The following is a 56,589-nucleotide window of genomic DNA, read 5'->3' as shown; positions in this document are numbered from 1 at the left end:
CACTGCTGCTGACGCTGTACTGGCGCCGGATGACGGCCCGCGCGGTGATCTCCGGCATCGTCACCGGCCTGGCGCTGTCCATCGCGGTGATCCTGCTCAGTCCCGTCGTGCAGGGCCCGGACTCGGTGCTGCCGTTCTCCAACCCGGCCCTGGCGGTGGCACCGATCTCCTTCGCCGTCTCGATCCTCGTCGCCCTCGCCACGGCGCCGAAGGGTGACGAGGCGAAGGCAGCCGGTCGCCTGTTCCATGCACTGCGTATCCGCGCCCTCACCGGGCGTACGACCGAGCCGAGTGTCCCTGCGGTCGTCTCGTCCTGACGGCGTAGGGATCGGAATGCGTTGCCGGCCACATGAGGGGTGGCCGGCAACGTCCGTCTCACGCTGCCGTGGTATTGCGCGGCGAACAGCAATTTCGGCCTTCACGTCTTCATGATCGCTGGAGTAGCTGCGCTAGTAGAACTCGTGTCAGCCGCCGAACTCCGAGCCGATCGAACCCACAGCGCCTTCGCGATCTCGACCGTTCCACCGCATTCATGCCGAGCCGCGGACGTACTCGTCCGGGTAGGCCGTGAGCCACGCGAGCTCGTCGCCGGCCTACACCTGGACCGGGCGCGCCGAACTGCTCGGCCCGGTCGATTCCGACGGGGGCACCGATATCACCATGAAGTGGGGCACCCACACCAGGCGCTCACCGCGGCCCATCAGCGCAAGTTCGGCGAGCTGCCGCGACGATCTTGCGGCGACAACTGCTCAGCTCTGCGGAGGTGTGCCCTCCCAGGCCGCGCGGAGCAGTCCGCGGATGTCGTCGACGGTCGCGGGCCGAGGATTGCCGTAGGACGCGGCCGTCACCTCGGTGGCGACCCGATCGATATCGTCCTCGTTCATACCCAGCGACTGCAATGACCGCGGTGCCTGCACGTGTGCGGCGAACTCCCACAACAGCATGGCGGGATCTGCGCCGCCGCCGAGGGCCCGCGCGACGATCGCAACCTGCTCCGGCACGGCGACCAGGTTGAAGGCCAGCACATGCGGCAGGATCACCGCGTGGGTGGGTGCGTGCGGCAGCCCGAGCGTGCCGCCGAGCACGTGACACAGTTTGTGGTGCAGCGACATCGAGGTCGCGCCGAGGCAGGCGCCGCACAGCCACGCTCCGTACAGCGCGTCGGAGCGTCCGTCCGGGTCGCCGGGGTCGTGCACGATGCGCGGGAGCGCACCGCCCAGGGCGCGTATGCCTTCCTCGGCCATGAGCGAGACGATCGGAGTGGTGTCGGGGGCGTAGAGCGCCTCCACCGCGTGCGCCATAGCGTTCATCCCACTGGTTACCGCCACCGGAACCGGCAGGCCTGCCACGAGTTCGGGGTCGTAGACGACACTGCGCGGCAGCACGCGCAGGTCGCGGCCGGTGGTCTTGTGCCCGCCGGTGGTGGTGCCCCACACCGGTGTCATCTCCGAGCCGGCGAAGGTCGTCGGCACCGCGGCGAGCGGTGTCCCGCGAGCGAGGGCGACAGCCTTGGCCAGGCCGATGGCCGAGCCGCCGCCGACGGCAATACAGGAGTCGGCGCCGAGCGAATTGATCCCGGCCACCGCGTGATCCACGACGGCGGTGGGGACGTGCTCCACCGCCTCGGCGATAACACCGGCACATCGCGGTTCAAGCGTGCCTGCGATCGTGCGGCCGAGGTCGGCGCGGCCGGGGGAGCAGATGATCACCGCCCGCTGCCACCCGAGATCGTCGAGCTCATCGGCGAGGCACCGTGATTCGCCCGCCCCGAAGCGGATCCGCATGGGCAGCGACCGGTGGATGAAGGAACGCACGAAGCCGCGGTCAGACGCGTTCGAAGAGCGCCGCCAGCCCCTGGCCGCCGCCGATGCACATGGTCTCCAACCCGTAGCGGGCGTCGCGGCGCACCATCTCGCGGGCCAGGGTGGTGAGGATGCGGGCGCCGGTGGCGCCGACCGGGTGGCCCAGGGAGATGCCGGACCCGTGCGGGTTGAGGCGTGGATCGTCCGGTTCGAGCTTCCACTCGGCCAGCACCGCCAGCACCTGGGCGGCGAAGGCCTCGTTGAGTTCGATGAGGTCGATATCGTCCAGCGTCAGCCCGGCCCGGCCGAGCACGGCCGCGGTGGCGGGGACGGGACCGATGCCCATTGTCTTCGGCGCCACTGCGGCCACGCGCCATCCGGCGAGCCGCACCAGGGGCCGCAGGCCCAGGTCGGCGGCCTTCTCAGGGGTGGTGACGATGCAGAGCGCGGCGCCGTCGTTCTGGCCGCTGGCATTGCCTGCGGTGACGGTGGCGTCCGCATCGATCCGGCTCCGGATCGGGCGCAGTTTCGCCAGCGATTCGAGGCTGGTGTCGGTGCGGGGGTGTTCATCGGTGTCGACGAGCAGCGGGTCACCTTTACGCTGCGGCACCGCCACCGCCACGATCTCCTCGGCGAAGACCCCGCTGTGCTGGGCGGCGACGGCGCGCCGGTGCGACTGCACTGCGTAGGCGTCTTGGTCTGTGCGACTGATGGCATAGTCGGCGCGCAGGTTCTCCGCCGTCTCGATCATCCCACCGGGAACCGGAAAATTGTTGCCGCCCGCGGTGACCCGGGCACGGGCGAGCCGATCGTTCAGCCCGACGGATTCGCCGGAGATGCCCCAGCGCATGCCGGTGGCGTAGAACTCGGTGCCGCTCATCGACTCGGCGCCGCCGGCGAGGATCAACTCGCTCGCGCCGGTGGCGACCTGCATGCAGGCATTGACAACGGCCTGCAGCCCAGAGCCGCAGCGTCGGTCGATCTGCTGGCCGGGCACCTCGATACCGAGCCCGGCGTCGAGGGCGGCGACGCGGCCGAGGGCGGGAGCGTCACCGTTGGGTGAGCCCTGCCCGAGGATGACATCGTCGATATCGGAGCCGGAAATACCGGTGCGGGCGACGATTTCGGTGATGACGGTAGCAGCGAGGGACTGCACCGGCACGTCCTTCAGCACACCGCCGAAACGGCCGACGGGGGTGCGCAGCGGTTCGCAGATAACGGCGTCAGGCATGGGTCTGTCCTCGGGTGGTGCCGACCCGGGCGAGGTCGGCGTCGATGGCCGCCGCGGCCTTGCGCAGCGGGGGGATCAGCTTCTCGGTCAGGTCGTCGAGCGAGTAGCGGGCAGCGGGGGTGGAGATGTTGAGCGCGGCGATCACACGACCGGCGGGGTCGTGGATAGGGGCGGCCAGCGAGCGTAGCCCGACCTCGAGTTCCTGGTCGACGAGGCAGTATCCCTGCGCCCGGGCAGCGGCCAGGTGCTCGCGCAGGCCGTCGGCGGTGACGACGGTGCGACCGGTGAGGTCGGTGAACGACGCCCGGCGTAGGTAGGCGTCGAGCTCGTCGTCGGCCAAGCCCGCCAGCAGCACCCGGCCCATGGAGGTGGCGTAGGCGGGGAAGCGGGTGCCGATGCTGATGGCGACAGTCATGATGCGACTGACCGCGACACGGGCGACATAGACCACGTCGTCACCGTCCAGGATCGACACCGACGTCGATTCGTGCACCGTCGCGCTGAGCGCCTCGAGGTGCGGCCCGGCGATCTCCGGCAGGGTGAGGCTGGAGAGGTAGGCGTAGCCGAGTTCCAGCACGCGTGGGGTGAGGGCGAAGGTGGCGCCGTCGCTGCGTACGTAGCCGAGTTCGGCCAGGGTGAGCAGGAACCGGCGGGCGGTGGCGCGGGTGAGCCCGGTTGCGCGGGCGACGTCGGAGAGCGTGCGCTGCGGGTGCTCGGCGTCGAAGGCGCGGATGACCGCCAGGCCGCGGCCCAGCGATTGGACGAAGTCCGGGTTCGGTTCGGCGGTTTCGGTGCTCATGAGGGGTTCCCGTCGGTCGGCGCGGTGGTGAGGTGATCGCGGATCAGCGCGGTCACCTCCTCAGCCTGCTCGATACTGGCCACGTGGGCGCCCGGCGTCACCACGTGCAGCCTCGCACGGGCGGCGGCCTCGGCGATGATCCGCAGATCATCGGGCGTGGTCGCCGGGTCTTGCGCGCCGGCGATCACCAGGGCGGGGGCGGTGATCCGCGGCAGGTCCGGGCGGGAATCCCACTCTGCGAGGGCCTCACAGCAGGCGGCGTAGCCTTCGTCGTCGGTGGCCTGCACCATGGCCAGGCAGCGAGCCACGAGGGCCGGATGGGCGGCGGCGAACTGGGGGGTCAGCCAACGTCCGACGACGGCCGAGGCGATGGAGGCGAGCCCGTCGCGGCGTACCGCTTCGGCGCGCGCGGTCCAGGCGGCGGGCTGCCCGAATTTCGCGGCGGTGCACAGCAGCGACACCGTCCGCACCCGTTCCGGGCGATGAACGGCGATCCACTGCGCCACGGCACCGCCCAACGACAATCCGACCAGGTGCACGCGCTCGTGCCCGAGTGAATTCAGGAGGGCCAGCACATCTTCGGCGAGATCGGCGATGCGGTAAGGCCCGTGGGGTGCCGGTGAACCGCCGTGCCCGCGCACATCGACGGTCACCACTGACGCCACCGCCGACAGCGCAGGCACCTGCGGATCCCACATGCTCCGGTTCGAGCCGAGAGAGCCGATCAGCACGACGGCCGCGGACCCGGCGGGGCCGGCGTACACGGTATGGGCGAGTTCGACGGTCATCGGGACTCCGGGCTCGACACGTTTTGCCTCCTGTTCGACATGTGAACGTTCTGCCGTTATCCGAACAGGCTACCTTCTGGCTTGTGTGTCGAGCAAGGATGTCTGTGCGTCATACGAATGATTGTTCACACTACGTACAAATAGCGGTAGGGTGGGGAACATGATGAACAAAGTCGTGGCCTCGGCCGCCGACGCCGTGGCGGACATCCCCGACGGGGCGTCCATCGCGGTCGGCGGCTTCGGCCTGGTTGGTGTCCCCGAGATCCTGATCACCGCGCTCCTCGAGCAGGGGGCAACCGATCTGGAGACGATCAGCAACAACTGCGGAACCGACGGGTTCGGGCTCGGCCTGCTCCTCGAGCAGCGGCGGATCCGTCGCACCATCAGCTCCTACGTCGGCTCGAACAAGGAGTTCGCTCGCCAGTACCTCGCGGGCGAACTCGAGGTCGAACTGACGCCGCAGGGCACGCTCGCCGAGCGGATGCGCGCTGGGGGCGCGGGTATCCCGGCATTCTTCACGCCCGCGGGGGTCGGCACTCAGGTCGCCGAGGGCGGTCTGCCGTTGCGTTACGACGGCGCAGGCGGGATCGCAGTGGCGAGCCCGCCCAAGGAGCAGCGCGAATTCGACGGTGTCCGCTACGTCATGGAACGCGCCATTGCCGCCGACTATGCGCTGGTGCACGCCTGGAAAGGCGATCGGCACGGCAACCTGGTGTATCGGGCCAGCGCCCGCAATTTCAACCCGCCCGCAGCGGCGTCGGGCCGCATCACCATCGCGCAGGTCGAGCATTTGGTCGAGCCGGGCGAGCTGGCTCCCGACGACATCCACACCTCAGGAATCCACGTGCAGCGCGTCGTGCACGTCGGTCCGGTCACCGTAGGAATCGAGCAGAGGACGGTGCGCGCATGAGCACTCCGGTCGTGCAGAAACTGACCCGCGACCAGATGGCGGCCCGGGTCGCCCGCGAACTGGCCGACGGGCAATACGTCAACCTCGGCATCGGCATGCCGACCCTGGTGCCCAACTACCTCCCCGACGACATCACCGTGGTCCTGCACTCCGAGAACGGGGTCCTGGGCGTCGGCCCTTACCCGACCGAGGAAGAGCTCGACCCCGAAATCATCAATGCGGGCAAGGAAACCATCACCGTGCTGCCCGGAGCGTCCTTCTTCGACTCGGCGCAGTCGTTCGGCATGATCCGCGGCGGCCAGGTCGACGTCGCGGTCCTGGGCGCCATGCAGGTCAGCGCGACCGGCGACCTGGCGAACTGGATGATCCCCGGCTCGATGGTCAAAGGCATGGGCGGCGCCATGGATCTCGTGCACGGCGCCAAACGCGTGATCGTGATGATGGAGCACGTCTCCCGCAAGGGCGAGCCGAAAATCGTCGAGCAGTGCACGCTTCCGCTCACCGGCAAGGGGTGTGTGCACCGGATCGTCACCGACATGGCGGTGCTGGACGTGACCCCGGAGGGTCTGCGGCTGGTCGAGACGGTTGCCGGGATCTCGGTCGAAGACGTCCGGGCCGCCACCGCGGCGCCGGTCCTGGCCGGCTCCTGATGGCGGTGCTCGGTCGGAAATACCGGCCGCCGGTTTACGACATGTCCACCGAGATCTCGCCCTGGTCGCTGATGATCTCTACCTGCACCCGGTCCGAGTGCAGGTAGTCCCAGACCTCGCAATCGAACTGGTTTCCTACGACGACCTGAACGGAACCGGGGCAGGTCACCCGGCCGACAGGCTTTTCCCCGACGCCTTGCAGTCTGTTCGCCACATGCTGCTCCAACGCCGCCTGGTCCAGCACCCGCGGCGCCTCCATCGGGGTGAGATCGGTGACGGCCACTTTTATCGTCACCACTACCGCGCAGGCGGCGACCACGGCCGAAGAGACGGCCATGACGGTACGGGTCACATTCTGTTGATCAACCACCTCGATAGTCCTAGCCCTCGGCCTGCGCCCTGGCAAGACCACTCGGTCGGGCCCTGCGGGTGGTCGAGGCGGTGACGGCGCGGGACAGTTCCTCCTGTCGCACAACAGGTGGCGAGAAAGTTGTTCTGCCGTTGAGGATTCGGCGTCGGCGAAATCAGCGGTTCATTGACCGCGTTACTTGGGTCGCGCGACCCGTGTTCCGCCAGCCAGCGCAACGGTCCTGAGGAACACGGCAGGCTCGGTGCCGTTGTTGCGGTAGCTGTATGGCCGGTCGCTGCGCAATCGTGCTGATTCACCGGCCGTCATCGTGACTTCCACGTCGTCGGCGACAACGCTGAGCCGGCCGGCTGTGATGTGGAAGAGCTCGAACGAACCGGGCGGGTCGGGCAGGCCGCTGTAGGTGTCGCCGGGCGCGAGTGTCCATGACCAGAGGTCAGCGGTGCGCACCCCGGGTGTGGAGACGAGAAGGTACGCCGAACTGCCCGCGGGCGATGTCCAGACGAGCGAATACCGGTCTGTCGGTATACGTTCGATTGCGCTCTCTGCGGGTCCGGTGTCGCCGATGAGCTCGGTGAACTCGGTGCCGAGGCTGCGGGCGATTCGGGTGACGGCCACGAGGCTGGGGTTCGCTTGGCCGTGCTCGATCTGAGTGAGCAGTCGTCGGCTGACGCCGGAAAGGTCGGCCAAGTGCTGAACGGTCATATCGCGGTCGATCCGGATGGTTCGGATCCGTTCGCCCACTCGGAGCAAGAAGTCACGGGCGAGAACGCCTTCTTCGGTGGTGTCCTCGCCCGCGGCCTCGTTGGTATCGCCGGTCACCGGACTCAGACGGCGAACAGTTGGTCGAGATTGCGGAAAGCCTTGAATTCCAGGGCATTTCCGGATGGATCGAGAAAGAACATCGTCCACTGCTCGCCCGGCTCGCCCGCGAACCGCACGTAGGGCTCGATCACGAACTCGGTGTCGACGGCGCGCAGCCGCTCGGCCAGTTCCTGGAACTCGTCGACGGACAGGACCAGCCCGAAGTGTGGGACCGGCACCTGATGCCCATCGACGGGATTGGTACCGCGGATAGCTGTGTCGGAATCGCCGCCGACCTCATGGGTGACGACCTGGTGGCCTCGAACGTTCCAGTCGGTCCATTTCTCCGCGGAGCGGCCCCGGGGGAAGCCGAGGACGTTTCCGTAGAACTCGCGGGCGGCCTCGATGTCGCTGACGGGGATCGCGAGGTGGAAGGGGGGAAGGGTGGGGGCTTTTTCGCCTGTCATTGCCGTCATATTGAGCAGTTTAGTTCTCATTCAGTGCGCAGGCAAGTGCGCATCAGGTGGGTTGGGGTGGGTTCGCACCTGCGTACGACCGGTCAACGCGACCGGCGACAGGAGCAGGTCGATCTCTGCCGGGCTCAAGAGACCGGCGTCCTTCGCCAGCTCCGCCACAGTGCGATCCGAAGACAATGCCCGAGCCGCGAGCTCTGTTGCGGCCTCATATCCGATATGAGGATTCAGGGCAGTGATCAATCCGGTGGATCGCTCAACGTTCGTCCGCATACGTTCGGCGTCGGCGGTGATGCCGGGTACGCACCGCTGCGCCAGGATTGTGGCGGCGTTCGACATGTGGGTGGCGGATTCCAGGAGTTTGTGGGCAATCAATGGTTCGAAGGCGTTGAGTTGAAGCTGACCGGCCTCCGCGGACATGGTGATCGCGATGTCGTTGCCGATCACCTCGTACGCCACTTGCGATACGACTTCGGGAATCACCGGATTGACCTTGCCCGGCATGATCGACGAGCCGGCCTGGACGGCAGGCAGCCGGATTTCGCCGAGTCCCGCTCGCGGACCGGAGGCCAGCAGCCGCAGGTCGTTGCACACCTTCGACAACTTCACGGCCGTTCGTTTGAGAGTTCCGGAGATCTGAACGAATGCGCCGACATCCTGTGTGGCCTCGAGAAGGTCGGTTGCCGTCGTGAGTGGGTATCCGGTGAGGGCACTCAGCGCCGAGCACGCCATCACGGCGTAGTCGGGATGTGAATTGAGCCTGGTGCCGATGGCGGTTCCGCCCAGATTGATTTCGTCGATCAGGCGAGCGGCCTCGTCGAGTCGCTGGATATCTTCGCCGATCATGACGGCATATGTCCCGAATTCCTGGCCGAGAGTCATCGGCACCGCGTCTTGAAGCTGGGTTCTGCCCATCTTGAGGTGGTCGGAGAACTCGACAGCTTTGGCAGCGAACGCCGCGGCGAGGTGGGCCAGGGCGATGTGCAACTCGTCGAGCACCGCTCGAACCGCGATCCGGACAGCCGTCGGGTACACGTCGTTGGTGCTTTGCCCCAGGTTGACATGCTCGATCGGATGGATGAACGCATACTCGCCGCGACGACGACCCATGAGCTCCAATGCTCGGTTGGCGATCACCTCGTTGGCGTTCATGTTCGTCGAGGTTCCCGCACCGCCCTGCACGACGTCGACGACGAAGTGCTCGTGCAACGCACCGTCGGCGATCTCACGACATGCGGTGACAATGGCCTCGGCGATATCGGCTGGCAGTAGCCCCAGCCGCTGGTTCGTCTCCGCGGCGGCTGATTTCGTCAGGGCCAGCGCTCGGATCAAGGCCGGATAGTGTGAGATCGGTGTACCGGTGATCGGGAAATTCTCTCTAGCCCGCAGGGTATGGATTCCCCAGTAGGCATCCTCGGGCACTTCCCGCTCGCCGATGAGGTCGTGTTCGGTCCGGGCCATCGTCATGAGGTGACCACCGCGTCGAGGACGAGCATATGGCCCGGATAGTGCGTGGCCGCGTACTCCAGTCCGGCTGCGGCGAGCGCAAGCTGCGGTGTGACGCCGCAATTCCAGAACACGGGTACCTGATCCGCTTCGATCCCGGGAAACACCCCGTAGTCGGGCGTGGTGAGGTCGGTGATGCCGATTGCCGCCGGATCGCCGATATGCATCGGCGCACCGTGGCCGGTGGGCAGCGCCGCGGTGACGTCGATCGCGATATCGACGACATCCGCGCGGACCGGCCGCATACTGACGGCCACGGGTCCGTCGAACCTCGTCGAGCCGCGTGTGCCGACATTGCTGACGTAGACCGGGGGCGCCGAGGCAGCGACCGGAATGCCCGCTCGCCGCAACGGTCCGTCGAGCGTGTGACTGCAGCCCAGCGCGAAGGCGACCGAGTCGTCGCGCCACCATGGCGTCAGGTCGTACGGTTCATCGACGATCCGGTCGTGTTGCCAGACGCGGTAACGCGGCAGCATGGTGCGTACGTCGACAGTGCAGCCGTAATAGGTGAGGTGGGGATCGCCGACCGCGGACGAGGACAGTAGCGGGCAGACGGAAGTATTTGCTCGGCAGTACTCGGCGAATTCTGCCGCGGCCGAGGAAGGTACGACTACCAAGTTCGCCTGCTGGTGGCCGTCGAGCATGCCTGCGGTGGCACTTGTCCACCTGGCATCGGCGATCAACTGGCGCAACTCCGCGGGAGTTGCCGGCATGGTGGGGGCGGATTCGGTCACTACAGCAACTCCTTTGCCGGGTCACGAACGGTTGCGAGCGCGATGAGTGCGAGCACCACCGCCAGGATGAGCAGGAATCCGGGCGCGAGCAGGCTACCGGTCCGGTCGATCAGATAGGTGGCCAAGTAGGGGGTCAAGCCTCCGCCGATGATGGTGCCGATATTGAAGGCGAGCGAGAGGCCGGTGTAGCGCACGCGGGTCGGGAACTGCTCGGCATAGGTTGGGTAAGTAACCGATTGGACGATCGGCATCGGCAACGCCAACACCACCATGGCGCCGACTGCCACCGCGAAACTTCCCTGATCCATCGCGACCATCGTCGGCAACACGAGGACTGCGTATCCGAGGAAGCCGCCGGTGATCACGCGTCTGCGGCCGACTCGGTCGGAGAGAGCACCGAAGTAAGGCATAAGCACGGCAACGAACAGGCTGATCGCGCCCATGATCCAGAACGTATTCGACTTGGAGTACCCCAGGTACGTGGTGAGGTAGATATTCATGAAGATCAAACCCACCCAGTAGCCCGCATTGGAGCCGATGGCGAGGAAGATGACCTTGAGCACCGCGCCGCCGTGTTCGGTGACGACCTCGCGCAGTGGGGCTTTGGCGGGCTTGTCGGTCTCGGTGGCGACAACGAACTCGTGCGAGTCCTCGAGTTTTCTCCGCGCGATCAAGGTCACTGCGATGAGCGGCAGCGCGAGAAGGAACGGAATCCGCCAGCCGAATTCCCGGAGCTGTTCCTCACTGAGCAGTGTCGTGGTGAGCCCGGCCACCAATGCTGCGGCCCCACCGCCGAGTGCCACGCCGACCGGTGTGAAGGCACCGAAGAAGCCACGACGCCCCGCGGGGGCCGATTCCGAGAGATATGTCGCCGAACCGGTGACCTCGCCGCCCGCGAAGAATCCCTGGGCCAGTCGCACAAGGAGCAACGCCAGCGGCGCGAGCACACCGATGGTTTCCGCGGTCGGCAGGAGCCCGACGGACGCCGTCGCGGTTCCCATGCCGACGATGGTCGCGATCAGGACGGGTTTACGTCCGATTCGATCGCCCAGTCTGCCGAGAACGAGTCCGCCCAGTGGTCGCATGAGAAATGCGCTGCCGAATACCGCCAGCGTCGACAACAGCGAGGCCGTCGGGTCGTCGCTGGGAAAGAACAGTGGCCCGATGATGACGGCCAGGTATCCGTATACGCCGAACTCGTAGTATTCGACAGCGGTCCCGGCAGCGGCTGCGACTGCGGCCCGCCTGGGTCGCAAGCGGTTCGGCTCCTCCTTGCCCGGAGGCGAGGAGGCGGTGGCTACAGTGGACATGGTAGCTCCAGAAACAGTGGTTGAGGTCGAGATGCAACACCGTGGTCGACTGTCCGGTCAGGCTGTGATCGCCACGTTGCTGAATCGCTGGGAACGGGTTGCCTGCCATCGGCAGGACGGCAATCCTGCCGATGGCATCTGCGCCGCGATGGATCCGCGGTGCCTTCGCTCGCCCTGGGGGCGGGCTCGGGCAAAGCGGTGATGATCTCCTTTTCTTGTCGACTCGGAACGGTATGGTCGAGGGCGTCGATGAGAGTGCGATGTCTATGCTCCGGTCATCGCGGAGAACGACACTCGCGCACCGGGAGGCATCTGGGCCAGCAGATCGAGGTCGGGTTCGGTGACGACGCCGATAACCGGATAGCCGCCGGTCACGGGATGGTCGGCCAAGAAGACGATAGGTTGCCCTGACGGCGGGACCTGAATCGCCCCGAGTGGCATTCCTTCGCTGGGCAGGTTCACCGCTCCGATGGACAATGCCGGCCCTGACAATCGCACGCCGACCCGGTTGCTGTCCACCCCCACCGACCAGGTCGTCGCGGTGAGCGTACGCATATCTGTGGTACTGAACAAAGAATGCCGCGGCCCCCACCGGAATCTGAGGCCGATTACGCCGGTCGGAAGCGAGGTTCCGGTCAGCTCGAGTCGAGCAGACGGCGGATCGGACACAACGGCCCCGACCTCGAGTTCGTCTCCCGCCCGCAAGGCGGGCGGCCCGAGACCTGAGAGCGAGTCGGTGCTGCACGAGCCGAAAACTCCCCGGCAGGCAAGCCCACCGGCGACCGCGACGTAAACGCGAACCCCCCAGGGCGGTCGCGCGATGGACAACCTCTGTCCGGCGTGGAGGTAGAGGCGCTGGGGTTCGGACACAATTCTTCCGTCGACCCGAACCTCGGCGGGCGCGCCCGTCACGGACACATACCGAGAAGATGATGCCGCTACCGTCAGCCCGCCCATGACATTTTCGAGCAACGGTGCACCCTCCGGGTTGCCGACCAGGCGGTTGGCCAGCGCTGCCGCGGAGCGGTCGGCCGGGCCGGAAGCTCCGATGCCGAGGTGGGCAAGGCCGGTACGGCCTGCGTCCTGCGTGGTCGTCAGTGGTCCCGGGTCGACGATACGCAGCAGCGTGGTCGTCGCGGCAGAGTCCGGTGGACACGTCCACGAGTCGAGCAGTGCGGTCATCGCGCCACCTCCTGAAAGATGACGCGATCACCGACCGCAAGACGGCTCGGCTCGTCCCACTCGATATTCCAGAGCACCTCGTCTGTGTGGCCGATGATGTGCCATCCTCCCGGGGTGCCACCCGGGTAGACGACGGTCTGGGTACCGGCGATGGCGACTGCCCCTGCGGCGATGCGGGGGCGCGGCGACGACCGTCGCGGTATCGACAGTTGTTCCGCCGTTCCGTCGATATAAGCGAATCCCGGTGCGAAGCCGAAGAACGCGACGCGATGGATCGCGCTGGTGTGTGCCTTCACGATCTGCGCACGGTCGAGGCGTAGGACATCGGCCACGTAGTCGAGGTCCTCGCCGTCATAGACAACCGGGACCACCACGCTGTCGCCATCGGCACCGCTGTTCGCTGTGGTCCAGTCGAATTCGCTCAGCAGTTCCTCGATCCGGGTGTGGATCCGCTGCATATCGTCGACCGAGTGGGCAATCACCAGGATGGACGCCGCCGCTGGGACGAGGTCCTGCACCAGGGAAAACCATGCGCGGCGGCGCAACTCGAGCACCACGGGCGCGACGTGGTCCGGCGGGACGTCGATGAGCCACCCACGATCACCCGCTCGGTGAATCGATGTGGGAACCACCGTGTTCGAGATCATCGGCGGCGTCCGATCGGTGCGATGGGAAAGCCGCTTTCCAGCAACGCCGCCTTGGTGGCCCGAGCCATTGCCAGGGCACCGGGAGTATCGCTGTGCACGCAGAGCGCGAGCGCGGTGGCCTCCGGCGGTGCCACCGTTACCCGTTCGCCGTCGACCGAGGTCACTTCCCGCCGGGCCACCATCGATACCGAACGGCGCGCGGCCACATCGGTATCGGTCAGCAGTGCGCCGGGGTGCTTCCGAGATACCAAGCGCCCTGTGGCGGTATAGCCGCGGTCGACGAACATCTCTGCGATCGGTACGATCCCGCGATCGACAGCACGTTCCCATACTTCGGTGCCGTACTGGCACAGTAGCGGCAACGTGGGATCAACGATTTCCACCGCCTCGACGATCGCCGACGCGTGCTCCGCATGATCCGCGGCGACGTTGTAGAGCGCCCCGTGGGCCTTTACATAGGTCACCTCGGTCCCCGCGATCCGGGCGAACGCCTGCAGCGCACCGATCTGGTAGACGATCTCGTTGACAAGTGTCGACCGTTCCACGTCGATGAAACGGCGGCCGAAGCCGACGAGATCTCGGTAGGACACTTGGGCGCCGACCGAGACGCCGCGCTCGGCGGCGAGGCAAGTGGTGCGCCGAAGGATGTCCGGGTCGCCGGCATGAAATCCACACGCAATGTTGGCTGCCGAGACGTGATCCATCAGCGCTGCCTCGTCGATGTTGCCCCACACGCCGAATCCCTCGCCGATATCGGTGTCGAGGTGTACTGACGGTGTGCTCATGCGTTACTTCCCCAGTACATCCGCATCTCGTCTGCGGAGTTCTCCCACGCGCGGTGCAGGCCTGTTTGCCCACCGTCGATATGAGCAACGATGTGCCCGGCCAGAGCATCGGCATCACCATCGGCAAGCGCTTGGACCATCGCTTTGTGCTCGTCCTGCACGCGATCGTAGGCGCACGTGCCGTGGACGTAGAAGCGGGAATAGGGCTCCAGCCGGTGATACATCTGCGCGATGAATTCGTAGCGCAGCGGAAGACCCGACAATCGATACATATCGAGATGAAACGCCAGGTTGGTCCGTGACCAGGCGGCCGCACCGATCTCGGAAACACTGTCCATCTGGGTGGCCATCGCCTCGAAACGTGCGATGTCTCGTCGCGATACCCGCTCTGTGACATGCCCAGCGAAGCTCGGTTCGATCAGGCGCCGCAAGTCGTAGATCTCGTCGATCTCGTTGATGTCCAAAGCGGTCACGTAGGTGCCGCGGCCCGGTTCCGATCGAAGCAGTCCTTCGCCCACGAGAGTGCGGATCGCTTCCCTCAGCGGGATGCGCGAGACGCCGAAACGATCGGCCAGCTCCTCTTGGACCAAGCGATGTCCGGGCGGATAGACACCTTCGACGATCGCAGTGCGTAGCCGGCCTGCGAGGTCGTCATGTGGGCCGAACTGGTGTGACGCAGGTGGCATATACTCTGTATACACTGGATGCAGAGATAAGGGAAGTGGTGACACCGGGTCGGGGAGCCGTCCTCCACGCTGCCCTGACCCGTGAGCTCTTCTCGGTCGTCAGCCTTCGGCTGGGACCGAAGGGAACTCCGATGTCATGTCGATCACCGGTGCCGGGATCGCGCAGAAGCTGTGGCAGACCCGGTCCTTGACGATCTGTTCCGGGCATTCCGGATCGAACCACCGGTCCACGTGAGCCCAGTGGATCGGATGATTCATGTAGGGGCCGAGCAGGGCGTCGACGTCGGCGAACTCCTGCTCCCACACATGGGTCCACTGCGATCGTCCTGTCGCGTGCCGGACCGGGCTGAGCTGCCACGCCAGGATGGCCGGAATGTGTACCGGCATCTGCACGGTAGCGTGCTCGAATCGGCGGACTTCGGCCGGATCGGCCGCCGCATCCACGCGCAGCAGGAGGGTGCGGTACACCCCGGGAGTCCTTGCCGGCAACCGGCGACCCCCGCGCGCTTCCGCGGGCGATCCGCCTACGTACTCCACCGCATCGATGTGTTCGATCGCAGGTCCGGAGGTGGCCTCGTCGATCGGGGTGCGGTTGCGCGCCCAGTCCGCCGGGGATGCGAACTGGAAGTGCGCGAGCACGTCACCGCCGTTTCGTACCCCCGGGAGAGTGTGGGAAACCAGCGAGTGCAGTGCGCCGGCCGACTCCGCTGCCGTGGTGATGCGCTCCATCGTCGTGGCCGTGGTCATCTCATCGCCGGCGTCGGTCAGGTGGAGCAGGCGGGTCACCTTATACATCGCAGAGTCCTTCCACGTCCTCGAACCGGCTTCCCGTCGACCGGGTGCGTTCGACGATCATCGGTGCCATCGATGCCCACCACTGCGCCGGTGCGGGATCGTGACGGGCCGCGACCGCGGCCGCCCACCAGCCTGCTGGGCCCGATACGGTCCAGGTGGCGGTGACGGTGTTCGTCTCACCCTCGATCCAGGCCGGCGGGCTCACCAGGATCCGCTCCAGGGTCAGCCCTCGGTCCCGTGCCTGCGGGGCATACGCGGAGAGGTAGGCCTCGACGAACGCCCGTGCGCTGCCGGGCCGGAGCACGACTCGGTCGGTGATGTACAGGGTGGGTTCGGCCATGACGCAGACGGTATGTGGTGGACGCGGAACCTGCGGCGCGCCTTCCCGGTGGCCGGGAGTGGCCCATTTGTGACTTCAGCGTGACATTGTCGCTACCTTTTCGTAATTTAACGGTGATCTTATTCCCGAGAGCTACCGGTGGTCGACAACATCATGCCTGGTCAACATCGCAAACCGACCCGAGTCCGGCAGCTCGCACCCCTGGCACTATGCGGCGTGGCGGCGGCTGCCATCGCCGTCCTGTGGATGGCGTTCCGACCGAGCCCGGCTGGCCAGCATGCCGCGGCGGTCGATTCGCTGCCGTCGTCCGCCGTCGAGACCGGCCTGGCCCCGACGACAACTCGACCGGCACCGGCAGCACCAGCCGCCACCGCCGAGCAACCACTACTGCTGGCCAAAAAAGCCGAACAGCACCTGCCCCCACTTCCACCCCCCATCCCGTGCCCGACAGAACTAGCCGGAGCACGGCCGCACGTGGCGCAGGTGGGCAACCTGATCGACAAGAGATTAGGAGTCGCCGACATCGGCGGCGCCATCGGCCGTGGCGACGGCGACCACGGTGCCGGCCTGGCACTCGATTTCATGACCTCAGACCCCGCGCACGGCGCCGCGATCGCCGATTTCGTGCTGGCCAATCAGCAGCGTTTCCACGTGACCTACGTGATCTGGCAGCAACGGTACAACGACGGCAACGGCTGGTCGTACATGGAGGACCGCGGAAGCCCGACCGCCAATCACTACGACCACGTGCACGTGTCCTTCGACCCGGCCGCCGATGTGGACATAACCTGCTGATCACGCGGAGACGTCTACACCCACTCCGTGCTCTCCCGGCGGTGAGCCCGGTAGCGGCGAGTTGTCGAGGTATCGGATCTCGTAGACCCGTTCGGTGAACTTCCAGCCGTCGGCCGTTCGCCGGAAGCGATCATGGTAGATCGCATAGTTCAGATGTGAACTGCCGCTCCGTAAGCGGCCGAATTCGCAGATGTGGGCGCGGCCGGCGGCGGTGTCGCCGTCGATGTCGATCGAGCCGGGATGGGTGTGCTGGACGAAGTAGTCCCAGGCGTCTTGCATGCGCCGCATCCCGGGCTCGAATTCGGCACGGCCGACGACTTCGATACCCGCGCCGGGGATACACAACACTGCGTCGTCGGTGAACAGCGATGCCAGACGGTCGAAGTCGTGCATCATCACCGCGTCGGTGAATTCGGCGCACAGCGCGGCGATCTCGATACGGTCAGCAAGTAGCTGCAGGTCGTTCGGTGTCACCATGTTCGGCTCCTGTGGAGTTGAGGTGCGGGGTATCGGTGCTGGTCCGCCGGAGCAGCGCGAGTGCGGCGCTCCATGCGATGACCTGGTGGCTCACATCAGCCATACCCAAGGCGCTGCAAACCAGCCGCAGCTGCTCCCCCGCTCGCGCCGTAGGAGACGAACCAGACCGACCACTGCGCGAACAGGTGGTCTATGGCGTTCTTCAGGCGTGTTCATGGACGGAATGGCCGAGTCCAGGACCCACTGGGCGATCTGCGAACTGTTGCGGTGGGGCCGGGTACTGCCGAGGGTGGTGCCGATTCTGGTCATGACCGGAACTCCTGCTCTGCTACTACACCTAGGTATGCCCGCGTAGGCATCTATCGAAGCGATCCACTGATGCGCAACGGACCCGAGCATCGACAAACTGGCTTCCGTTGTTCAGTACTGCGGGGAAAGGATTATGAGAGTGAAGAAGTATCTGGCAAGTATCGCTGTTGCCTCGGCTACTGCTGCGGGGATTGTCATCGGTGGAGCGGGCCCGGCATCGGCCGAGGTGTGCGGCGCGGACCATACCGACACGTGGTCGATCTGTATCTATGATGTCCCCGGCACCAACCCTACCTCTCGCGTGATTGCCTGGGCTCCCGCAAGCGGTGGTGAAAGTAGCGGTCAGCGGGTCGATGTGCGCATCGAGTTCCAGGCAGGCGGAGTCGTCGAAGAGTCGGCGGGAGGCGGCATGTACGACCAGATCCAGCCAGGCCCGGTGAAGCGGGCATGCATCGTCAACAAGGTCCTCGGCGGAGATATCGCCTGCGCCGGCTGATATCCCGGTCCAGGTGATAGTGGTGTGCCGTGGTGCGGACGATCATCCGCCGCCGCTACACGGCACCCACCATCGACTCGAGACTTCCGAAATAGATGGGTGTGTATGGCTCTGGAATTCGCTAGGCGTCCGCGTCTGGGCACCACTGGTGTCCGGCGCGATCGAGCCGGATCGTCAAGTAGTTTGATGCGTTACCTCGGACGGGCCGCCGCCATCGCGGTGGGACTGACACTGGTCGCCGGCCTCAGCGCCTGCACGACGACTGGGAAGCCGATACCGGAAGAGCCGGCTCAGCAGGGCCGATTCGGCGAAGACCCCAACGCAGCGAAAGTGGCGCATTTCGCGCGTATTCGCGCCGCGGACCCCTGCACGATCGCAGAGAGCGACGTGCTGAAGCAGTACGGCTCGCTGCAGAAGATGAAACGTCCCGCCGGGATCACCCAATGCATCGGGCTCAGCGGTGACCAGGTCGGGGATGTGTATCTGTTCTATCTCGATCTGGACGTCGCGTTCAGCCAGAGCGATGCCGCGGGCGCGCAACCCGAACAGATCGCCGGACGTCGGGCATATCGGACCTCGACACCCAACGACAGCACCGAGCATCGAAGCTGCAACTACAAGGTGCCCTACGAGGGCGTCGATCATGCGCTGAGTCTGCGCCTGGTCAAGAGCCCACCCAGGGGCGCCCCCGATTCGCCGTGGCCGCAGGCCTGCGCAGCGGCCGCGGAGTACCTGGAGTCGATCTATCCGAAGATCGACCAGCTGAAGTCGAATCCGCACCCGACGCCCGGCGACATCATGGGGCAGGATCCGTGCGAGCAAAAGGACGTGATCGCGAGCCGATTCCCGGGATGGCGAGCCGAAAGCGTCCTCCGTACATCGCCCTACGCGTGTGATCTGGAAATCGTCAAACCCGGTGAAACCCGTTCGTATCAGGTATCGATTCACTTCAGCACCAACGAGAAGCCCGCTCCGACCTCCGGCGCCACGATCGTGCACAGTGAATCGATGAATATGGCTGGTTTCGAGGGCGTCCGTACCGAGACGGATGTCGCGATGACCACCAGTTGTGGCATCAGTCTGGTCATCGGGCCCGCCAGTAACGACGACGGGGAAGATTTCCACCTGCTGAGCGTGAGACTGACCACCAGCGCAGAAACGCCCCCTGAGGAAACGGACCCCGACAAGGTTTCCTTCGACGCCCCACCGACGGACTGCGGGCAGGCTGACGCCCTGACGCAGGACGTTCTCGCGGGCATCGAGAACTGACGGCGGCTCGGCAAATGAGCGCGGCACCGCCGTCCCACCTCAGCCGATGGGCCCGGAGGTGGGACGGTGCTGCCGCGCGGTGACCGCAGGTGCCGCGCCTTGCTCGACTCGGCCCGGCACCGCGCTCCGAACACCAGCCCGGCTCGCCTTGTCGGAGATCATCTACGTCGTGCGTCCGCTCCCGGATGCTGGGTTGCTGCGCGCCGCGGGCGTCGCGAGTGTTCCCTCGAGACCAACTCGCGAAGGTCGGGCGGGACGAAGCCGATGATGTCCTCACGCGAGGTGATCGTGAGCTTCTGCAGGATCGAGGCCACCTGAGTATTGATCGTCTTGATGGAGGTGCCGCGCCGTGCTCCTATCGCACTGTTCGACCAGCCCGCGGCGGCGAGAACAGCGACGTCTTGTTCCGCACCGGTCAGGATGTACCAGATGTCGGGCACGTGGCGTCCACGGGAGCGGTCCGGTCGCGCTTCGGTCGCGGGCGCCGCCCCGAGGGCGAGCCGCTGCACTTCGCCGGATTCGAAGCTTGCTCCCTGCCTTTCCGCGGCATCAAGCCCTTGCCTGCCCAGTACTCCGCAGGCGATCGCCAGCGCCTTGCTCGTTTCTTCGGCGAAGAGGCCGACTTCTGCTGCGCTCAGACCCAGCCTGGTTCGCAGTGTTGCGGCTCCACCGGCCAGCTGGGCGATTTCGGTGGCGAGCGCGGTGCGCCGGTTCTTGCCGGCTGGACTCGCGGCGGCCGAGTCCGTGATGATCCGCGCCAACGACCACATCCGAATATGCACCGCCCACAACGCTCCCCACAGGTCGCGCCTGGGAATCTGGTATGTCAGTGCCGAATGCACGGCGGACAACGCATCTTCCGGGTCCGCATGCTTGGACAATGCAATAGCCCAGGCCAGTTCGGCCCAGGACTTCGCCCATTGTGCACCCGAACTCGCCGTGCGCTCGAGATGGTTCCGAGCGGTATCGAGCGCCTGTCGGGCGGTGCCGAAAAACGCTGTAGCGACAGTCTGGAAGAGCGAACTCAGCGATTCTGCGCTGCGATCGGCCTGCGCCGCATACTTATCGCGTGCTCGCGCCAGCACGACGGCCGACCTCGCATCGCATCGGTGCAACAGTAGCTCGGCGCCCCAGGCGAATTCGACCGCCGCTGGCAGCCCGAGGTCGGTATCGGGCCTGTCTCGCCAGCTGTTCCGGATCTCTGGAGCCGAAACAGAGGTGGTGACACACTCACCGACAACCTGCACCGCTTGCTGGTCGCGCCCCTCCCACAACGCGATCCATGCGATCGAGGCCATCGCCGTGATCTGCAGATCTGTTGGTTCCTCCCGCACCGCGCGGGTGGCCTCCAGAGCGCGTTCGGTCCATCGACGCGCGGTGGGTAGCAGGTCGTTGAAGAACGGGGCGCGCAGCGCGATCAACCCGGTGGCCAACTCCAAACCGAGTTCTGCCGCGCCGCCGGTGGTGATGCTCCGTTCGATCGCAAGTCGGATGTTGTCCCACGCGTGCCGAGTCCATTCCATCAAGTCGTGTTCGGCGGGACTGCACCAGTGCGCAGCCGCGTATGCGACCTTGTCGCGGTAATATCGCAGATGCCGCTCGGCCAAGCGTTGCGGCTCGTCGACCTCCCCGTTCGAGCGTTCCCGCAGTCGTAGCCGAGCGAACAGCCGAAGACTCTCGTCCAGGCTGTACCGCACAGTAGTGGATGTGATATGCGCTGAAACCAGCGAGCGCTCCACGAGCCGATCGAGTATGTCCCGGACTTCGGGCCTTGGCAGGTACGGGCGCGCGGAGTCGCCAGCCGAGCTGTTCCCGGCGGGCCGATCGTCGGCGCAGACGGTCTCGATGGCCTCCAGTTCGGCCCCGGCAGCATGGCAACCGGTGTCCTCGCCCGGATGAGAATGGTATCCGGGGGCGAATACCGACATCCGTTCGAAGAGCAGACGCTCGTTGTCATCACACAGCTCATAGGACCATGCGATAACCTCGCTGACGGACCGATGACGGCTGTCGGCACCCACCCGCGGCCCGTGACGCCAGCTCATCCGCGCATCGCCTTCCTCGCCACTGAGCTGCCGCAGGATCATCGGCAGCGGCTCGTAGAACGTGCGGGCGGCAGCCAACCGAATGAACAACGGGTGCCCGTGCATCCGGCGACAGATGCGTTCGGCCACCTCGATCTCGTCTGCCTGGACGATCGGATGGCCGGTCAGCTCGGCACGCTGCCGGAACAGGTCCAATGCCTGGGATTGTGAGAGGGGCGGAACCAGCATCAGGCGCTCGTCTACCCAGCCCACTGGCTCGCGGCTGGTCGCCAGAATGGTCAAACCCGCGACCGAGGCGAGCAATTCTGCAATCACCGGACCAACGCCGGCGAGTACGTGCTCGCAGTTGTCCAGCACCACCACTGTTCGCAGGCTACGACCCGCCGCATCGGTTCTGCACAGGGTCTCGACAAGCGCCTTCCGTGTCGACGGTCCGCCGAAACCAGGAAGCACCGTTGCGGCGATCGCCTCCTCGATCGCCGCCGGATCGGACTGCTGCGCCAGCCGCGCCAGCCGCACGAAGTACACCGGGATCCGGGTTGCCCTACCGAGCCGGTGAACGGCCTCCGTAGCGAGCCTGGTCTTGCCGATTCCGCCGGACCCGATCAACGTGATCAACTGCGGCTGCCCTTGTAGCAGGGCAGTCAGCTCGGCCAGCTCTGCAGTTCGCCCTACGAATCCCCCCGTGATTGCTGGCAGATCACTTGGACTGTCTGTGTACCGCACAGTCATGGTGGTACAGGGTAGACGATCCCGCTGCGCGGAGCCGCCGAGCGCTCCTAGAGGTCGCGGGGTCATGACGTTACCGACGTGAGGCGGGATGAGCTTTGTCGTTGTCGCGTGCAGTGCGAGAGCAGCTCGCCACACCTTTGCTGTGAGGATCGCGGGTGCGTGCTGGACGGTTTGAGCAAGCACTGCAGGACACAGCGTCCAGTCGCCGTGAGGACTCCTACAGTGGCATCGTGCGTTGGAGTCGCGTGGGCTCGAGCTCCCCGTGCGGACACCGGATATTCCGTCGCATCTCGGCGACGGCACCTGGCATTCCGTCTACGATTCATCCGATGACGATTTCCGACCGTCGATCCGACCACGTTCCACATGGTTCACCGATCGATACCGACATCCCCCGGATCCCGTTGTATGTATCGGAGTTCGCGGCAGACCCGCATAGCGCCTATCGCGCGATGCGCGAACAGTACGGGTCGTTGGTGCCGGTGGAGTTGGTGCCGGGCGTGCCGGCCACGCTGGTGATCGGCTATTACACTGCGGTGCAGATACTCAACGACCCGGACCATTTTCCGGCCGATCCGCGCCTGTGGCAGCAGAACATTCCCACCGACTGTCCAGTGCTTCCGCTCATGCAGTGGCGGCCGAACGCACGGCGTAACGACGGCGACACGCACGCCCGCTACCGGCAGGTCATCGTCGCGGGTCTGGCCAAGGTCGATCAGTACAGCCTGCACGACACCGTGGAACAGGTCGCTGTCCCGCTGATCAACTCGTTCTGCGAAGACGGGTCCGCGGACCTGATCCGCCAGTATGCGTTTCCGCTCACCTTCGCGGTGCTGAATGCTCTGCTCGGTTGTCCGACCGAGATCGCGCAGCGCGCTGCTGCCGGGATGGCCGCGATGTTCGAGGGCGTCGATGCCGAGCGTGGAAACAAAGCGTTCATAGATGCGGTGCTGGAGTTGGTTCACCTCAAGCACACCAAACCCGGCGATGATGTGACGACACGAATGCTGCAACACTCGGCCGGGCTGAGCGAGGCGGAAAACGTGAACCAGGTGGCCACGCTGTACGGGGCAGGCATCGAACCGCTGCAGAACCTGATTGTCAACGCCTTGCGGCTGATCCTCACCGACGAGCAGTTCGGGGGTAGTGCGCTGGGCGGGAGCCTGTCCACCCGTGACGCTCTCGACGAGGTGTTGTTCAACGATCCTCCGGTGGCGAACTTCTGTTTCAGCTTCCCGAAACAGCCGATCCTGATCGACGACGTCTGGTTGCCTGCTCACCAGCCGGTCGTCATCAGCATGGCCGCCTGCAACACCGATCCGGTGATCGGCACGAACCAGCATGCGGGCAACCGCGCTCACCTGGCTTTCGGCAGCGGCCCGCATGTGTGCCCGGCCAGTTCGCTGGCCTACCTGATCGCGCAGGACGCCATCGACCAACTGCTCGACGCCTTGCCCGAGATACGCCTGGGCGTGCCCTCTGCCGACCTGACCTGGCGGACGGGTTCGTTTCACCGCGCATTGACTGCCCTGCCCGTCGTCTTCCCGGCGTCACCTCCGCTTCCGTCGCTGTAGCCGGGCTCCTGCGCCGACGGTTTTCGGTTCACAGCGGCCGGAGCTCACCGGTGATGATCTGGTCACGTAGCCGGAATTTCTGGACCTTGCCCAGAGAGCTCACCGGAAGACTGTCGGTGACATACCAGGACTTGGGGGTTTTGTGGGGTGCGAGACGCTCCCGCAGATAGTCGTGTAGTTCCGCCGATGAGGGGGCCGGTTGGGCCGGGTCCAGCCGCACAACGGCCACCACCTTCTCACCCCACTTCGTATCGGGCAGGCCGAGCACGATCGCTGCGGTGACGGCGGGATACGCGGCCAGGACTTCCTCGATCTCGCGGGGATAGATATTCTCCCCGCCGCGGATGATCATGTCCTTGAGACGTCCGGTGACTCGCACGTACCCGCGCGCGTCCATCGTCCCGAGGTCGCCGGTATGCAGCCAGCCATCTGCATCGATCGTCTGCGCAGTTTCGGCAGGCATGTCGAGATAGCCGATCATCTGCTGATATCCGCGCGCGCAGATCTCACCCTCTACCCCGATGGGCGCAATCTCCCCGGTGGAGGGGTCGCGGATGGACACCTCGACGTGGGGAAGCGGTTGGCCTGCCGTGAACATATTGTCGTCGCGGCTGTCCGTCGGACGCGTTTGGCACACGATCGGGCTGAGTTCGGTCTGGCCGTAGACCGCACTGGTCGCGGCACCGCAGGCCTTCGCCCAGCCGTCGACCAGCGCGGGTGGGACGGCATCGCCCCCGGACATCACCACCTGCAGCGCACTGAGATCGAAACCGCCCAGGTCGGGATGCGCGAGCAGGCTGTGCAGCATCGTGGGCACGCCACCGAAGACCTCGGCACGGTAGTCCTGCATCGCGGTGAGCATCGTCGTGGGGTCGAAGACCTCCGCGATCACGAGCGTGGCCCGCTGGTGCACCGACCCCATCCCGGCCAACCCGCAACCTGCGGTGTGGAACAGGGGCAGGGCGGTGGCGAATGTCGCCCCAGGGGTCGCGCCGCAGCGGTCGCGCACGAAGGACGCATTGGTGACCATCGCCCTATGCGTGAGCAACGCTGCCTTCGCGTGACCGGTGGTGCCGGAGGTGAACTGGATCTGGGTGGCAGCCCGGGGATCGACGACCGGCAACTCGGCACGCTTGTCGGTACGACGAACCTCATCGAGCCAGCCCTCGAAGGCAACGGCCTCACGCACGGCGGGTACGGTGGGCAGCACGGCTCGAACCAGGGCGGCCATATCGGTGCCGCGAAAGCTGTCGACGAAGAAGACCCCGGCCGCGTGGGATGTGCCGAGGGCGTGCTCGAGTTCGGCACCACGGAGAGCGGGGTTGGCGGCCACCAGGACCAGCCCACTGAGCGCGGCCCCGTACTGCAGTACGAGCCACTCGGGCACGTTGGGCGCCCACACACCCACATGTTCGCCGGGCTGGAAACGGTCGAGCAGCCACGCGGCCGCATGCTCGGCGTCGTCCAGCAACTCCCGGTAGGTCCAGGTGCGGGCTTCGCGCTCGGGAGCCACCGACACCACGGCGAGCTTGTCGGGTGCTTCGGCAGCCGCCTGCTGCAACAGCCTGCCCACGGTGATGTCGAGGATCGGCCGGCTCGTATCCTTCGGCCACCAGGACTCGGTGAGCTCCTTCATCGGCTCGGCTCTTCCTCGGCCGCCGCCTTCTCGGCGAGTTCTCGGTACATATCGGCGATCTCGTCTTCGGTCGGTACGGCGCCGCCACCATCGGGAATGAAGCGGCCTGCGTCGCGCCATTGGACCGCGGCACCGAAGCCGTGCTGCTGCGCGAAGTCGACGAACCAGCGGCCTTCCGGCGAGTGACGGGTGATGCCGTCGAAGAGAATGGCGAGGTTCTGGGTGGTTTGCAGGCCCATGTTGTCGTAGGCCTGGTTGATCATCATCTTCTGCATGACCAGCTGGTTGATCGGGACGCCTGCCATACGGTCGACGAGCTTCTCCACGGCCGCGTCGAGTTCCTCGGCAGGAACAGCATCGATGACCAGCCCCCACTCCTTGGCCTGAACGCCGTCGATGGTGTCGCCGGTGAGTAGCATGCGTTTGGCACGCTCGGCGCCGAGGCGATAAACCCACATCGCGGTCGTGGGGCAGCCCCAGACACGTGCGGGCATATATCCGATCTTGGCATCCTCGGCCATCACGACCAGATCACACGAGAGCGCGATATCGCTTCCGCCGGCCACTGCGTACCCGTGGACCTTCGCAATCGTCGGCTTGGCCGAGCGCCAGAGTGAGAAGAAGTGGTCGGTGTTGGCCTTCATCGCCTGGAAGTCCTTGATCGGGTCCCACACCGGGCCCTGATGTTCCTCACCACCTTCCGCGTACAGCTTCAGGTCATATCCCGCGCAGAACGCCCGCCCTGCTCCCTGCACCACGATGACCCGCACCGAGTCGTCGGCGTTCGCCGCAGTGACAGCGCCGCTGATCTCGCGAGCCATCTCGGCGGTGATCGCGTTCAGCCTGTCCGGACGGTTCAAGGTGAGGTATGCGCGGTGCTCACGCACTGCATAGTCGACCGTTTTTCCGGTGAAAGTCATATCTGTGTCCCCAGTTCGGCAGCGGTGATGCCAGGCAAGTTTTCCCAGTCTCCGGTTGAACTGTCAACGAAACTGTCCGCGTAGCGGCACCTCGCCGCACCCCGAAGTGCCTGGCAGCGCGAGACCGATGAGAACACCGATCTGATGGGTGCGCGCCACCCCCGATTGTGGTGTCTTGCCATCCGCGGCGGTCATGACGATAGTCGGGCCGTGCAACGGAGTTGGTTGGTGGCGGCGGGGGTCGTGTTGGCGGTGACCCTTGCGCCGGTGGGCCCGGTGCGAGCGGATACGGTCGAACCGGGCCCACCGGGAGTGGTGACCGATACCGCGCCGATGCCGGGTTCGCTGCAGTTGGCCGAGGCGGGGGAGGTGCAGCGGCTGACCTACTGGTCACGGGGCCCGCGCGGCCCGATGCAGAGTACCGCGGCGGTGTATATCCCGCCGGGTCCGCCGCCGCCGGGCGGCTGGCCGATCGTGGCGTATGCGCACGGCTCGGTCGGTATCGCCGACCACTGCGCGTTCACCCTGCGGGCGCGCGGCTACTACCTGGATTCGGTGTATCCGCGACTGCTCGAGGCCGGGTACGCGGTGATGATCTCCGACTATGTGGGTCTCGGCACACCAGGGGCGCACCCGTATCTGGATGGCCCCTCACAGGCGCGCAGCGTGATCGACGGAGTGCGGGCGGCACGTTCGGTGCTGCCGGGGTTGAGCGCCCGGTGGGCGGTTATGGGGCAATCGCAGGGCGGGCAGACCGCGCTGGTCACCGCGCATATCGCGCCCGGCGACGCGCCCGAACTCGATTTCCGCGGCGCGGCGGCGACCGGACCGCCGTCGAATCTGGAATCCGCAGTGCCGCTGGCCGGTCCGTGGATTCCGCGATTGCCGCTGCGGAGGACCACCACCTATTTCGCGATGCTGCTTGCCGGTATGCGGGTCACCGCCCCCGAACTCGATATCGACAGCTACCTCACCCCGACCGGGCACGATGTGCTGCGCATCGTGGAATCGGAATGCCTGTCCGAAGCCGAGGAACGGATCGGTGATATCTCGATCGGTGAGATACTGCGCCGGCAGTTGGACGACCCGGCGCTGTGGGCTGTCGCCGATGCGATGCTGCGGATCCCGACCTCGGGCTATTCGGCGCCGCTGTTCATCGGGCAGGGGTTGGCCGACCGGGATGTGCCTGCCCCGTTCACGGCGAAGCTGATCGCTGAATTACGTTTATCGGGAGCAGATCTGACCACGAAGCTGTATCCGGGCGATCATCTCGGCGCGGCCGACGCCGCGCTACCGGATGTGCTGGCCTTCCTGCAACGGGTGCTTGGCCCGGACGGAGCGCGCTCAACGCCATAGTGAGCTGCACGGTAGCCGGCGCAGTCCGGGGCGGATCATGCCGTCGACGGTCACGGTGAGCCCGGCGTGCACGGCGGCCGAGGTGAACTGCCAGGCCTCGGTGCTGGTCGCTGCGTATTCGAGGACGAGCGCGTCGTCGGGGGTCGGGCCGTCGAAGTAGACGGTCACTCGCCGCGTGGGCGATTCGTCGGTGGTGTTGCCGCGGTATGCCGTTATCAGGGCAGTTGCATCCATGTCCGCGTCTCCTTCCGGCAGGCATGCTCAGCGATGCCGTCTCTGCGACGGTAAGCCACACCCCCTGGGTAAGAACATGTTCCATCCCGCTGCCTGGACAAGTCACAGGTCACGCGGCCGGGCTCGAGGGATTCTCACCAGATCACGTGCCGCGCCCTTGCCCGCAGGGTGTCACGATCCGGCGACGCGACGCACACGAGTAGGGCACGATTCACAGGCAATGTCCTCCCTCCACGTAACCTGGGCTTCCGGCCCAGAACACACCGGGGGGATCGAGTCCGACACCGTATCTCCGTGGGTCGGCCCACGACGACGTCGCTGCCGGAGGCGGTGCCATGCGCTATATACGAGCTGTTGTGACCGCATTGGTCGCGATCTGTGTCCTCCCCGTGGCCGCGGCGACCGCGCAGCCACCGACGCGGGAGCCGGTGCCGCCGGCCGCCGCCCCGGGTGAGTTGATCCCCGGCCTTCAGGAGTGGATCGAGCGGGTGCTGCCGCCGCCGATGATTCCCCAGACGCCCCGCGACCGCGTCTCTCAGCCCGGCGATATGTCCCCGGCGCTGGCCGCGTTGCATCACGCCGTGCTGCCATCGGCAGTGGGCGATCCGCTCTTCGACCATTGGCCCGCCGATCTGGCCGACCGGTTGCCGGGAGAGGTGATCGAGGTTCGCGATATCACCGCGACCGCCGCCCCGCTGCTGGTGGTACCGGTGCGCCGGGCACTGCTGTTGAAGTACCGCACCTCCGATGCGCACGGGCGGCCGTCGTTCGCCACCGCAACCCTGGCGGTGCCCGCCGCCGCATGGCAGGGGCAGGGATCCCGGCCGGTGGTGGTCAACAATCTGCCCATCGACGCACTCGGCCGTGACTGCACGCCCGGATACTCACTGGCGCATGGTTTCAGCTCCCATACCTCGCTGACCGATTTCGTGCCGCCGACCTCGCAGCTGGCGCTGCTGCGCAATTACGCGGTGCTGGTCCCCGATCACGAGGGGCCGTGGATGTCGTATGCCGAACCGTATGTGGGTGGGTATGCGGTCCTCGACGCGATCCGCGCGGTACGCGCGCACGCACCGGCGGAGTTCGCCGCCAGCCGATTCGGGCTCGTCGGCTACTCGGGCGGGGCGATCGCCACCAACGGCGCGGTGAAACTGCTCGGCAGCTATGCGCCGGAACTGGTTCCCGTGGTGGCCGGCGCTGCGCTCGGCGGGGTGCCCGCGGATTTCGAACTGCTGACGCGCAGTATGAACGGCAACCTTGCTTCGGGTGTGTTCATGGCCGCGGTGCTGGGTATCGGGCGGGAACGTCCGCAGATCCTGACCCATATGAACAAGTTGGCGCAGTGGGTGGCGATCTCGCCGATGAAGGATCAGTGCATCGGGACGTTCGCATTGCCGGGTGTGCTGCATCTGCCGATCGAGATCGCCGCCGACGTTCCCGATCCGCTGCGGTCGCCGGTGGCCACCGAAATCTACCGGGTGACCGCGATGGCGGATATGCGTTCGGCCACCCCGCTCTACATCTATCACGGCGATCACGAGTTCTGGCTGCCTGCCGAGGGCGCTCGCGCCTTGTTCGCCGAGCAGTGCGCGCTCGGTGTGCCCGCGGTGTATCGAGCTGTGCCGGGCGAGCACATCATCGCCGGGGCGCTGGGCTACCCGGAGGCGATGATCTGGCTGGATGATCGCCTCCGCGGCCTACCCGCACCCGACGAATGCGGATAGCTCCCCGCATGCGGCCAGCGGGGTTCCCGTCGTGTCGGGGCATACGGCTCGAATCGGCAGAACCCGCCCGGTACCGCTAACGTGGGCCGGTCCGGCCCAGCTTGTCGGCCGGATTCGGGAAAGAGGCTGTGGATATATGAACGACAATACGAGCACCATCGCGTCCGCACAGGCACGGGCGCTGGTGGGGCGGCATTTCCGCATGACCGACCACTATGAGGTGGGTCGGGAAAAGATCCGGGAATTCGCCCGCGCCGTCCAGGACGGCCACCGGGCGCACTGGTCCGAGGATGCGGCGGCGGAGCTGGGCTATGACGGCCTGATCGCGCCGCTGACCTTCCCTGCGCTCATCTGGGTGCAGATGCAGCAGGCAATGTTCGCCTCCGAGCTCACCGGCTACGATATCGGCCAGGTGCTGCAGACCGAACAAACCTTGCGCATGTACCGACCACTGGTGGCGGGGGACCGGCTGCGCTGCGACACCTTCGTCGATTCGTTCCGCCAGTTCGGCGACAAAGATTTCATGGTGGTACGCAATGTGCTGACCAACCAGCACAAGGAGCTGCTGCAGTCGGCGGCGACCACGGTCGTTGCCCGCACCGGCGTCGCCGAAACCGGTCAGCTGGCTGCCGCGGTGGACTCGGTGATCATGGCCGGGCAGTCGATGAGCGCCCGCAACGGCGCCGCGGAGACGCAGGACCGGTTACGTGAGGACGCGGGGATCGCCGAATGCTTCGACGATATCGCTGTCGCGGAAACGGTCGACCCCGCCGAGACACGCGTCCGGCACACCATCCCGTGCTTCGAGGACCTGTCGGTGGGCGCCGAACTGCCTCCGCGGGTGCTGTCACTGACCCGCGGTGATCTGGTCAATTACGCGGGAGTGTCCGGTGACGGGAATCCGATCCATTTCAGCGACCGGGTGGTTGCGGCGGCAGGCCTGCCCGAGGTGGTGTCGCATGGGCTGCTGACCATGGGGCTCGGCGCCGGATATCTCACCTCATGGCTCGGGGATCCGACGGCGGTGAGCTCCTATGGGGTGCGGTTCGCCGGATTCGCCCCCGTTGCCGCCACGGAACCCAGCGAGATCGAGTTCCGGGCCACGATCAAATCCCTCGACGCGTCGCGCCGCGCGGCGACAGTCGCCATCACCGGCAGCTGCGGCGGCCGCAAACTGTTCGGCCGGGCTACCGCGCAGGTACTGCTGCGGTGAGCGGCGGCCGAGAGCGCGTGTGTGCGGGGTAACACGAATAGTGTTCGGGGCAAAGCGGTTTCGCCTGGCTTGCGACAACCTGTCCGTGCGAGACTCGGACGATGGGTGCTTCGGGAAGGCGATCGGTGTCGGATGAGGGGCCCGCGGTGGGTAGGCCTGCCGCGCGCAAGGCGGTAGACGGTGGGCCGACCGTGCTGCGCATGGTGCTCGGCGCCCGGCTGCGCAGGCTGCGCGAGGCGTCCGGGATCTCCCGTGAGGAAGCGGGGGAGCACATCCGCGGCTCGGACTCCAAGATCAGTCGGTTGGAGTTGGGCCGCACCAGCATCCGGGAACGTGATCTGCTCGACCTGCTCGCGCTCTACGAGGTGGTCGACGACACCGAACGTGAGGCGTTCCTGGAGCTGGCGCGGCAAGCCAACACCTCCGGCTGGTGGCATCGCGACAACGACTGGCTGCCCAAATGGTTCGATATGTACCTGGGGCTGGAACAGGCGGCGCAGATGATCCGCTGCTACGAACCGCGCGTGATACCGGAACTGCTGCAAACCCCCGAATACGCCAGGGCACTGCTGACACTCGCGCATCCCACCGAGTCGGAGGAGGCGATCGAACGCCGGGTCGTATTGCGGATGCGCCGTCAGCACATCCTGTCCCGCACCGCTCCACCGCATTTATGGGTGATCGTGGAGGAGGCGGCACTGGCTCGCCGCATCGGCGGGTCGGCGGTATGGAGCGAGCAGATGGATCGGTTGCTGGACGCGGCACGGCAACCGCATATCACCGTGCAGGTGCTGGCCGATCACGTGGGAGGGCCTGCGCTGGCAGACGGCGCGTTCACCATGCTGCGGTTCGCCGAAGCAGATCTGCCCGATATCGTTTACCTGCAGCAATTGACCGGAGCGTTGTACCTGGACAAACGCGCCGATCTGGATGCCTACCGTGCGGTGGCCAACCAACTGTCGGTGCACGCCTCCCCGCCGGAGGCCACACCGGGGCTGCTGGCGGCGTTGCGCAGCCGCCAGCCGGTCGTGCTGGACCGGCCTGCAGGCCCGCGCCGATAGCGCCGCAGGGGAGTGGCCCGGCGAGCAAGGGTAGGGAACGAGCTCGCCGGGCGCATGGTGCGCCCGGTCGACGCGGCGAACGAGGACCGGGCGCGGGATCGACGTTAGGTGAGGCCGGGACCGGCGTACAGTCCTGCGCCGCCATCTCGGATATCCAACCGTTCGAGGCGGGATACGTTGTGAGCCAACACAGTCCGCAAGCCGCTATCGGATCGGCGTGTATCAGGACCCACAGCAGCAGGCGCCCGGCATCGGCACCTGCCCACCTCCGGTGACGCTGGCTGTGCGTCGTCCCGGTCCGCCGTTGTCGCGCTGATAGGTGCTCTTTGGCCCCTCGGCGTGAAGAGACACCCCCCGGTCGCCGCAAGGTGTCCGAGAGATGCGACGCCGGGAAATACGAGGTCGGCACCGTGCCCGGAATCCCCGTTACCTACTTGTGATTCGACCCAACCGCAACCGAAAACGCTGATGACTTGCCTAGTTCCGTTCCGGACCGGTGATCGGGCGCACGAATCTCGTTACTGTCCGGTAGTCATGGTGGGCAGACAGGCAGGCTCGGGCTCCGGACCGCTGGAAACGAAACTGGCACAGCATCTGCGGCGACGTGGCCGCACCGCACCGCGCGGTGACGTGGCGGGCATGGTGCGTCACTGCCTCGCCGAGGCCGCCGCCGCGCTCGAGCCGAATACGTCCCGGCCGTCGACGGTCCGGGCCACGATCAGCGGCGCCGCCGAGCGCTGGGCTCACGAAGGCGTTGCCCTGGAAACCGTCCTCGGCGCCTGCTACGAGAATGTGCGTGCAGGCCTGGACTATCTGGCCGAACAGGCCGACACGACAGCGTCACCGCAGGAACTACTGGACGGCACCCGGTTCCTGGTGCGCGTCGTGGAAATGGTCACCGTTGCGGCGTCGTCTGCCTACCTGGACGAGCATCGGAGGGTCGCCAAGGAACACCAGACCGCGGCCCAGACCCTGGTGTCGGCGCTGTTGAGCGGCCACGGGATCGCGGCGTCGGCCAAACGTACCGGCATCACCGTCGCACCCGCCTACCAGGTTGTCGCCCTGTCGATTCCGCCGCACCCCGACGAAACCGGCGGCGGTATCGGCTCGGTGTCGGCGGCGCGCCGCAAACTGCGCCGCGTGCAGGCCGCGCTGGCCAGCCCGCTCGGCTCCCGCGCGCTGTCGCTGCTCAACGCCGACGGCGGCACCGTCCTGATCCCGCTCGGCGATGACGTGGACGACCCGGCCATGACACCGACGCCGGCGCTGAGCGCCGACGTGCTGGACATGATCGGCGAAGCCGCAGGTGTGCTGCTCACCGCCGCCGTCGCCACCGGCCCGACCGATCGGATACCGGAATTGGCGGGCCGCGTCCACGATGTGCTCGACCACATCCGCGGTGCCGGCCATCCACCAGGGCTGTACCGCATCACCGACCGCACCGATCCGGTCGCCGCCGAACCGGCGCGGCTGCCCCGGATACCGGTGCTGGAAACACCCACCGCGCTACGGATCGGCCGTTCGGCGTGATCCGTCCACCATCTCGGGGAACCCGGAGAACAGGAGGACGCCGTGACCACCGCGCTCATCATCCAGAAGATCCCGCACCCAGCCACGGTGCATATCTGCGCGCCCGACAACACCGGTGACAACCCGGCATTATCCGGTCCGGCGGCGGCGCACCCAGCCGCGTCGTCGACCGTCATGCGGCGATGAACCCGCGGTTCCCGATTGCCGCGGTGATCCTGGCCGTGACCGCGGCGGTCACCGTCGCACCCGCGGCAGCCGCACCGGACGCAGTTCCCGAACCGCGCCGGGCCCCCGGTCCCGCGACCGCGGCCGATCCTCCGGCGCGACACGCCTTCCTGGACCGTATCGAAGTGCTCGGCACCCATCGGATCCGGCTGCATATCGCCTCGGCGGCGATGAAACGTGTCATCGCCGTGGACACGCTGATCGGGACCGGTCCCGCGCCCCGGCCCACCCTCTACCTGCTCGACGGGGTCGACGGGGAGAACACCTCCGGCTGGCTCACCAAGGGCAGCGCGGCGGAGTTCTTTGCCGACAAACCGATCGACGTGGTGCTCACCACCGGAGGCACTGGCAGCATGTACACCGACTGGGTGCGCCACGACGCGGCATTGGGACTCAACCGGTGGGAAACCTTCCTCACCGAGGAACTGCCGCCGATCGTCGAACCGTATCTGGGCTCCACCGGCCGCCGCGCCATCGCCGGAGTGTCGATGGGCGCGCAGGCGGCGATGATGCTCACTCAGCGCCACCCCGGCTTCTACAGCGGCGTGGCCGGGATGAGCGGCTGCTATTCGACCGCAGATCAACTGGGGCGCGCGATCACCATCATCACGGTCGCCTCCCGCGGCGGGAACCCGGAAAACCTGTGGGGGCCGCCGAACTCGCCGGAATGGGCTGCGCACGACAGCGTGCTCGGCGCCGAGAAGTTGCGCGGCACCACGATCTACCTGTCGGCCGCATCGGGTGCACCCAGCGCTACTGCCTTGGGGGCGGTGCCCGAGTCCCCAGAGATCATCGCCGTGCTGCTCGGCGGCGGAACCGTTCTGGAGGCGGGTGCGAAAGCGTGCACCGAACGTTTCGCGGCGCGGCTGGCCGAACTCGAGATCCCGGCCACCGTCGACTTCCTCCCCGAGGGCGTGCACGCCTGGCCGGATTTCGAAGACCAACTGCACCACGCCTGGCCGACCCTGGCCGCCGCCCTCGCCGTGCCGGCTGGGCAGTGAAACCAGGCCGCATCCGTCGTACCCAGCGATACGGCACCGCCGGGGGCGGCTCAGTCCGCGAACCGGACCTCGGCCGCGGCGTAACCGAACAGCCTGCGCCCGTGCGATCGCGCCTCGACGGCGACGGTTCCTCGCCGACGGCCGGGGTCCAATGAGGTGATCCGGCCGCTGAACTCGATCGGGCTCGATTCCCCCGCACATACCCGCATGTAGTGGGTGTAGTGGGCGAACTGGGCGCGCAGTCTGCCCACCGCCGCCGGATCGCCCAGCCACGATGTCACATAACCGGCGGCCACACCGAGTGTGAGCATGCCGGGCGCCACGGCGGTGGGCAGATCGGCGACCGAGTCACCGAGACCGGCCCGTGGCTCTGTGGGGCCGTGGCCGGTATCGCCGGTGATCCGGGCATAGGCAGCAAGGTCGGCGCGTGACAGACACAGCACCCGACGGGGCAACTCGGCACCAACCGACAGGCTGCCGATATCGACCGTGGTGCGCGGACGACGGCCGGAGGCAACCGCGACGATATGGTCGCCCGCGCCGGCCACCACCGAACCGGCCGCGGCGGTACGAGTGGCAGCACTGGCCCGGGGCGCGGTTTCCGCGAACCGGATATCGCCGCCGGTGCGGGCCAGTAGCGCCGTGGAGCCGGTCTGCAGTACCTGCCCGCACTGGTCGGTGAGCACGCTCTTGATCGCCATGACGTCGTAATCGGCGAAATGGCGGAAGGATTCGAAATAGATATCGCAGCCGATATCGTCGCCGGCCATGATCGGGCGCCCGATGTCGAGCACCTGGTCGGCGTGCAGAATCCGGCTCGGGTGATAACCGGTGATCAACGTGTCGAGAATTTCCCGGTGTACCCGCAGCAGAATCGTCGACGCGAAGGTTGGCGGGGCGATGAGCGCGGGAAATCCAAGCGCGTCGGCGGCGTCACCGTCGTGGTACGCCGGATGGGAATCCTGGACGATTCGCGCGAAATCGCGGATATGCGCCGAGGTCACCCGGAAACGCCGGGCGGGGCGATAACGGTGATCGAGCAGAGACCGGACTTGTTCGGCCGGACGTACGTCGATATCGGACATGATTGCTCCTGTAGTGCCGGTAATGTGCTGTCGGCCGGGGCGTTCGGCGAGGCTCACCAGCCCGGCCCGAACGCCCACGTGAGATCGGGTAGATGTTCCGGTGTCACCGCGGCGGCAACGGGGACGCCTGCGGCGACGAAGTTCGCCACTGCCCGGTCGATATGGTTCGACGACGTCACCACCACCGCCTCGCGAGCACCGATATGGTGCATCAACCGTGCGGACAGTTCGGCATTTTCCACAGTCGTGCCTGACGCGCCCTCTTGAAGAATGCGATGCGGCGGAATACCGTGCCGGACCAGCCATTCGGCCATTGCCGCCGCCTCGGTGACACCGTTGCATGGGTTGCCTCCGGTGACGATGACCGGGGAGGCGGGGGCCAGCAGCGCCTGCACGTAGCCCGCATGCAGCCGGGCGACGAGTTCGGGTCGCATCCGGCCGTCGGGCAGCAGCCCGTGCCCGAGCACCACGATCACGGTGCCGGGCCCGTGTATCCGTGTCAGCGGGCCGGAAGCGACCTCGGCCGAGCCGCTCGGTACCGCGGCGGCGGGTGCCGCAGGCCATGCTGTCACGGCCGTGGTGAACGCGGCGGCGCCGAATACGGCATACGCGGCCAACTGAATCGCCCGATGCGCGCGACGTGAGCCTGCGGCGGTGCGGGGGCGAATAGGCGATCTGGACGTATCGAACATGAGGTGCTCCAAGCGTTCACCGTCCGTCGGGTCACCGGACGGCGGGAAATTCAGCTCCATGTTCGGGCAGCTTCCGGTGCTTCCCGAAGTAATCGGGTGAAAGTTCGGACAATTCACCGCGCAAGAAACGAAGTTTTGGTTCCGGCCACGTCCTCGAACGATGCACACCGACATGTCGGTGAAAAGACACCAGCGACACACGAAATCACCGCTGTCGAAAGCTTCTGTGTTCGAACCTAATTTTCTCCCACACCGATTGGTGATGTCTCCAGATCCAGGCGACGACGCCCGTTCGCACGGCTGGAACGCATTAGCTTTGGCGCAGTTTCGCGGTCACCACTCCGGTAGCCGAGGCGGCCGCGGCTTCATCGAGGAAGGCAAGACATGAAACGAAGTACCTCCGTCCGGCTGCTGCGCGCGGCCGTGCTGCTGAGCACTGCCGTGCTCGCGTTCGGCGTCGCCGGCGCGGGCGCGGTGGCCGAACCGGGTCACGTCGCCACCGACCAGGAACTCGCCGATTACATCACGGCGGGCCTGAGAAGCGCGCCCGTCGCAGACACCGGCAGCGCGGGTACCGGGTCGGCGTGCACCTCGGGCAGCGGCGCGGGGTCAGGCAACGGGTCGGGGGACTGTTACGGCGGGTCCGGCAGTAGTTCGGGCTCTTCCGGCGGTTACGCCTCCGACACCATCGGTCACGGTCCACCGCAGACCTCCTGGCTGGCTGCATTCGCTTACGGCCTGGCCAACGGTGACGCCGCCCCGCCCGGTGCCAACGACTGGAACTGCAAGCCCACCGCCGAACATCCGCGGCCGGTGCTGCTGATCCACGGCACCTGGATGAACGCCTATAACGGGTTCGCCTACATGGGTCAGCCGATCAAAGACGCCGGGTTCTGCACCTTCACCTTCAACTACGGCCGCGCCAACCTCCTCGAAGGTGGTGGGCTCGGATCGATACTGCCCGGGGTGATGGGCACCGGATATATCCAGGACTCGGCCAAGCAGCTCGCGGTGTTCGTCGACCGGGTACTGGCCGCCACCGGCGCCAGTGAGGTCGACATCGTCGCCCATTCCCAGGGTGGGTCGATGTCGAACTGGTACACCAAGTTCGAAGGCGGCGCGGCCAAGGTGAAGAACCTCATCACCTACGGCGCCACCCATCACGGCACCAGCCTCGACGGGATCGGCGCTCTGGGGCGGGCGATCAACAACTTCGGTATCGACATCCTCGGTTTCATCGAGATCTTCGTCGGCCATGCCGGAATCCAGCAGACCATCGGCTCGGACTTCGTCAACCAACTCAACGCAGGCGGTGACACCGTCCCCGGGGTCGACTACACCATCGTCGGCACCCGCTACGACGAGATCACCAACCCCTACGACCTGACCTTCCTGCAGGCCGGGCCGGGTGCCACCGTCCGCAACATCACCCTCCAAGACGGCTGCGAACAAGACATCTCCGACCACCTGACCATCATGTACTCCCCCCGCGCGTTGTCGATCGCGCTCAACGCCCTCGACCCCACCCAATTCCCCACCCTGCAATGCACATTCAACCCGTGGCTCATCGGTGGCGGCGGACAGCTGTGAACCAACCCTAGCCAGGCACCCGGCCGGACCGGTCACGCATCGACTCCCACGACCGGCCCGCCCGGGCGCCGCCGCCACACACCAGGCCGCGGACAGGGCAACTCGATTGCCCGCCCCCTGTCCGCTCGGCCCACCGATGGTGCGGCGGATATGCCCACCGAGCGGTACAGCGCACCCGACGCTCGGTGGGCACAGGGCTGTCACCCACCGAAAGGCGGGTACCGTCCCGACACCGAGAGGATTTCGGCGCCGATGAACGCCACTACCAGTTTCCGTTCCCTGCTGCGCACCTGCGCGGTCGTCACCGTCGCGTTGGCGCTACCCGCCGCGCAGACCACCGTGGTCGCGGCCGCACCGGGCGCGCAACCGTCAGCGATCACCGAGTCATGGCCGGTCGACGAGCGCACCGTGCAGTTACGGGTGCATTCGGCGGCGATGAACACCGACATCATGATCAACGTGCTGCGCCCCGCCGACCGGTCGGTCCCGCGCCCCACCCTGTACCTGCTCAACGGTGGCGGCGGTGGACAGGACAGTGCGACCTGGCAGAAGAACACCGACGTGCTGCGCTTACTGGCCGATAAGGACGTCAATGTGGTGCAACCGATCGGCGGCCGCTGGAGCTACTACACCGACTGGCGCGCTCCCGACCCGAAACTCGGTGTCTACAAGTGGAAAACCTTCCTCACCGAGGAGCTGCCGCCGTTGATCGACACCGAATTCGGCACCACCGGCGTCAACGCCATCGCAGGCCTGTCCACCTCGGGCACCTCGGTGCTGCAACTGCCGATCGCGAAACCCGGCCTGTACCGTGCCGTCGCCGCCTACAGCGGCTGCGCCCAGATCAGCGATCCGATCGGGCAGCGCTTCGTGAAACTGGCAGTGGAGACCTGGGGCGGCGGCGACACCGACAATATGTACGGCCCACCCGGAGACCCGATGTGGGCAGCCAACGACCCGTACGTGAATGCCGAGGGCCTGCGCGGGCTGAAACTGTTCATCTCCACCGGCACCGGCGTCCCCGGCATGTACGACACCTATAACGGTGAGTACATGCAGCCCGGCCCGCGAGGCTACCTCGACCAGTTGCTCATCGGCGGAGTGATCGAGGCGGCGGTGAACTGGTGCACCCACAACCTACGCAGTCGGCTCGACGCATTCGGCATCCCCGCCACCTACGACTTCCAGCCCACCGGCACCCATTCGTGGGGATACTGGGAGGAGTCGATGAAGAAATCCTGGCCGGTGCTGGCCGACGGGCTGGGTTTGCCCCACTGACCTGCTGTTCGCATCCCGGCTTGCGTGCAATCGCTGCTCGCCTGCGGCGGGAAACTCGACGGCCGAAAGTTTCTTTCGCCGAGCGCTATCGAGCTCGTCTTCGAACAGCGATCCGACGGTTCGATCTGGTCTTGCAGGTGCCGCTGCGTTTATGGTGAGGTGGTGGCACTTGAGCCAGGTGAGCAGTTCGCGGGATTCATTGTGCGGTCCCGATTAGGACATGGCGGCAGCAGTGAGGTGTATCTGGCCGAGGATCCCCAACGGCCACAGCTGGTGGCGCTGAAGATCCTGGGGCCCGGCGACAGCCGGTCACCGGCGTTGCGGGCACGGTTTCTGCACGAGTTCGACATCCTGTCCGCACTGTCGCACCCCAATATCGTGCGGATGTACCAGCACGGTGAAACCGACGACAGACTGTGGTCGGCACGCGAATACGTCGCAGGCGCAACGGGAGCGTCGTTGGTGCGCGTGCCGCAGCAGCACTCGGAGCTACAGCGCATGCTCCACGTGCTGACCCAGATCGCGGCAGGGTTGGATTTCGCGCACACCAACGGTGTGATCCATCTCGACGTGAAACCGGCGAACGTGTTGGTCGGTGCGGGTGAGCCTGCGGCAGTGAAAATTTCGGACTTCGATCAAGCGCGCTGGCTGCACCGGCCCGAACCTCCCTTGGCCACCGATGGTTTCGTCGTCGTGTCGGTACCGTATGCCGCGCCGGAGCTACTGCAAGCGGCCACGGTGTCCCCCGCAACGGACCAGTACGCGCTGGCTTGCTCGACCGTCGAACTGCTCACCGGCCGCCCTCCGTTCCCGCGCCCGAACCGTATGGCCACCGCCCGCGCCCAGCTGCACGACCCGCCCCCCAAGATTTCCGAGCGCAGGCACTGGATCCCGCCCGAGGTCGACGAAATCCTGCACCGGTCGCTCGCCAAGGCGCCGGAAGACCGCTACGACTCGTGCACCGAACCCGTGCGCCGGCTCACCGAAGCACTCCACGACATCGATCCCCGTCCCCGCACCCCCGTACTGAGCCGCCTGAAACGACTCCGCTTCGACAGGTTGCTACCGCAGTCCACCATCCGCAGTGTATAGGCGTTCTCCTCGAACTTCAGTGCCCGCGAGAGGCTTTCCCTACGACCGTGTCGTCAGGGGTTCGCCGCCTGCACCCAGGGCATCAGGGGCTGACACCGGCCTCGATTCGACATCGTGCCATCCGGGCACCGACGTAAACGCCGGGCGGCGTCTACTGCTGGTTGTTGGAGCCGAACTGTTCGCGCCAAGAACTCACCTGGTCTTCGGTGATCTTCGTGAACAAGACCGGCGGCACGGTGAACTCGGTTCCCGGGCGTAGCCAGGCCAGGGATTCGACATCATCGTGTTCAGGCCAGCTGATGCCGGCAAGGTCGGGTTGTTGCCAGAGGCCGCGAAGGTTTTCGGCGGTCGCCGGGATGATCGGTGCGGAGATCATGCCGAACAGGAAGATCAGGTTGGCAGCGGTGCGCAGTGTGAGTGCGGCGGCGTCGGGGTCGGTTTTGATCTGGGCCCAGGGCGCGCGGTCGTTGATGTATTCGTTGGCCAGGCTCCACATCGCCCGCAAGGTCGTGGTGGCCTTGCGGAGTTCGATCTCCTCGAGGTGATGTTCATAGTCGGCGAGTAACTGCGAGAGCCGCTGGCCGAGTTCATGTTCGGCGTCGCTGGGAGACGAGCCCGCGGGCAACTGTTCGCCGAACCTCTTGGCGCAGAAGGCCAGTACGCGGTTGACGAAGTTGCCCAGGACGTCGGCGAGATCCTTGTTGGTCTGTGAGGCGAACAGTTCCCATGTGAAGCTGACGTCATCGGATTCGGGGGCGTTGCTGATCATGAAGTAGCGCCAGTAGTCGGCGGGCAACAGTTCCAGCGCGGCGTCGGTGAATATCCCGCGGTGCTGGGAGGTGGAGAACTTGCCGCCGTAGTAGTTGAGCCAGCTGAACGACTTGATGTAGTCGACCATCTTCCATGGCTCCCGCACGCCCAGTTCGGTGGCGGGGAACATGACCGTGTGGAACGGGACGTTGTCCTTGCCCATGAACTCGGTGTAGTGCACGTCGGCGGCGTCGTACCACCAGCTTTTCCAGTCCGGACGGTCCGGGGCGGCATCGGACCATTCCTTGGTTGCGGCCAGGTATCCGATCGGGGCATCGAACCAGACGTAGAAGACCTTCCCGTCAGCCGCGAGATCCGGCCAGGTATCGGCTGGAACCGGCACACCCCAGTCCAGATCGCGGGTGATCGCGCGATCTCGCAGGCCCTCGGCGAGCCATTTGCGCGCGATCGAGGTAGCCAGATGCGGCCACCTGCCGCTTACCCGGTCGATCCAGTCCTCTACCTCGGGTTGCAGCTTGGATTGCAGCAGGAACAGGTGGCTGGTTTCGCGGACTTCGAGGTCGGAGGAGCCGCTGATCGCTGAGCGAGGGTTCAACAGGTCGGTCGGCTCGAGCAGGCGCGTGCAGTTCTCGCATTGATCGCCGCGGGCGCGGTCGTAGCCGCAGTGCGGGCAGGTGCCGGTGACGTACCGGTCGGGCAGGAACCGCCCGTCAGCTGGGGAGTAGACCTGGGTGACCGGGCGCTGTTCGATGAATCCGTTCTCGAACAGCTTGCGGGCGAAATGCTGGGTGATCTCGATGTTCTGCGGCGAGGACGTTCGGCCGAAGACGTCGAACGACAATCCGAATCCGTCGTAGATTGCCTTCTGGGTGTTGTGCGCTTGGGCGCAGAACTCGGCGACGGTCATCCCTGCGTCGGCGGCGGCCAACTCGGCGGGCGTGCCGTGTTCGTCTGTAGCGCAGACGAACAGCACCTCATGACCGCGCGCCCGTAGGTAGCGTGCGTACACGTCAGCGGGCAGCATCGAGCCCACCAGGTTGCCCAGATGTTTGATCCCGTTGATGTAGGGCAGGGCGCTGGTGATGAGATGCCTCGGCATCGCGGCGCTTCCTCTCGGTTCGGTGTGCGGTGCCGGCACGCTGTCCACGCCGACGGATGGGCTGATCCTACTCATCGGCATCGACCCCAGGCGTAGACGCCAACAGGTGCGCGTGCAAGGTGCGCTCCACGAAAGCCTGCACGTGCCGGAGGGTAGCCGGATCTGGTTCGAAGCCGAGCCAATTGTCGCTGGAAATCCCCTGCCCCATCAGGTATTCGACTACGGCGTCTTCGTCGGCTTCGACCTCGAGCGCTCGCAGATCGTCCACGGCGGCCAGAACCAGGCCTGTTCGGGCGCGGGTGCGAAGGGCTTCCAGGCGCGCAGCGTCCTCACTCCAGGTCAACGTCCGCTGTGCGAGCACGCCGGTGACGAACAGCCGCGTCCGCATGTATTTCGAGGCCAGGAAATCGGGGTGGCGGCGTATCGGGATCAGGCGCGGGCTGCCGGAGAATACGGCGCAGGTACTAGCCTGCTCCAACTCCTCCCAATCGACCAGAACCTTGTTCATGTACGGCACTTCTTCATCGAGAGTCAGGCCCTGGTCACGGCTGTAGGCAATGATGACATCGGTCAACCGCCGCACTGCGGTCGTGCTGTATTCGCCGACGAACAGTACATCCATGTCGGATGCTGCTTTCTGCCGTATCCGGCCGAACGAGCCATAGATCACCACGGCGCGGGGACTGTGCGCCGGCAGCACTTCCAACGCGGCGCGGCGCATCGCGTGCAGCGCCTCGGTAGAGGCCCGGTGGTTGTCGTTCTTCACACGAGGCCCCCGTCAGTGACATAGCCGGCCGCAGTGTCGAGCAGGTTCACAAGGTCGTCTTCGCCGATCAGGCCGTTACCGGACATGAACCGCAAGACGGGGTGCGAGTGCGCGCGGCCCAGGCCGAGCCTGTCCTCTGAATCGGGCAGCACGAAACTATGGAGGTAGATCGCGCCATCGGCGAGCATCCGTTCATAGGCGCGTACCGTCAGAGCGGCCGAGCGCTGCCCGGTCTCTGAATCGAAAGGCACGTGTGCTCCCGGCGGAACCACTGTGAAGGCCACCGAATTGATACTGACCTCGTTGAGCCGGACGAAGCTAGGGTGCGCATCGACCAGGGCGGCGAACCGATTCGCGATGTCGATACGGGATTCGACCATGCGCCCGACCCCGGCAACACCGAGTGCTTTGATCAGCATCCAGGTACGCAGGCTCTGAAACGAGCGGCTGCCGGTCGCAGGGGTGATCTGACCGAGAGACCTCGCGTGCCGCAGGATCAGCTCGGACTCTGTAGCGATCAGCGCCGCGTCGGCAGGCGAACGCAACAGCAGGAACGAGTTGGTATAAGGCACGCTCAACACCTTGTGCGGGTCGAGCATCACCGAGTCGTAGACTGCGAGCCCATCGAGGCGGTGCCGGTACTGGTCGGAGAACAACAGGCTCGTGCCGTGACACCCGTCGCAGTGTAACCAGGCGTCCGGGTAATGGCGTCGCACCACCTCAGCGAACTCCGCAAGGCGCTCGATGGTCATCGTCCGGCTGTCCCCGGCGTAACAAACCGCCATGATCACCTGCTCGCCGCCCGTGCGTGCCGCGCGAAGGCGTCGGTCCAATTCGGTGAGGTCGTAACGGAAGTCCCGCACCGGGTGATATGCAGCAGCAGCATTGCCCAGCCCGGCCCACGCTGCCGATGCCGCGATGGTGTAGTGACCGATGCCGTCGGGAAGCACGATCACCGGCCGCGCCCCCGAAGGCAGACCATCGGCCCGGCTGCCGGGGAACGCGCGCTCACGAGCCAGGAGCACGGCGGCGAAGTTCGCGCCGGTACCGCCGGTGGTCGGAATGCCGCCAACCTCCAACGCCGTCGCCGGCGGCGTCGCGGACACCTCGAACCCCACCAGTTCGCGTAGCCAGCGGATGAGCGCGACCTCCATTTCGGTGGCTCCACGCGAACAGAAGTCGGCGTTGATCAGGTTCACATCGACCAACTCACCAAGTAATGCCCCGGCCACCGCGGCGAGATTGTTCCCGGCGTCAGGGAACCCGGCGAACATCGGTGACGCGAAATTCGGCATGGTCGGCAGATACCGGGATTCCAGCTCCGACAACAGCTCACCCAGATCGCACCCGATCCGCGGCAATGATTCGGTGGCGATGACATCGAGTGCAGCGCTGTCACGAGGAGCCATGAACCGCTGCCGGTACTTGAAAGCCAGCCCGATATCGAGCACCTGCCCCAACAGCCGACGGGCACTGTCTCGTTCGAGACCACCAGGGCCTAGAAACCCAGCGAACTCCGTCGCGGCGATAGTTTCGGTCATAACGCAGCTCCCTTCCGCCGCAGACCAGAAGGGACTGCGGCACATTCCGATTCGAAAACGCCTGGAGTAGGCGCTTACCCAATGGTGTCCGTCCACCACCAGGGGTTGTGTCTGTCCAGCGTCGGCGACCCTGCCACCGCGCTGTTTGCTCGTGCACGGTCTCGGGCACGTCGCGTCCTAGCTCGCAGAGCGCCTTCTGGATGCCGATGAATTCACAAACGCAACGCAGGAGAGCAGGATGCCCAGATACATCGTCAGAGGTGGATACCGCCAGCAGCGTCCGCGTGTCGGGTAACGGTGTGCCGGGCCTGGCCGGGGTGTCGGCTTTGCTTCTTCCCGCTGTCGGCACTGGTCTACGAACCATGTGCTCATGGCTGCCTCGATGCGTGGCCGTGGTTCAGGTGCACGGGCAGTGTTTTGTGGCCGTGGGAGATGAAGCTGTCCAGTGTCTCGAGTGGGGCTGTTTTGTGCGGGGTGGGTGGGCTGTTTTCTGGTTTGTTCTGGTCGTCGCGTGTTCGGGGGGCCAGCTGTATGTTGGGGAATCGGTCGAATAGGGCGGGCAGGGCGATGGTTGCTTCCAGGCGTGCTAGGGGTGCGCCGAGGCAGTGGTGGACGCCGTATCCGAAGGACAGGTGTTCCTTCGCTCGTCGGGTGGGGTCGAATATCTCGGCGGTAGCTCCGTGCCGGTGTGGGTCCCGGTTGGCGGTGATGAAGGAGGCCAGGATGGCTTCGCCTTTGCCGATCCGGTGTCCTGCGATGTCGATGTCGTCCACTGCGTAGCGCAGCGGTAGATGCGCGACCGGCGGCGCGTACCGCAGGGTTTCCTCGATCAGGTCCGGCCAGGTGAAGTGTCCGGCGCGTAACTGCGCAAGCAGGTCCGGTTCGGTCAGCAGCAGGTAGGTGGCGTGGTCGAGGAGGTTGACGGTGGTTTCGTATCCCGCGGACACCATCAGCAGCAGTGTGTGGATGAGTTCCTGTTCGGTCAGTCGGTCCCCGTGCTCGTCTCGTTCGGTGATGAGCAGGCTGGCCATGTCGTCGCCGGGATCGGTGCGGCGGCGGGCGACGAGTTCGGCCAGGAGAGCGGCCATGTCGGCGAAGTTCTGTTTCGCGTCGTGGCTGGTGCCGGTGGCGAAGATCCGATCCACACATTTCCGCAGCCCGGATTGCAGATCTGTGGGCAGGCCCATGAGTTCGCTGATCACCCGCAGCGGCACTTGGGCGGCGAATTCCTCCCGCAGGTCCACTACCGTCCCGGCCTGGCGGCTGGCGAGGGTGTCGAGCAGCTCAGAGGTGATCTGCTGGATACGTGGCCGCAGTGCCTCGGTGCGCCGTGGGGTGAACGCGGGCCCGATCAAGCGCCGCAACCGCCGGTGGTCGGCGCCATAGGCGGTGAACATGTTCTCCACCGCCACCCACGGATACAGCGGCCAATCCTCGCCCACCTCCCCGTTGCTGAATTTCGGCCAGTGCTTGCGGGCGTCCTTGGATACGCGTGGGTCGCGGAACAGCTGGATCAGCAGGTCGAACTCGGTGACGGCCCAGGCGCGGACACCGTGGGGCAGCTCTACCAGGACCAGTGGCCCGCGCTCACGGAGGCGGGTGGCTTCGGCGGGGATGTCGGCGCCGGTGGCATCGAGGATGATCGGGGCACCGGTGCCGGTGTCGGTGTGCAGGTCGGTCATCGCTGTTCTCACATTCCGGTCAGTGGTGGGACGGGGTCGAAGACGACGGGCAGGGCTGCCAAGGCGCGGTGGAAGGGGCCGGGCCGCCACTGCAGCTGCTCGTACGGGATCGCCAAGCGCACGTCGGGCAGGGCGTCGAGGAATTGGTCGATGGTGTCTTGGGCGATCTGGTAGGCCAGGCGTGGGGCAGGGCAGGTGTGGGGGCCGGCGCTGAACGCCAGGTGGGATCGGTTGCCGGTGCGGTCGCCGGCGGCGATGGCGGGGTCGGTGTTGCAGGCGGCGAAGCTGATCACCACCGGTTGATGGGCGGCAACCAGACCGTGCCGATGAGGATCGGCTGCCGTGGGTAGGTGATGGCGAAGTTGGCCATCGGCGGGTCGGTGAACAGCACCTCATCCAGCGCATCCCGAGTCGACAGGGATCCGCCGGTGACGCTGCCGCCGAACCGGTCGCCGGTCATCATCACCAGCAGGGTGTTGATGATCAGGTTCGTCTGCGGTTCGCTGGTGGCACCGAAGATCGTCACCAGCTGCTGAACGAGTTCTTCGTCGTCCAGGCCGGTGTGATGGCTGATCAGCCAGGAGGTGATGTCCTCCCCAGGGCAGGCGCGTTTGCGGTGTACGAGTTCGGCCAGGGCCGCCAGCAGTAGCTCGTTGCCCCGGGCTGCGTTGACCGTGTCGAACATCATGGCCATCCCCTCCACGGCCTGGACACTGACATCGGCCTCACACCCCATCAGGGCGCAGATGGTGTCGAACACCACCGGAAAAGCGAACTCGCCGACCAGGTCGGCCTCACCGACCTCGCAGAGGCGGTTGATGTGCGTGAGCGCGATCTGCTCGACCACCGCATGGGTGCGATGCAGATCCACCCGACCCAACGCATCCACGTTGGCTTCCCGATACCGCGCGTGCTGGACGCCTGCGGTGCGGAGCGCGTTCGGACGCCACTGCATCATCGGCAACACCGGACACCCGGCAGGAACACCACGTTCCCAGACCCGCGGGTCGGCCGGGAAATGCTCCGGGTCGTGCAGGATCCGCAACGCCTCCCGATACCCGATCACCAACGTCGCCGGGACCCCAGGAGAGAGCTCCACCGGTACCAACGCCCCATACCGGTCACGCATCTCACGGTAGGCCCGATGCGGGTCAGCCGCGAAACACTCGGTGTAGAGAGGAATTCCACGCTCGACGCCGCTATCGACCGGTGCCCCGTGCCCCACCGGACACCCCAAGGATTGTGCAGTAAACACGATCAAACCCCGCAACCAGTAAGCCGACGACTCAACCACGCCCCCACCGAGACCACCCCGGCACCAGCCCCGGCAACGCCTTGACCCCCACACCACCGAGCAACAACCGCTCCTCGGGACACCTCTCACGCACCGGCGGGCCCGCCGGCCACCAGTCCTCGAGTTCGACCAGTCCGGGCTCGATCAACGTCAGGTCACCGAAGTATTCGGCGATCTGTTCGCGGGTGCGGTACCAGCCCGAGCCCAGCCCCATCTGGGTGAACCGGCGTTGCAGTTCGAACGCCAGGTCGTGCAGTTCCGAGCCGTCGTCGGGGTCCCAGAAATGGGTGATCGCGACATAGGAGCCGCCGGGCAGTTTGTCGATGTAGCGGCGCATGATGGCGGCCGGGTCCAGATCGTCGTCGACGTGATGCAGGATGCCGCACAGGATGAGCCCGAGCGGGCGGCTCATGTCGAGGTGTTTGACGACCTCGGGGCTGGTGAGCAGGGTGTCGGGTTGGGTCAGGTCCGCCGGGACGAAATGGGTGTAGTCGTTCTGCTCGAGCAGGACTCGACCGTGGGCGTTGCAGACCGGGTCGTTGTCGACATACACCACAACCGCTTCCGGGTTCTGCTGCTGGGCGATCTCGTGGGTGTTGCCGACCGTGGGCAGGCCGGCACCGATATCGAGGAACTGATCGATGCCGACAGTGCCCGCCAGATACCGGGTCACCCGGTGCAGCCAGCGTCGGTTCATCAGCGACACATCACCCTGGTGGGGAGCCACTTCGAGGATCTGCCCGAGCGCTGCACGGTCGACGTCGTAATTGTCTTTGCCACCGAGACTGGCGTCGTACACGCGGGCGATGCTCGCCCGGGTGGTGTCCACACCGACCGGCACACGAACACCGGTCACAGGAAAAACAGACATCAATTCCTTCTCGAATACAGAGGTTCAGGGGACGCCGAAGCAGCACACAACCGCGCTCGCCACCGGGCGGGCGGCCCTGACATGGGCCGACCCCTGAGCGGGTAGGAGTGTGGTCTCAGCGTTCGCGTGGTGGTCAGTGGGTGAGGTTCGTCGGTGGGGTGGGTGCGAAAGTGACGGCCAGTTCGGTGAGTACGCGATGAAAGGGGGGCTGGTCACCACGGCGAGTTCGTTCTCCTCTCGGAAGTCTTTCCTGTGCCCTCTCTGACTGCTGACCACCTGGCCCTTCGCGGTTTATGGAGAGCAGTTCATCGACGCGTAGGTGGTATCGAAACCTTCTCGCGGGCAGGCGATCAGGAGAAGTGACGCAACTACCACGGAGCTACTACGCTGCTGTCACGGACGGAGCGTGGGGAGCAGGTAGATCCGAATGGTCGTTACCCGATGGACAGGTGTTGAAGTTCGTGCGTTGCGAACCATCGCGCTGCGAGTCACGCAGGAGGAGTTCGCAGAGATCCTGGGGTTTCCAGTCGGCACGTTGCGCAAGTGGGAACGACGCCGCGAAACAATTACCCTTGCCGGCAAGTTCGCCGCGGCCATGGACACAGTTTTCAAGCGGCTGGACGGTGACGAGCGCACGCGTTTCGAAACTGCACTCTCCGCACAGACGAGGACAACCCGAGAAGTACGTGGTGCTCCCGGCGCAGCCGACATGTTCGAAACCCCGGCAGAACTTGCTCAGCGTCTCCAGAGCCTGAACGAAATGGTCGGTGACAGCAGCTTCGTAGACGTCATTGCATTGGGGATCGACGATGTCATAGGCCGATACGAGCTGGAGGGCCCACAGAAACTCGCGCCTGGTGTAGTCGCCGCGCGCCGCCACGTCGAGGAGCTTCTGAACCAGCGCCGCCACCCCGTTGAGCTGCAACGCCTTTACCGTACTGCCGCGCAACTTTCAGGCATGCTCGCGTATATGGCGGTGAACCGCGGCCGCTTCGGACACGCGAAGATGTACTGCCATGAGGCTCTTAGCATCGCCACTCTGCTGGAGGACCGCGATCTGCTGGCCTGGGTAAAAGGAACGCAGAGTTTCTGCTCCTACTACCAGGGTGATTACAGGGCCGCTATCACCTTCGCGCAGGAAGGGCTGAAGGTAGCGGGTGACGGACCTCAATCCATTCGCCTGTACTCCAACGGCCTGGCACGAGCGCTGGGGAAGATCGGCGACGTCGGCAGAGTCACCGACGCCATCGATGCGGCTACGACCATCGCGAACACCCTGAATACCGAACCAGGGCTCACACCCGCGCTCACTTTTGAACCGTATGGACATGCCAGACTGATGGCGAATGCAGCCACTGCGTTTCTCGCCGCAGGCGACTATCAAAGAACACTCGATTACGGGCAACAGGTTGAGGAGTGCGTCAACGAATCCGATTCGGTGTGGAGTAGATCCCTGGTGCGACTCGACATGGCCACAGCAATGCTGGGCAAGAACCATCGCGATCTCGAACATGCAGTTCAGCTCGGGGTCGAGGCGCTGGCCATGTCCAGCGACCGGCCGATCCGCTCGGTGTGGCAGCGAGCGCACGACTTGGCGCCCATTCTCGAGCAGATCCCTGCCCGATCGTCAGCCGTCTACCTCTCGGCTTTGCATGACTGGTCGTCGACAGCGCGGGCATTCTCCGCGCCGGATGCATACGAATAGCTACGCACCGAGCTTGATAACCGCACAGTCACGCCAGCGGTACTGCCGTTCTTCGCGACGTAACTCCACGAGGTCGACCCTGTCAACCCGAACTTTGACCGCCGGTAGCGTCCGTAGTGCGGCTACGCTGCTGACCAAGCTATCCGCACTCCGATTCTGGTTGATGTATCCGATTCCTATGTGCGGTCTGAACTCGTGTGTGGCAACTAGTCGGACGCCCGGACGCCTACCTGAAGTCGCCTGCCGCAACTCGCGGTGGAGGTCGAGCAGGCGATCCCATGGCGTGACCGAGAAGCGCACTGCGCTACGCGATCCCGACAGCGGACCCACGGTCACATCGAAAGGCGCAAAACCACGCAGGCGCATGCGCGCGGCTTCAGCGATCTCGGACATATCGTCGACGGACACGTCGGATGTCTTGCCAATGCCCAGCATGGTGAGATGCAGACCCGTCAAGGGCACCATGTCGAGGCACTCGTCAGCAAGACGCTGCTGGCACCGCGCAACCAGCTCGGTAAGCGCAGGGTCATCGAATGTCAGGTACCAGTAGTACCCCGTCTGGCCAGGCGCCCACGCCTTCAGCGACCAATGATCGTTCACCGTCGAAAGATGGCTGAACGCCATCCAATCATTGTCGCGGATTCTCGCGGCATCGAAGATTGATACAGGCTGCAACAACGGGAACGGACGCTTGGACAAAGTGCTCATGCGGCGGCCGGCTCCTCGGCTATGAACGAACTATCGTGTCCACGGAGTGTACGGCGACACTCACGCGATGCGCTTGGCGTCCTGACTCCTGCGCAGCCATTCCGGGCACGGGAGCGGAAGGAATGGATCTTGTTGCCACCTATTCCGGTGCTGGTGGTGTGGCGAGACTGTCGGCGTAGTCGTCGACTTCTTCGGCGTCCATGTATGCCTCGGTCACCAACTCGAGAGGTACTCGGCCAGATTCCCCACGAAGGTGCCCGTTTTTGGCTAGCGCTAACGGCTTCTACGCGACAGCCATTGAACGGGCATTCCGGCGACATCACGAGCACAGGACGACTCGCGTCGACCGCAGTGCGGTGAAGCACTTTGGCTCGTTACCTTCTCCCGGTCCAACAACCCGGGGATATCCGAGCATGGCCGTGTCGCCGTTCGGTGTGCTCGACACTGGTCCTGCGGCGAAGTTGGTGGAAGGTCAGTGGTTGGGGCGCGCAGCGGTCAGGAGTGTGAGGTAATCGCCGAATGCGCGTGTCAGGGCGTTGAGTGCTGCTTGGCCTTTGCCGGCGGTTGCGGCCGAGGGGCGGCCGATGATTCCGCTGTTGGTGTAGGCCGCCATCCCGAGCAGGTGCAGGTGTTCACGGTCGGCCGCTTCGTGGTCGGCGGTGCGGAATGATGCGCGGACGAAGTCGGGGGTGGCGTGGAGCAGGATGGAGGTTTCGAGTTCACCGCCGTGCATGTCCTCATGTGAGTTGGTTTCCATCCCGGCCGCCGCGCGAGCTCGGTTCCAGTCCTCGCGGCCGGGGAATATCGCAACGTGCCGGCCGCCGATGTTGGCCTCTTGGGCAATGTTTCCCAGGACGTAGTTGCCGCCGTGAGCATTGACGAGCACCAACGTGCTGATCCCTGCTCGGGCGAGGGAGCTGCGGATATCACCGATGACCGCGGTCAGGGTGGCCGGGCTGAGGCTGACGGTCCCAGCGAATTGTTCGTGTTCGTGTGAGCAGGAGAATGTCACCGGCGGCAGCAGCAACAGCGGGTGGTGATCGGCGAGTTCACGGGCAATGACGCAGGCGATGGCGGTGTCGGTGATGAGCGGTAGATGATCACCGTGTTGCTCGAAGCTGCCGACCGGAAGTACCGCGACACGATGGCCGTCGCGGGCGACGTCGGTCGAACTGGCGGTGGTCATCAACTCCACTCGAAACTCCTGCCGTGGCTGGTTCGGATGTGTTGCATCGCGCGCAACTGATGGGTCAACTCCCGCGCGGCGCTGGTCTGGCCGGCGGCCCGCAGGACCGTCGCTGTGGCGTCCAGCTGACCGAGCGTGCGGTAAGACCCGGTGTCGGCCACGATGGTAGCCGCGTATCCGGCGACCTCGACGGCTTCCGCCCATGAGCCGACTCCGGCATATGCAGTAGACAAGCGGGCGATGCCCATACCGAGATCGCGTCGACCGTCGGTGCTCCAGTCGCTCAAACGTTGTTCCAGGAGTGTCAGTGCCTTGTCCGGTTGGCCGAGTTGGATCCAGCAGTGCGCGGCCTCCATCGTGACATACGCCGGGGAGCAGTAGCCGGCGAGTTCGTCTGGCTCGTCGTTTGGCTCGGCCGCAGCCTCCGCGGCCCGCGCCAAGGCGTCGATGCATGCGGTGACGTCGCTGCGGTACCCGGATCGTTTCGCGCGCACGGCATGGACGTTGGCTTGCTGTCGATGCAGAACAGCGCGCTGCCGTGGAGTGAGCCGGTCACTGCCCAACAGTGCGGCACGAATGAAATCGGTTGCATCGGAAAGGTTTCCCGCATCGGTAGCGATATTGGAGCTCCGCATCAGCGCATAGGCCCGGAACTGGGTGTCGTCGATGCGTTCGGCATATTCGCGGGCGATTCGCGACCAATGTTCAGCAGCGGCGAGGTCACCGGCATCCTGGTAGAGCCAGCCGAGCAGCTCCGCGAACCGGCCGGCGACATATTGCAGGCGGTGGCACCCGCGGCCGTTGTCGCTGCTGTCGACCATGCGCTGCTCGATGAATGCGAGGTCCTGGCGGGCGGCCTCGATCACATTGTGTGGTCCTGAAATCTGGTCGCGTGCCGAATGCCCAGCCAATGTCACCAGCAGCGCGTCGGACAACTGGGGGTGTGTCGGCGCCAGGATTGCGGCGGCGAGCTCTTCGGGAAGTGCGGTGCTGGTGCGCGGCCGAGTGGGGACAGGGCTGGTGGGCCGGTCGGGTGGCAGGTCGAACCACAGCAGCGAGGGCGGCACCGCCAGGAGTCGCGCAAACTGGGTCAAGGTGTCCAGATTGGTCACCGGCACGCGGCCCTGCTCGATGCGCGAGAGGTGGCCCTGAGTGATCGAGAGCCACCGTGCCATTTCCTCCTGGGTGATGCGGCGTCGGCCATGGTGCGGGTGATGCCGGTAGGCGCGGATCGCTTTGCCGATGTCACGGGCATCCAAGGCTTGACGAAGATCTCCGGACCACCATGCGTGCTCCGGCAGCGGCGGCATCAGGTCGGCATCTGCACATTGCAGGCATCGCCCGGCCGGGGTCGTCGCACCGCACCGTTTGCACCGGACGCGTGCGGTGGAGAAATCGACCATCGCGCAGATCCCTTCCCAGTCGGCGTGCTTATTCATCTGATGCATAAAAACTATGCACGAACGGCGCTTCCGCATCCGTCGGTTCGGTCCGCAGAATCGTAGCCAGAACCAGCGGAACACCTTCGAGTCGGCGAACCCGTAGAACCGCCCGGTCTGGCCGATCTCACCGGCGAATGGTCTATACGCCTGCCAATGTGCCCGCGTCCAGGAGGAACAGCTCATGTTCGGCTGCCTCTCGCCCGCAAACCGTCCATGCGGCGCGGCAGGCCGGCTGAGCAGTTTCTGTCCGCTTCCGGCTCTCAGACAGGAGACACGATGCACGCCCCCACCACCGAGCTGCGTGATCGATGGCTGACCACAGGCGAAGACTGTCGTGGCAGTGCAATCATCGACAACAGCGACCACGCGCGGTTCCTCACCACGGGCCCGACTGCGGGACATTCCAGGACGCGCTGGCCGTGCTACATCGCACACCGCGGTCGGCAGTCTCTACTACGGGAACACCATCGACACCAGCAGCCGATTCCTTGCCCTTTTCGACTCAGAACTCGATCCGACCATCCGGCAGGAGCCTCATGGCATCATCGACGGTTGCAGCGGCGGAACTTTGCGCGCAGTACATCACCGAACACGGTTTCCTCGACGCGGATATCGACTCGTTCGGCACGATCCTCGTTCCCTCCGGCGTCGTCGATGCCATTTACCTTCCCCACCGGTTGGGCGAATGTGTGATCGAGGAAATGGATGCCCTTGGTTTGTTCTCACCGGTGGTGGAGAACATTTCCAACGGGGTGTTGACGGTACTGACCGATGGCAGTCCGACCGATACGCCAGTAACTCCATGCCCGACACCGGAACGTCCTGCCGGGCCCAGCGCTGTTGCGGAGCTGCGAACCAACGCCTGGCTGTTCCGGTGCCAGGCGATACGCACGGTCCGGGTATCACGTATCCCGCTGCCCGGCCCTACGGAAGCACCGCGGCGATGGCGGAAGTATCCCCGTGGTCGTGATCGCGAGGCATTCGCAACGATCGCGGAACTCGCGATATCCGTCGGTGGACACCTGACCCAAGCAGGATAGAGGGGAGGTCTGGGTGATGATTCTCGATACCTGCTACTCGTTGCACGAGGTCGCTTACGTGTATAGCCATCGGTTCGGTTTCCCTGTCGAGATGGCCGGTGGCCGGCCCTCGTTGGTAATCGGCGATGCGGTGGGTGCGGTGACGATGCCACAACAGGTGGGCTGGCCGGTCCGTGACCGTCTGCGACACCCGAAGGTCCTGGCGGTGCCGGTGATCAGTCATCCCCGGCATCGGCAGTGGATTTTCCTGGTCCACCCTGCTGGCTTGGTCAGCACACCGGTCGCGCGAGTACCGCAGGTCTGCATTCTCGATCCAGGCTCGCGGGTGTGGCTTCCGACCTCGGACTCGCGGTTCGGCTGGTACTGGGTCGACGCACCGAAACGAGCATCATCACCGGGTGACATGTTGGCCCCGGCCCAGGGTCAAGTCCTGCGCGCAGCCAAATCGGTGCTCGACGAATGGGCACTCACCGGTTCGGGTTCGAGGCTGATATGACCACGACGGCAGTGCCGGATCTGGCGTGGCCGTCGCAGGATTCGTTGCTCTTGGCGATCCGGGGCCAGCACATCGGACGCCATCCGATCACTCGATGGGCCTATCAGCTCGGTGTCGTGCACACGCTGCTGCTCGACCAGCCAGCCACCGTTGGTATCGGCTGCCGCCGAGACCGGCTCGTCACCGCGATCGACCGATGGCTGCGCGAGCGCGCGCCTGCCCCGCACCCGAATGCCCGCCCCTGCCCGGAATCGGTGGGTGCCCTGGTGGATCGGATTGCCGCGATGCAGGTCCGCGCGTTCCGGCTGCTGATGACCCGGGCCGCCGACGATCCCGAGGTCCACGACTCCTGGACCAGCCTGGCCGTCCTCGTCGAGGCCTACAACGACCTCGTCACCGGCATCGACCATCGCATCTACCACCTCCACACCCCGCAACCGTGACCACACCACCCGACGAGCCTGCCGCCAGCAACCAGGTGGCTCCCGCCCGTCGCCCATCCCCGAGAGAACCGTATGAGACCGATCAACCACACCACCACACAGCCCGACCACAGCAGCGCAACTCTCGACTACGCGATCACCGCACGCCTGCGCCACTACCGTGACGTGTGCGCACTCGAAGCCCTCCGCCGCGGCCGCACCCTCATCGCACATACCGGGAACGTTTCGGCGTTCGTGATTCCCGCGATCCACGCACCTGCGGTGGCCGACAGGCTCCCCGAGCCCGGGCCGATCGTCATTCACACCCACCCCACCGGATCCGCCCGATGGGTCATCCTCGCCGGCCCACCCCTCGCCCATCAACCGACGACGCCCTCATCACAGCACCGCTGTCCGCTATACGAGCGCGAATCCTGCCGCTGGGCACGGAAATCGAGCTCCCCACGCCAGGAGACACAGCCACCGCGTGGCGACACCGACGCCTGCCGACCGATGCCTACCGGCCGTCGGCAGCCGCGGTCCTGGACGCCATCCTCGCGTCTGAGCCGGTGGTGCGCGGATGAACGCGGCGGGCTGGACCGCCGGGACAGCGGTCGTGGTCGCCGCGTTGTGGCGGCTGCCCTGGCGGTGATCGGATCTCGGCTCGAGGAGGCGGTCGCGGCATGAGCCCCGTACTCCGCTTGGCCGCTCGCCTCGCCACACTCCTACATTGCGGCCAACATCGCTCGACCGCCGGGCCGCCCGTGCGGGCCTACGCCGACTGCGGTCGCCCCACCATCGGCGCCGACGGCACCGTCACCAGCCTCATTTGCCCAGCCGTGTGGTGCGGACGCGTCCGCGTGATCAACAACCGCATCGACACCCACGCCGACCACACCGGCACACGCTGCCGTTACAGCCACACCGTCGTTGTCGACGACTCCGACACTGTCCCCACCCACCTACGCCAACCAGCCCCCGCCAGCACCACCTCGCCCTCATGAACACGGGGCTGCACGCCCCTGCCCAGCTAGGCATCCAGCATCGCTGGGGCCGACCAGTGACAGCAACCAGCATGCTGGCCGCCAGGGAGCCGGGGCGCGAGCCCAACCGGCCACACCTCAGACCCGGAAGACCGCAAGCCAACCAGAAAAGGCGTGCAGGCCAGACACGTGATTCGACAATCTTTCCGCACCCCCACCGAGGCATCACCTACCCGTGACGCGGCACATGCCCGGCATCGGATTGGTGCTCGTCCGCTCGATCACCGACGTTCCGGGGCACGGGTGGCGGTGTTACGTCCACGCCAGCCGTCGGGCGAGCCATTGTCGTGTCACCGCCGCTGATCGTTGCTGGTGGTGGCGTAGATGCGGTGAGCGTGGTGGGGCGGGTAGTCGGCTGGTGTGGGTCCAGTGGCCGAGCA

General features: G+C 65.9%; 55 protein-coding genes (1 of these 55 only partly in view). 22 read left to right on the top strand and 33 right to left on the bottom strand.

Annotated elements, in window-relative coordinates:
- Nucleotides 1-317: the end of a solute symporter family protein gene (locus B0T44_RS13565; protein ID WP_077120143.1), read on the top strand. The gene continues 1,231 nt to the left of window position 1, outside the view; only the last 317 of its 1,548 coding nucleotides appear in the window; its start codon lies off the left edge, out of view; the stop codon is at nt 315-317.
- Nucleotides 318-749: 432 nt separating this feature from the next.
- Here B0T44_RS13565 and B0T44_RS13560 read toward each other — a convergent pair whose 3' ends face one another.
- The 4 genes from B0T44_RS13560 to pcaD are packed head-to-tail and all read right to left on the bottom strand — an operon-like array spanning nt 750 to nt 4,620.
- A complete protein-coding gene (locus tag B0T44_RS13560; protein WP_342749202.1) occupies nt 750-1,814 on the bottom strand; it encodes a maleylacetate reductase in 1,065 nt (354 codons plus the stop codon).
- A 10-nt stretch (nt 1,815-1,824) separates the two neighbouring features.
- A complete protein-coding gene (locus B0T44_RS13555; protein ID WP_077120145.1) occupies nt 1,825-3,033 on the bottom strand; it encodes an acetyl-CoA C-acetyltransferase in 1,209 nt (402 codons plus the stop codon).
- On the bottom strand, nt 3,026-3,832 hold the full coding sequence (locus B0T44_RS13550) for an IclR family transcriptional regulator domain-containing protein (protein ID WP_077120147.1): 807 nt from the start codon (nt 3,830-3,832) through the stop codon (nt 3,026-3,028). Before B0T44_RS13550 ends, B0T44_RS13555 begins: the two co-directional genes overlap by 8 nt.
- Nucleotides 3,829-4,620: a 3-oxoadipate enol-lactonase gene (pcaD, locus tag B0T44_RS13545; RefSeq protein ID WP_077120150.1), complete on the bottom strand. Its 792-nt coding sequence runs from the start codon at nt 4,618-4,620 to the stop codon at nt 3,829-3,831. The genes B0T44_RS13550 and pcaD overlap by 4 nt, the downstream gene beginning before the upstream one ends.
- Before the next feature lie 163 nt (nt 4,621-4,783).
- Between pcaD and B0T44_RS13540 the strand changes: the two genes are divergently transcribed.
- Together B0T44_RS13540 and B0T44_RS13535 are read left to right on the top strand one after the other, a co-directional pair.
- Nucleotides 4,784-5,530, top strand: coding sequence for a CoA transferase subunit A (locus tag B0T44_RS13540; RefSeq protein ID WP_077120250.1), 747 nt, complete (start codon nt 4,784-4,786; stop codon nt 5,528-5,530).
- The gene (locus B0T44_RS13535) at nt 5,527-6,180 is read left to right on the top strand and encodes a CoA transferase subunit B (protein ID WP_077120152.1); all 654 of its coding nucleotides are present in this window, start codon (nt 5,527-5,529) and stop codon (nt 6,178-6,180) included. The genes B0T44_RS13540 and B0T44_RS13535 overlap by 4 nt, the downstream gene beginning before the upstream one ends.
- Before the next feature lie 34 nt (nt 6,181-6,214).
- Here B0T44_RS13535 and B0T44_RS13530 read toward each other — a convergent pair whose 3' ends face one another.
- From B0T44_RS13530 to B0T44_RS13475, 12 genes are all read right to left on the bottom strand, one after another.
- Entirely contained in the window at nt 6,215-6,550 is a 336-nt protein-coding gene (locus B0T44_RS13530) for a DUF4333 domain-containing protein (RefSeq protein ID WP_139347952.1), read from the bottom strand.
- 174 nt (nt 6,551-6,724) lie between these two features.
- A complete protein-coding gene (locus tag B0T44_RS13525; RefSeq protein WP_077120155.1) occupies nt 6,725-7,369 on the bottom strand; it encodes a helix-turn-helix domain-containing protein in 645 nt (214 codons plus the stop codon).
- Nucleotides 7,370-7,374: 5 nt separating this feature from the next.
- Complete coding sequence (locus B0T44_RS13520) at nt 7,375-7,827, bottom strand: VOC family protein (RefSeq protein ID WP_245839118.1); 453 nt, start codon at nt 7,825-7,827, stop codon at nt 7,375-7,377.
- 21 nt (nt 7,828-7,848) lie between these two features.
- Nucleotides 7,849-9,291, bottom strand: a complete 1,443-nt coding sequence (locus B0T44_RS13515) for an aspartate ammonia-lyase (RefSeq protein ID WP_077120159.1) — start codon at nt 9,289-9,291, stop codon at nt 7,849-7,851.
- Nucleotides 9,288-10,064 (bottom strand): D-glutamate cyclase family protein, encoded by a 777-nt coding sequence (locus tag B0T44_RS13510; protein ID WP_217697541.1) that lies wholly within the window; start codon nt 10,062-10,064, stop codon nt 9,288-9,290. Before B0T44_RS13510 ends, B0T44_RS13515 begins: the two co-directional genes overlap by 4 nt.
- Complete coding sequence (locus tag B0T44_RS13505; protein ID WP_077120161.1) at nt 10,064-11,374, bottom strand: MFS transporter; 1,311 nt, start codon at nt 11,372-11,374, stop codon at nt 10,064-10,066. The genes B0T44_RS13510 and B0T44_RS13505 overlap by 1 nt, the downstream gene beginning before the upstream one ends.
- A 264-nt stretch (nt 11,375-11,638) precedes the next feature.
- Nucleotides 11,639-12,556, bottom strand: a complete 918-nt coding sequence (locus B0T44_RS13500) for a 5-oxoprolinase subunit C family protein (protein ID WP_077120163.1) — start codon at nt 12,554-12,556, stop codon at nt 11,639-11,641.
- A complete protein-coding gene (locus B0T44_RS13495; protein ID WP_077120165.1) occupies nt 12,553-13,203 on the bottom strand; it encodes a 5-oxoprolinase subunit B family protein in 651 nt (216 codons plus the stop codon). The genes B0T44_RS13500 and B0T44_RS13495 overlap by 4 nt, the downstream gene beginning before the upstream one ends.
- Nucleotides 13,200-13,988: a LamB/YcsF family protein gene (locus B0T44_RS13490; RefSeq protein WP_077120167.1), complete on the bottom strand. Its 789-nt coding sequence runs from the start codon at nt 13,986-13,988 to the stop codon at nt 13,200-13,202. The genes B0T44_RS13495 and B0T44_RS13490 overlap by 4 nt, the downstream gene beginning before the upstream one ends.
- Nucleotides 13,985-14,674, bottom strand: a complete 690-nt coding sequence (locus tag B0T44_RS13485) for a GntR family transcriptional regulator (RefSeq protein ID WP_139347953.1) — start codon at nt 14,672-14,674, stop codon at nt 13,985-13,987. Before B0T44_RS13485 ends, B0T44_RS13490 begins: the two co-directional genes overlap by 4 nt.
- A gap of 99 nt (nt 14,675-14,773) precedes the next feature.
- Nucleotides 14,774-15,469 (bottom strand): Dabb family protein, encoded by a 696-nt coding sequence (locus B0T44_RS13480; RefSeq protein WP_077120171.1) that lies wholly within the window; start codon nt 15,467-15,469, stop codon nt 14,774-14,776.
- The gene (locus tag B0T44_RS13475; protein WP_077120173.1) at nt 15,462-15,809 is read right to left on the bottom strand and encodes a hypothetical protein; all 348 of its coding nucleotides are present in this window, start codon (nt 15,807-15,809) and stop codon (nt 15,462-15,464) included. The genes B0T44_RS13480 and B0T44_RS13475 overlap by 8 nt, the downstream gene beginning before the upstream one ends.
- 153 nt (nt 15,810-15,962) lie before the next feature.
- Between B0T44_RS13475 and B0T44_RS28575 the strand changes: the two genes are divergently transcribed.
- Nucleotides 15,963-16,604 carry a VldE C-terminal domain-containing protein gene (locus B0T44_RS28575; protein WP_077120254.1) on the top strand — a complete coding sequence of 214 codons (642 nt, stop codon included), beginning with the start codon at nt 15,963-15,965 and terminating at the stop codon, nt 16,602-16,604.
- Here B0T44_RS28575 and B0T44_RS13465 read toward each other — a convergent pair whose 3' ends face one another.
- Entirely contained in the window at nt 16,605-17,081 is a 477-nt protein-coding gene (locus B0T44_RS13465) for a nuclear transport factor 2 family protein (protein WP_077120175.1), read from the bottom strand.
- Between the two features lie 442 nt (nt 17,082-17,523).
- On the opposite strand from B0T44_RS13465, the gene B0T44_RS13460 reads away from it, so the two are divergent.
- Complete coding sequence (locus tag B0T44_RS13460; protein ID WP_139347954.1) at nt 17,524-17,886, top strand: hypothetical protein; 363 nt, start codon at nt 17,524-17,526, stop codon at nt 17,884-17,886.
- A gap of 186 nt (nt 17,887-18,072) precedes the next feature.
- Nucleotides 18,073-19,155, top strand: a complete 1,083-nt coding sequence (locus tag B0T44_RS13455; RefSeq protein WP_077120179.1) for a hypothetical protein — start codon at nt 18,073-18,075, stop codon at nt 19,153-19,155.
- Nucleotides 19,156-19,313: 158 nt separating this feature from the next.
- On the opposite strand, the gene B0T44_RS13450 is transcribed toward B0T44_RS13455, so the two are convergent.
- On the bottom strand, nt 19,314-21,932 hold the full coding sequence (locus tag B0T44_RS13450) for a helix-turn-helix transcriptional regulator (protein ID WP_368026072.1): 2,619 nt from the start codon (nt 21,930-21,932) through the stop codon (nt 19,314-19,316).
- Nucleotides 21,933-22,261: 329 nt separating this feature from the next.
- Between B0T44_RS13450 and B0T44_RS13445 the strand changes: the two genes are divergently transcribed.
- Nucleotides 22,262-23,506: a cytochrome P450 family protein gene (locus B0T44_RS13445; protein ID WP_077120182.1), complete on the top strand. Its 1,245-nt coding sequence runs from the start codon at nt 22,262-22,264 to the stop codon at nt 23,504-23,506.
- Nucleotides 23,507-23,534: 28 nt separating this feature from the next.
- On the opposite strand, the gene B0T44_RS13440 is transcribed toward B0T44_RS13445, so the two are convergent.
- Together B0T44_RS13440 and B0T44_RS13435 are read right to left on the bottom strand one after the other, a co-directional pair.
- On the bottom strand, nt 23,535-25,142 hold the full coding sequence (locus B0T44_RS13440) for an AMP-binding protein (RefSeq protein ID WP_077120184.1): 1,608 nt from the start codon (nt 25,140-25,142) through the stop codon (nt 23,535-23,537).
- Nucleotides 25,139-26,062, bottom strand: a complete 924-nt coding sequence (locus B0T44_RS13435) for a crotonase/enoyl-CoA hydratase family protein (protein WP_077120187.1) — start codon at nt 26,060-26,062, stop codon at nt 25,139-25,141. Before B0T44_RS13435 ends, B0T44_RS13440 begins: the two co-directional genes overlap by 4 nt.
- Before the next feature lie 210 nt (nt 26,063-26,272).
- On the opposite strand from B0T44_RS13435, the gene B0T44_RS13430 reads away from it, so the two are divergent.
- Nucleotides 26,273-27,418 carry a lipase family protein gene (locus B0T44_RS13430; RefSeq protein ID WP_077120189.1) on the top strand — a complete coding sequence of 382 codons (1,146 nt, stop codon included), beginning with the start codon at nt 26,273-26,275 and terminating at the stop codon, nt 27,416-27,418.
- Here B0T44_RS13430 and B0T44_RS13425 read toward each other — a convergent pair.
- Nucleotides 27,407-27,652, bottom strand: coding sequence for a hypothetical protein (locus B0T44_RS13425; RefSeq protein WP_077120191.1), 246 nt, complete (start codon nt 27,650-27,652; stop codon nt 27,407-27,409). The two genes, B0T44_RS13430 and B0T44_RS13425, sit on opposite strands and share 12 nt — an antisense overlap.
- Before the next feature lie 335 nt (nt 27,653-27,987).
- Here B0T44_RS13425 and B0T44_RS13420 point away from each other — a divergent pair, with 335 nt between their 5' ends.
- The 6 genes from B0T44_RS13420 (at nt 27,988) to B0T44_RS13400 (ending at nt 34,406) form a co-directional block, all read left to right on the top strand.
- Nucleotides 27,988-29,376, top strand: coding sequence for a lipase family protein (locus B0T44_RS13420; RefSeq protein WP_139347955.1), 1,389 nt, complete (start codon nt 27,988-27,990; stop codon nt 29,374-29,376).
- A 136-nt stretch (nt 29,377-29,512) separates the two neighbouring features.
- A complete protein-coding gene (locus B0T44_RS13415; RefSeq protein ID WP_077120193.1) occupies nt 29,513-30,589 on the top strand; it encodes a fused (3R)-hydroxyacyl-ACP dehydratase subunits HadA/HadB in 1,077 nt (358 codons plus the stop codon).
- A 101-nt stretch (nt 30,590-30,690) separates the two neighbouring features.
- Nucleotides 30,691-31,650 carry a Sco1979 family transcriptional regulator gene (locus B0T44_RS13410; protein WP_081512089.1) on the top strand — a complete coding sequence of 320 codons (960 nt, stop codon included), beginning with the start codon at nt 30,691-30,693 and terminating at the stop codon, nt 31,648-31,650.
- A 534-nt stretch (nt 31,651-32,184) separates the two neighbouring features.
- A complete protein-coding gene (locus B0T44_RS13405; RefSeq protein WP_139347956.1) occupies nt 32,185-33,180 on the top strand; it encodes an RsbRD N-terminal domain-containing protein in 996 nt (331 codons plus the stop codon).
- A gap of 42 nt (nt 33,181-33,222) precedes the next feature.
- The gene (locus B0T44_RS27160; protein WP_175648105.1) at nt 33,223-33,366 is read left to right on the top strand and encodes a hypothetical protein; all 144 of its coding nucleotides are present in this window, start codon (nt 33,223-33,225) and stop codon (nt 33,364-33,366) included.
- On the top strand, nt 33,363-34,406 hold the full coding sequence (locus B0T44_RS13400) for an alpha/beta hydrolase (protein WP_077120195.1): 1,044 nt from the start codon (nt 33,363-33,365) through the stop codon (nt 34,404-34,406). Before B0T44_RS27160 ends, B0T44_RS13400 begins: the two co-directional genes overlap by 4 nt.
- A 50-nt stretch (nt 34,407-34,456) precedes the next feature.
- Here B0T44_RS13400 and B0T44_RS13395 read toward each other — a convergent pair whose 3' ends face one another.
- Nucleotides 34,457-35,491, bottom strand: a complete 1,035-nt coding sequence (locus B0T44_RS13395; protein ID WP_081513558.1) for an FAS1-like dehydratase domain-containing protein — start codon at nt 35,489-35,491, stop codon at nt 34,457-34,459.
- A gap of 53 nt (nt 35,492-35,544) precedes the next feature.
- Complete coding sequence (locus tag B0T44_RS13390; RefSeq protein ID WP_254854233.1) at nt 35,545-36,243, bottom strand: YdcF family protein; 699 nt, start codon at nt 36,241-36,243, stop codon at nt 35,545-35,547.
- Between the two features lie 324 nt (nt 36,244-36,567).
- On the opposite strand from B0T44_RS13390, the gene B0T44_RS13385 reads away from it, so the two are divergent.
- The 3 genes from B0T44_RS13385 (at nt 36,568) to B0T44_RS13375 (ending at nt 40,143) form a co-directional block, all read left to right on the top strand.
- On the top strand, nt 36,568-37,773 hold the full coding sequence (locus tag B0T44_RS13385) for an esterase/lipase family protein (protein WP_077120199.1): 1,206 nt from the start codon (nt 36,568-36,570) through the stop codon (nt 37,771-37,773).
- Nucleotides 37,774-38,025: 252 nt separating this feature from the next.
- Nucleotides 38,026-39,051, top strand: a complete 1,026-nt coding sequence (locus B0T44_RS13380; protein WP_077120265.1) for an alpha/beta hydrolase — start codon at nt 38,026-38,028, stop codon at nt 39,049-39,051.
- A gap of 162 nt (nt 39,052-39,213) precedes the next feature.
- Nucleotides 39,214-40,143, top strand: a complete 930-nt coding sequence (locus B0T44_RS13375) for a serine/threonine-protein kinase (RefSeq protein WP_175648106.1) — start codon at nt 39,214-39,216, stop codon at nt 40,141-40,143.
- 151 nt (nt 40,144-40,294) lie between these two features.
- On the opposite strand, the gene metG is transcribed toward B0T44_RS13375, so the two are convergent.
- The 7 genes from metG to B0T44_RS13345 all read right to left on the bottom strand — a co-directional run bounded on the left by metG (nt 40,295) and on the right by B0T44_RS13345 (nt 48,167).
- Nucleotides 40,295-42,013, bottom strand: coding sequence for a methionine--tRNA ligase (gene metG / locus B0T44_RS13370; protein WP_077120267.1), 1,719 nt, complete (start codon nt 42,011-42,013; stop codon nt 40,295-40,297).
- Nucleotides 42,014-42,080: 67 nt separating this feature from the next.
- On the bottom strand, nt 42,081-42,779 hold the full coding sequence (locus tag B0T44_RS13365; RefSeq protein WP_077120203.1) for a hypothetical protein: 699 nt from the start codon (nt 42,777-42,779) through the stop codon (nt 42,081-42,083).
- Nucleotides 42,776-44,320, bottom strand: coding sequence for a pyridoxal phosphate-dependent decarboxylase family protein (locus B0T44_RS13360; protein WP_175648107.1), 1,545 nt, complete (start codon nt 44,318-44,320; stop codon nt 42,776-42,778). The genes B0T44_RS13365 and B0T44_RS13360 overlap by 4 nt, the downstream gene beginning before the upstream one ends.
- Before the next feature lie 368 nt (nt 44,321-44,688).
- On the bottom strand, nt 44,689-46,002 hold the full coding sequence (locus B0T44_RS13355) for a cytochrome P450 family protein (protein ID WP_077120205.1): 1,314 nt from the start codon (nt 46,000-46,002) through the stop codon (nt 44,689-44,691).
- An 8-nt stretch (nt 46,003-46,010) separates the two neighbouring features.
- A complete protein-coding gene (locus tag B0T44_RS28570; RefSeq protein WP_367947002.1) occupies nt 46,011-46,295 on the bottom strand; it encodes a cytochrome P450 family protein in 285 nt (94 codons plus the stop codon).
- The gene (locus B0T44_RS13350) at nt 46,292-47,131 is read right to left on the bottom strand and encodes a cytochrome P450 family protein (protein ID WP_367947003.1); all 840 of its coding nucleotides are present in this window, start codon (nt 47,129-47,131) and stop codon (nt 46,292-46,294) included. Before B0T44_RS13350 ends, B0T44_RS28570 begins: the two co-directional genes overlap by 4 nt.
- A gap of 157 nt (nt 47,132-47,288) precedes the next feature.
- Nucleotides 47,289-48,167 carry an SAM-dependent methyltransferase gene (locus B0T44_RS13345; protein ID WP_077120207.1) on the bottom strand — a complete coding sequence of 293 codons (879 nt, stop codon included), beginning with the start codon at nt 48,165-48,167 and terminating at the stop codon, nt 47,289-47,291.
- 427 nt (nt 48,168-48,594) lie between these two features.
- Between B0T44_RS13345 and B0T44_RS13340 the strand changes: the two genes are divergently transcribed.
- Nucleotides 48,595-49,872, top strand: coding sequence for a helix-turn-helix domain-containing protein (locus B0T44_RS13340; RefSeq protein WP_139347957.1), 1,278 nt, complete (start codon nt 48,595-48,597; stop codon nt 49,870-49,872).
- Here the strand turns inward: B0T44_RS13340 and B0T44_RS13335 are convergent, their stop codons facing one another.
- The 3 genes from B0T44_RS13335 to B0T44_RS13325 form a co-directional block, all read right to left on the bottom strand.
- Nucleotides 49,873-50,580, bottom strand: a complete 708-nt coding sequence (locus B0T44_RS13335; RefSeq protein ID WP_077120212.1) for a 2'-5' RNA ligase family protein — start codon at nt 50,578-50,580, stop codon at nt 49,873-49,875.
- Nucleotides 50,581-51,052: 472 nt separating this feature from the next.
- Complete coding sequence (locus B0T44_RS13330) at nt 51,053-51,766, bottom strand: creatininase family protein (protein WP_217697545.1); 714 nt, start codon at nt 51,764-51,766, stop codon at nt 51,053-51,055.
- Nucleotides 51,766-53,205, bottom strand: coding sequence for a helix-turn-helix domain-containing protein (locus B0T44_RS13325; protein ID WP_254854234.1), 1,440 nt, complete (start codon nt 53,203-53,205; stop codon nt 51,766-51,768). The genes B0T44_RS13330 and B0T44_RS13325 overlap by 1 nt, the downstream gene beginning before the upstream one ends.
- 539 nt (nt 53,206-53,744) lie before the next feature.
- Here B0T44_RS13325 and B0T44_RS13320 point away from each other — a divergent pair.
- The 4 genes from B0T44_RS13320 (at nt 53,745) to B0T44_RS26550 (ending at nt 56,170) form a co-directional block, all read left to right on the top strand.
- A complete protein-coding gene (locus B0T44_RS13320; RefSeq protein WP_077120217.1) occupies nt 53,745-54,248 on the top strand; it encodes a hypothetical protein in 504 nt (167 codons plus the stop codon).
- A 13-nt stretch (nt 54,249-54,261) separates the two neighbouring features.
- Nucleotides 54,262-54,744, top strand: coding sequence for a hypothetical protein (locus tag B0T44_RS13315; RefSeq protein WP_139795324.1), 483 nt, complete (start codon nt 54,262-54,264; stop codon nt 54,742-54,744).
- Nucleotides 54,741-55,187 carry a DUF4254 domain-containing protein gene (locus B0T44_RS13310; protein ID WP_077120221.1) on the top strand — a complete coding sequence of 149 codons (447 nt, stop codon included), beginning with the start codon at nt 54,741-54,743 and terminating at the stop codon, nt 55,185-55,187. The genes B0T44_RS13315 and B0T44_RS13310 overlap by 4 nt, the downstream gene beginning before the upstream one ends.
- 662 nt (nt 55,188-55,849) lie before the next feature.
- Nucleotides 55,850-56,170 (top strand): hypothetical protein, encoded by a 321-nt coding sequence (locus B0T44_RS26550; protein ID WP_139347960.1) that lies wholly within the window; start codon nt 55,850-55,852, stop codon nt 56,168-56,170.
- Nucleotides 56,171-56,589 lie beyond the last annotated feature (419 nt).

Origin of the sequence: Nocardia donostiensis (assembly GCF_002081715.1) — a bacterium.
GTDB lineage: Bacteria > Actinomycetota > Actinomycetes > Mycobacteriales > Mycobacteriaceae > Nocardia > Nocardia donostiensis.
This window is presented reverse-complemented; position numbering and strand designations above follow the sequence as displayed.

Coding starts and splice junctions, on each gene's coding strand:
- B0T44_RS13325 (WP_254854234.1), bottom strand. CDS start 53,205: ATGAATAAGCACGCCGACTGGGAAGGGATCTGCGCGATGGTCGATTTC.
- B0T44_RS13355 (WP_077120205.1), bottom strand. CDS start 46,002: ATGACCGACCTGCACACCGACACCGGCACCGGTGCCCCGATCATCCTC.
- B0T44_RS13415 (WP_077120193.1), top strand. CDS start 29,513: ATGAACGACAATACGAGCACCATCGCGTCCGCACAGGCACGGGCGCTG.
- B0T44_RS13485 (WP_139347953.1), bottom strand. CDS start 14,674: ATGCCACCTGCGTCACACCAGTTCGGCCCACATGACGACCTCGCAGGC.
- B0T44_RS13385 (WP_077120199.1), top strand. CDS start 36,568: ATGAAACGAAGTACCTCCGTCCGGCTGCTGCGCGCGGCCGTGCTGCTG.
- B0T44_RS13455 (WP_077120179.1), top strand. CDS start 18,073: ATGCGTTACCTCGGACGGGCCGCCGCCATCGCGGTGGGACTGACACTG.
- B0T44_RS13330 (WP_217697545.1), bottom strand. CDS start 51,766: ATGACCACCGCCAGTTCGACCGACGTCGCCCGCGACGGCCATCGTGTC.
- B0T44_RS13360 (WP_175648107.1), bottom strand. CDS start 44,320: ATGACCGAAACTATCGCCGCGACGGAGTTCGCTGGGTTTCTAGGCCCT.
- B0T44_RS13500 (WP_077120163.1), bottom strand. CDS start 12,556: ATGACCGCACTGCTCGACTCGTGGACGTGTCCACCGGACTCTGCCGCG.
- B0T44_RS13420 (WP_139347955.1), top strand. CDS start 27,988: ATGCGCTATATACGAGCTGTTGTGACCGCATTGGTCGCGATCTGTGTC.
- B0T44_RS13535 (WP_077120152.1), top strand. CDS start 5,527: ATGAGCACTCCGGTCGTGCAGAAACTGACCCGCGACCAGATGGCGGCC.
- B0T44_RS13440 (WP_077120184.1), bottom strand. CDS start 25,142: ATGAAGGAGCTCACCGAGTCCTGGTGGCCGAAGGATACGAGCCGGCCG.
- B0T44_RS13490 (WP_077120167.1), bottom strand. CDS start 13,988: ATGAGCACACCGTCAGTACACCTCGACACCGATATCGGCGAGGGATTC.
- B0T44_RS28575 (WP_077120254.1), top strand. CDS start 15,963: ATGCCTGGTCAACATCGCAAACCGACCCGAGTCCGGCAGCTCGCACCC.
- B0T44_RS13515 (WP_077120159.1), bottom strand. CDS start 9,291: ATGACGATGGCCCGGACCGAACACGACCTCATCGGCGAGCGGGAAGTG.
- B0T44_RS13345 (WP_077120207.1), bottom strand. CDS start 48,167: ATGTCTGTTTTTCCTGTGACCGGTGTTCGTGTGCCGGTCGGTGTGGAC.
- B0T44_RS13475 (WP_077120173.1), bottom strand. CDS start 15,809: ATGGCCGAACCCACCCTGTACATCACCGACCGAGTCGTGCTCCGGCCC.
- B0T44_RS13405 (WP_139347956.1), top strand. CDS start 32,185: ATGGTGGGCAGACAGGCAGGCTCGGGCTCCGGACCGCTGGAAACGAAA.
- B0T44_RS13395 (WP_081513558.1), bottom strand. CDS start 35,491: ATGTCCGATATCGACGTACGTCCGGCCGAACAAGTCCGGTCTCTGCTC.
- B0T44_RS13495 (WP_077120165.1), bottom strand. CDS start 13,203: ATGATCTCGAACACGGTGGTTCCCACATCGATTCACCGAGCGGGTGAT.
- B0T44_RS13425 (WP_077120191.1), bottom strand. CDS start 27,652: ATGGATGCAACTGCCCTGATAACGGCATACCGCGGCAACACCACCGAC.
- B0T44_RS13380 (WP_077120265.1), top strand. CDS start 38,026: ATGAACGCCACTACCAGTTTCCGTTCCCTGCTGCGCACCTGCGCGGTC.
- B0T44_RS13435 (WP_077120187.1), bottom strand. CDS start 26,062: ATGACTTTCACCGGAAAAACGGTCGACTATGCAGTGCGTGAGCACCGC.
- B0T44_RS13310 (WP_077120221.1), top strand. CDS start 54,741: ATGACCACGACGGCAGTGCCGGATCTGGCGTGGCCGTCGCAGGATTCG.
- B0T44_RS13400 (WP_077120195.1), top strand. CDS start 33,363: ATGAACCCGCGGTTCCCGATTGCCGCGGTGATCCTGGCCGTGACCGCG.
- B0T44_RS13550 (WP_077120147.1), bottom strand. CDS start 3,832: ATGAGCACCGAAACCGCCGAACCGAACCCGGACTTCGTCCAATCGCTG.
- B0T44_RS13505 (WP_077120161.1), bottom strand. CDS start 11,374: ATGTCCACTGTAGCCACCGCCTCCTCGCCTCCGGGCAAGGAGGAGCCG.
- B0T44_RS13460 (WP_139347954.1), top strand. CDS start 17,524: ATGAGAGTGAAGAAGTATCTGGCAAGTATCGCTGTTGCCTCGGCTACT.
- B0T44_RS13390 (WP_254854233.1), bottom strand. CDS start 36,243: ATGGAGCTGAATTTCCCGCCGTCCGGTGACCCGACGGACGGTGAACGC.
- B0T44_RS13450 (WP_368026072.1), bottom strand. CDS start 21,932: ATGACTGTGCGGTACACAGACAGTCCAAGTGATCTGCCAGCAATCACG.
- B0T44_RS13520 (WP_245839118.1), bottom strand. CDS start 7,827: ATGACGGCAATGACAGGCGAAAAAGCCCCCACCCTTCCCCCCTTCCAC.
- B0T44_RS13320 (WP_077120217.1), top strand. CDS start 53,745: ATGGCATCATCGACGGTTGCAGCGGCGGAACTTTGCGCGCAGTACATC.
- B0T44_RS13540 (WP_077120250.1), top strand. CDS start 4,784: ATGAACAAAGTCGTGGCCTCGGCCGCCGACGCCGTGGCGGACATCCCC.
- B0T44_RS26550 (WP_139347960.1), top strand. CDS start 55,850: ATGAGCCCCGTACTCCGCTTGGCCGCTCGCCTCGCCACACTCCTACAT.
- metG (WP_077120267.1), bottom strand. CDS start 42,013: ATGCCGAGGCATCTCATCACCAGCGCCCTGCCCTACATCAACGGGATC.
- B0T44_RS13465 (WP_077120175.1), bottom strand. CDS start 17,081: ATGGTGACACCGAACGACCTGCAGCTACTTGCTGACCGTATCGAGATC.
- B0T44_RS13410 (WP_081512089.1), top strand. CDS start 30,691: ATGGGTGCTTCGGGAAGGCGATCGGTGTCGGATGAGGGGCCCGCGGTG.
- pcaD (WP_077120150.1), bottom strand. CDS start 4,620: ATGACCGTCGAACTCGCCCATACCGTGTACGCCGGCCCCGCCGGGTCC.
- B0T44_RS13445 (WP_077120182.1), top strand. CDS start 22,262: ATGACGATTTCCGACCGTCGATCCGACCACGTTCCACATGGTTCACCG.
- B0T44_RS13480 (WP_077120171.1), bottom strand. CDS start 15,469: ATGTATAAGGTGACCCGCCTGCTCCACCTGACCGACGCCGGCGATGAG.
- B0T44_RS13555 (WP_077120145.1), bottom strand. CDS start 3,033: ATGCCTGACGCCGTTATCTGCGAACCGCTGCGCACCCCCGTCGGCCGT.
- B0T44_RS13335 (WP_077120212.1), bottom strand. CDS start 50,580: ATGAGCACTTTGTCCAAGCGTCCGTTCCCGTTGTTGCAGCCTGTATCA.
- B0T44_RS13350 (WP_367947003.1), bottom strand. CDS start 47,131: ATGCGTGACCGGTATGGGGCGTTGGTACCGGTGGAGCTCTCTCCTGGG.
- B0T44_RS13340 (WP_139347957.1), top strand. CDS start 48,595: ATGGTCGTTACCCGATGGACAGGTGTTGAAGTTCGTGCGTTGCGAACC.